A 57,671-nucleotide genomic window follows, 5' to 3' on the forward strand; every position below is an offset into this window, starting at 1 on the left:
TCAGTGGGCGGACACGTTTTGCCGCTCGCCGACTTCGGGTCCGTGTCGTTCTCCGGCGCCAGCGCCACCGACAGCAACGAGAACTCCGGCACGATCAGCGATACCGCCTGGAACGACGACGCGATCACGCTGGTCCAAAAGGGGCTCACCGCGACTCCCGGCACCCTCGCATCGAAAGGCTCGGCGTTCACGGTGGTGGTGTCGACCAGCGGCGGAGGCAGCGGCGGCGGCCATGGAGGGCACGGCAACCCGCACGGCAGCCGGTAGCGACCCGACCCGCGACGGCCACGGCGTGAGCTCGGGTACCTCGTGGGTCTCGGGCACGTCACCGACGGCGGCCAGGTCGTTGAAGCCAGCGAGCCCTCACTTTGGTTCAGCGCTGACCGTTATAGTGACCACATGGTCCGTCAACTGACCGCCACCGAAGCGAAGGCTGGGCTCCTCGCCCTTCTCGAGCAGGTCGCAGCCGGCGAAGAAGTCGAGATCACCAAGCATGGCCACACCATCGCGCGACTCGTGCCGGCGCACGGTCCTCGGTCGTTGAAGGGGAGGCTGGCCGACGTGGCCCGCTCGGCCGCTAGCGACGAGGAGCTGTTCTCCACGGGCGAGGCGTGGAACGCGTCGTGAGCACGGTGTTGCTCGACACCCACGTCGTGCACTGGTGGTCGAGCGAGCCGGAGAAGCTGAGCGGCGAAGCTACCGCGGTCATCGAAGCCGCCGACGAGCTGGCAGTCTCCGCCATCAGCTGGTTCGAGCTGGCCTGGCTTGCCAAGCACGAACGCATCGCTCTCGCCACCCCCGTGCGGAGTTGGCTCGAAGAACTGGCCCGCGACCTGCGCACCGTGGGTCTCAGCCCGGCGATCGCCGACGCGGCCGTGGCGCTGCCCTCGACGTTTCCCGGCGACCCTGCCGATCGCATCATCTACGCGACGGCGATAGAGACCGGCTGGCCGCTCGTGACGAAGGATCGCGCGTTGCGTCGTCACCGCCACCCCCGGCGAATCACGCTCTGGTGAAAGCGGTCGCCGAAGCCTGACTTCACGGCGTACGCCGTGTCCACACTGGCGCGCCACGTCCACACAGGCGCCGGGATGGCCTGTAGTCAAAGGGATGCGCTCCTACAGTGACGCCGTGACCCTCTCCCGCCCGGCGACCGTCCGGCGCGCTGTGCTGTCGGCGCTCGCGGTGTGCGCGCTGGCCATGACCGGCGCCGTCGTGGTCGACCAGCCGGCGACCCGGCTCGCCGCGGCGACGGCACGGCCGGCGGCGAGCGACTTCGCGGAGACGGCGTACGGCCAGCCTTGGGACTTCACCGATGCGGGGCAGCTGCCCTACGGCAGCAGCGTGCAGAACGTCGCCACCGGCAGCGGTGGTCTCTCCTTCACTGCGGCGAAGGGGCAGCAGCTCAGCCTCGTGCGCACCGAGCTGGGCGCGATCCCGTGGGGCCGCGACGGCAGCGCGCATCCGATCGACGCCTCGACCTACACGCGCATGTCGATCCGCATCAAGAGCGACGTCTTCAGCGCGCAGCCCGGCGTCGCGCGCGGGCAGATCTTCTGGTTCTCCTGCCCGACCATGACCCAGTCGTGCGAGGGCGGGTCGTTCTTCGACGTCACGAGCAGCGGCTGGCAGACGATCGACATGCCGCTGACCAACGCCTACAGCGGCGGTGGTTATCCGGCGGCGTGGTCCGGCGCGATCCGCCGGCTGATCCTCACCCCCAACGCCACCAGCAGCACCGCCGCGCACATGCAGGTCGCCTGGATCCGGATCTACCAGCCGGGCCAGGGCGACTACCAGGTGCAGGGCGTGCCGTCCGGCGCGACCAGCGTGACCTGGACCCGCCAGGGTGGATCCGCCGCTGACACCGGCACCATCCCGGCGAGCGGCGGCCGCGCGACGTTCCCTGCCGACGCCTACCCCGCCGGGATCTACGACTTCTCCGTCAACGGCACTGTCGTCGACACGCTTCACCTCGACCAGCGGCCGCTCGTGCACTGGCAGTCGCCCAACCAGTACGGCTGCGTCGAGTACGGCGCCAATGTCCGCGGCGACGCCTGGGACATGAGCCAGCCGACCGACGTCGCCAAGCTGCTCGACGCGAGCAACGTCTCCTACTCCGGCGGCATCCTGGCCGCCACCAACGCCGGCCCCACCCAGAACGACCCGGAGGTCTGGCTGCGGCTCGGCCCGGCGCTCGACTCCCACCGCTTCTACCGGCTGCGGATCCTGACGCGGTACGACGGATCCTTCGGTCTCGGCGGCGGCCCCGGCGGCGGCACGGTCGCGCGCGTCGTCTGGGGCACCGCGCAGTACAACACCTCCGCCACCTGGCAGGTCAGCCGCCCGATCGTCCTCTATCCCGGCTGGAACGACGTGCTCATCGACATGAGCGACCCCTACAACGGCACCAGCGACCCGAGCGCCGCCGAGTCCGTGCGCTACACCTGGAGCCAGGCCGGGCAGATCACGTTCCTGCGGTTCGACCCGAACGAAGACCCGGGCCCGCGCCGCTGGTACGTCGACTCCGTCCAGGTCTTCGGCGACTGCCCGGCCAGCGGCACGTTCCCGATCCAGCTGTCCGACACCTCCACGCAGCCGCACGGCGACGAGCAGGTGACCGTCTACGCCGACAGCTCGGGCACCCCGAGCGGCCAGCACGGCCCGCCGGTCGCGTCGTTCACCATCCCGGCCGGTACGGGCACCGGCGGGTCGGGCACCGCGAACGTCAGCGCGCTGGCGACCGGCAGCTACCGGCTGTTCGCCCAGGTGACGAACGGCTCGGCGACCGTCGGTTCCTACGCGCCCACCCCGCTGCAGGTCCGTGGCGGCGGTGCGGTTCCGCGCAGCACCACCAACGCCTGCCCACCGGGTCAGGTGCCCGCCGCCGGGTTCACCGACGTCGACCCGTCCAGCCCACACGCGCCGAACATCAACTGCGTGGTCTGGTGGCAGGTCGCGCACGGCGTGAGCTCCACGTCGTACGCCCCGGGTCTCGTCGTGCCGCGTGACCAGATGGCGGCGTTCGTCGCGCGGCTCATCCGCGCCGCCGGCGGGTCCCTGCCGTCCAACCCGCCGGACAAGTTCGCCGACGACAACGGCGACCCGTTCGAGGCCGACATCAACGCCCTCGCCGCCGTCGGCGTGGTGCAGGGCAGCGGCGGGCGCTACTACCCGTCCGCGCCGGTCGACCGCGGGTCGATGGCGGCGTACCTCGACCGCGCCTACACCGCGATCACCGGCAAGACGCTGAGCCACCCGCACGACTACTTCGCCGACGACAACGGCTCCACGTTCGAGAACGACATCAACAACATGGCCGCCGCCGGCATCACCGGGGGCTACGCCGACGGCACCTACCGGCCCGGAGTATCGGTGACCCGCGACCAGATGGCGTCGTTCCTCGCCCGCGAGCTCGACCTGCTGGTAACCAACGGCTACGCCAAGCCACCCTCCGGCTGACCTGCGGCCAGGGGCGACGGGGTCACGTTTGCGGCGTTCGAACGCAGCAAAAGTGACCCTGATCAAGGAACGCGGCGGTCGGGGAGCGTCGGCAGCCCTGATACGCCCGTTCTTCACCCGAACGGCGGGCGACGCACCGCGTGGCGAGAGGCAAGATCGGCATGCGGCGATATCAGTCCTTTACGGTGCAGTTGTCGTGACTGTGACAGGAGGGACCTGCCATGCGGCTCGGGCCGGCGCGTGCTGTCCGGCTGCTGGTGCTCGCGGTCGCGGTCGACGCGCTGTTGACCGCGGTGCTCGGCAGCGACGAGACGGGCCGCTTCCTGAGTGGGGAGACCGACGGCTCCGCACTGCTCGGGGGCGCCGGCCTCGCGCTGCTCGTGGTCCTCTGCCTGTTGCTGTGGCGGGCCGTCCGCGAGGTGACGGTGCTCAGTCATGCGGACCAGCCGGCGGAGCAGCGCCTCGACGCGATCCGGCGGCGCACGAAAGCGGTGATCTCGCGGCGTGAGATCACCGTAGCCCTGCAGCCGATCGTGTCCTTCGGCAGCGGCCGCTGGGTGGCGGTCGAGGCGCTGGCCCGCTTCGGCGACGGCCGGCCGCCCGACCTGTGGTTCGCCGAGGCCCAGGAGGTCGGCCTCGGAGTCGAGCTCGAGCTGGTGGCCCTGCACAAGCAGCTCGACCTCCTCGGCGACCTGCCGTCGGGCATCACGTTGTCGGTCAACGCCTCGCCGGCGCTGGTCCTCGACCCCCGTTTCCGGGCCGCGATCGACGGCGTCGACATGGCGCGCCTCACGGTCGAGATCACCGAGCACGCCGCCGTACACACCTACGACGAGATCCGTGACGTGCTGCTTCCGTTGCGCGAGCGTGGCCTGCGGCTGGCCGTCGACGACACCGGCGCGGGCTATGCGTCGTTCCACCACGTGCTGCGGTTGCGCCCCGACAGCATCAAGCTCGACCGTTCCCTGCTGGCCCACATCACCAGCGACCCGGCCCGGCGCGCGTTCGTGACGGCCATCGTCCTGCTCGGGCTGGAGCTGGGCGCGAGCGTGACGGCCGAGGGCGTCGAGACCCCCAGCGAGCTCGAGACGCTCGCCACCCTGGGCGTCGACTACGCCCAGGGCTTCCTGCTCGCCCGGCCCTCGACCCAGCGCGCCGACTGGCTGCGCTGGCGTTCGCGCACCTGGCTGCGGCCGGTCGACCACTTCACCCCTCAGTCGCAGCCCCGGCGGTGAAGGTCGCACTGCGACCTGGCCCTCGTGCCACGACGTTACGTCGTACGCCGCCGCGGAGATCCCTTGCGCCATGGCGATGCGCACCGCAGGTGACCTGCGGCGACCCCAGGTGCTTGGCCGGATGGGCCAGAAGCTGACCCGCCCCACCCAGGACGCCCCCGAGGATGACGAGGGGCTCTCCGCCGAGGGCGGGTTCGCCCGCACCCTCGAAGAAGGCCAGCGGCGTCTCGGGCGCAGCTGGTCGGCACTCACCGCGACGGGCGTCGTCGGCGGCATCGACGTGGCGACCGGCGTGCTCGGCCTCCTGATCGTCGAGCACGCGACCGGCAGCAAGCTGCTCGGCGGCCTGGCGTTCGGCATCGGCTTCATCGCACTGACCCTGGCCCGCAGCGAGCTGTTCACCGAGAACTTCCTCGTGCCCGTCATCGCGATCGCGGCCAAGCGGTGCACCTGGACGGCGTTGCTGAGGCTCTGGACGGGCACGGCGGTCTTCAACCTGCTCGGTGGCTGGATCGTGACCGCGCTGATCATCGAGGGGTTCCCGAACCTTCGGCCCAAGGCCGTGGAGCTCGGCAAGTTCTACGTCGACATCGGTCTGGGCTGGCGGGCGTTCGCGCTCGCCCTGCTCGGCGGTCTCGTGATCACCCTGATGACGTGGATGCAGCACACCACGGAGTCGATCGGCGGCAAGGTGACCGCCGCGGTCACCGCGGCCTTCCTGCTCGGCGCCGGATCGCTCAACCACGCGATCGTGGCCTCGTTGCTGATGTTCGCCGCGCTGCACACCGGCCACGCCGGCTTCACCTACGGCGACTGGGCGATGTCGGCCGGGTGGGCGGCCCTCGGCAACAGCGTGGGCGGCATCGGGCTGGTGACCCTGCTCCGGTTGCTCCAGGTTCCGCATCGCCTGCAGGAAGCGCGGGAGGAAGCGTAGAAAGTCCCCGGAAACACGGGTCTATCGGCGTACGATCGCCCGCGACTCACGACCGGGGAGGCTTCATGGCTGTGCGCAGCCGTCTGGTGTCCGTCGCCGCGCTCGCTGCGCTGGCCATGCCGTTCCTGCCGGGCACGGCGTTCGCCGCCAACGCGACACCGCCGCCCGCCCCCAACTTCGCCAGCCAGGCGTGCCCGCCGAGCCAGACCCCGTCGGCGGGTTTCACCGACACCACCAACGACGTCTTCCGCGACGCGATCAACTGCATCGCGGCCTACGGCGTGACGCACGGCAAGACCGCCGCGACCTACGACCCCGGAGCGGTGGTGCTGCGGGACGAGATGGCCGTGTTCCTCTCCAACTTCCTGGCCGCCACCAACAAGGGCCGCCCGCCGGGCAGCGCGCCCTGCCAGTTCGTCGACATCGGCAACCTGTCGCAGTCGATGCAGGACGCGATCTGCGCGATCGGCAAGGCCGGCATCAGCAACGGCAAGACCGACAGCGCGCACTTCGACCCGGGTGCACCGGTGCTGCGCAGCGAGATGGCCGCCTTCATCGTCCGCTCGTTCAACTACGCGATGCTGACGATCAACGCCCCCGCGGGGGCCGACTACTTCGACGACGACAACGGCTCGACGCTGCAGACCTACATCAACCAGCTCGCCTCGGTCGGCGTCGTGCAGGGGATGGTGCAGAACGGCAAGCGCGTCTACGGTCCAACGCTGAGCCTCCCGCGTGACGAGATGGCCGGCTTCCTCGCCCGCGCTCTGGAGCTCGCGATCGAGAACGGCGTCGCCGCCAGCAAGTTCCCGATGTCCACTGGCTACAACGTGGCCCCGGCCACCTCGCAGAGCGCGCCGCGCAACACCGCGGTGTCGTTCACGGCGTCCGGCATCCCGTCGGGCGCGCAGGTCGACCTGTGGCTCTTCTCCTGCGCCAACGTCAACACGACCGGCGCCAACCCGGTCTTCGCCGGCTCCGGCACGGCGTCGCAGGGCACCGTCAACGGCGTGATCAGCTCGGTCAACAACCAGGCGTTCAACCAGAGCAAGCTGATCGTCAACGTCGGCTCGAGCGGCAGCTTCACGTTCAAGGTGAGCGACTCGAGCGCCGAGTGCGTGCGACCGGTCGTCTTCAACAACGCCGACGGCGACAACGCGCTGCAGATCGACTCCGCCGGGCACCCGACCGAGACGGTCGGCATCGGCGGCACCGTCAACTTCTTCACCTCGGCGCCGGCCGGATCCGTGGCGCAGGGGTCGGTGACCAACCCGACGGCCAGCACGTTCGACCAGGGCGGCGCCGGGACCTACAGCTACGACTCCGGCGACACCTACCAGCTCCTCAACACGGCGTCGCAGACCTGCACGTCCACGACCTACGCCGACTTCCAGGCGCGGCTGTCGACCGGCGACCAGGTGACCGGCACCTACGCGCCGGGCGCGACGAGCACCTACTGCCTCAACGACGTCGCGCCGGCACCGCCGTCGACCGTGAGCGCCGCGACCAACTCCACCGACGGCGGCGTGACCGTGACGTGGAACGACTCCGCGACGGGCACGGTCGCGTCGTACGTCGTCTACCGCGCGGCAGCGACGCCGCCGCCGCAGTCGGGCAGCGCCAGCTACGCCTGCCCGGCCTACACGCCGGTTCCCGGCAGCTCGCCGCAGACGCCGCCGAGCTCGCCGTGGACGGCGGTCGGGACGGCCACCGACGGCGGCAGCAACGTGACCTACACCCTGAAGGACACCAACGCCACGTCCGGCGGGCAGCCCGCCAACCAGTACTGCTACCTCGTGTCCGCGGTCGACCAGCAGGGTCAGACCGGCACCGCCCGGGCCGCCTCGCAGAACTCGAACGGTGGCGTGCAGGCCGCGCCGACGCCGTTCGGCGGCGGCCAGGTGCACTTCGTCAACGTCTCCGAGCTGTCCCCGACCAAGTTCACGGCGGTCTACAACCGGCAGATCCTGGCGTCGTCGTGTGACCCGTCGGGGCTCGTCGACTTCGCGGTGACCTACACCAACCCGTTGAGCACGGGCACGCAGAACGCCACGGTGTCATCCGTCTCCTGCGACAACTTCGGCTCTTACACCACGAGCGGCATCAGCCCGACGACTACCTACAACCTGGGCGAGGCGGTTCTCACGCTGTCGGCCGCGGTGCCGCAGGGGTCGACGCTGACGGTGAAGGCGCAGAAGGGCGCGGACAACAACACCGTCTGCACCGACGCCTCGCAGAGCAACTGCCAGGCCGTCGGCGACAACATCGCGACGAGCCAGCCGACCGACAACAACACCCGCCCGCAGATGGCCCAGCTCGGGCTCGGCTACAACGCGAAGACGCTCTACGTCCTCTACAACGCGAACGTCAATGCGAGCACCGTCGACAGCAACGACTTCAGTGTCTCCGTCACGACCCCGGCCGGTACGACGACCGCGAACCCCCTGTCGGCGGCCCCGACCGCGAGCAACAACCGCGTCATCCTCGGGCTCACCAACGCGGTGCCGGCCGGAAGCACGGTCACCGTGAGCGCCCGGGTCGGCAGCGACGGCAACACCGTGTGCACCGACCAGACGGCCTCCAACTGCGAGCCCGCGGGTGACACGGCAGCCACGGTCACGCCGGCCTTCGCGTCGGTGACGTCGGCGGCCGGCTCCAGCCAGGTCACGATCGTCTACAACGAGAACATCAACTGCAGCACGGTCGACCTCGGCGACTTCGACATCTCCGCGGTCACCGGCTCGACGACGATCGTCACCACCCCGAAGAGCATCGACGCCTGCTCCGGCAAGACGCTGACGGTCTCGGTCAACAGCGGCCCCTACCAGAAGGGTCAGACGGTCACGGTCAAGAGCACTCTCGGCTCGGACGGCAACACCGTCTTCTCGGCGACCGACCAGAGCCAGCAGCCGGCCGGCGACACGGCGACCAGCGCCACCCTCTGAGTCCCTCTTTCGTAGTGGCCCGGCGGCATCGTGGCGCCGGGCCACCCGGATGAGCTGCCGGGCCCTCCCAGATCAGGGTTGCTCTTGCAGCGTTCGAACGCCGCAGATCTATCGCGTGGCGCAGACGAGCCGCCCGCTGGGTGAGCCGTGGCGTCGGGCGGGCCTTGGCCAGCTGGCCAGGTTTGCCTCATGCGCGGGCGGCATCCACAGATGACGGAGATCGCCTGGCCGATGAAGCGACCGACGGGCAACGTGGGGCCGTGCCCCCGCGTCGAGCACCATCTGCGTTGTGGCCGGCCCTTCTCGCCGGCCAGCAGCGCGTGGTCACGCGCGCCCAGGCTCGCTATTGCGGGCTCACCGACGCAGTCGTCAACGATCGCCTTCGTCGCGGGGTCTGGCAGCGACTGCTTCCCGGCACGCTTCTGGTCGGCCCCGGACCCGCGTCCGGCGAGCAGTGGCAGCAGGCCGCGATCCAGTACGCCGGTGAGGGTGCAGCCCTAGACAGCCTGACCGCACTGAAGATCCACGGCGTTCGGTACCTGCCGTCGACCGACGCCATCCATCTCGTGGTCCCGCACACGCGGCGGCTGGCTACCCCTGAGCGCATAGCCGTACGCCGTACCCGCCGGCCGATCCCGGTCGACCCGCGCCACGAACTGCCGGTCCTCTCGGTTCCTTACGCCTTGGTCGCGGCAGGGATCGGACGCAGCCTCAGGACCGTTCGCGCCATGACGGCAGACGCCGTGCAGCGCGGGTTCACGACCGTAGATGCGCTCGAGGTCGCCGGTGCCGCCGCCCCGCGACGAGGCAGCACACCGCTTCACCGAGCTATCGGTGATCTTGTGGCCGGCGTCAGGTCGGCACCGGAGGCGGAGTTTCGCGATCTCCTCCGTGGCCGGCTCGACATCCCGGAGCCCGAGTGGAACGTCACCTTGGCTCTCGCGGACGGCACCGTCCTGGGCTGCGTCGACGGCTACTGCCACGAGGCGGCGCTCATCCACGAGGTCGACTCGCAGGAACACCACGCTTACGCGGAGAAGCGCGAAGCGACCGAGCGGCGCCGCAGTCGGCTCACGTCCTACGGGCTGACCGTGCTCGCCTCGTCCCCGCGTCGCATCCGCGAAGACGGCCCGGCGGTCGTGGAGGAGTACGTGCGTGCCTATGGCCTGGGCCGGCTCAAAGGCCCCGTTCCCGGCATCGTTGTCCTGCGCACCCTGAGGCGGGCCGCGTGACTCGCTGTGTCGCCTCGACGGGGGTAACGCTGCAACGTTCGAACGTTGCAGAAGTGACCCTGATCAAGGAATCGGGACGGCGGGGGCCGCATCGGGTGGCCGGGGCGCGGGCGGGCCGGGTGGCGAGGGATCGGCGCGTGGGTCGGCCGCGTGAGCAGACAACCGACGCGACAAGCAACTACGCGAATCGGGCATGTTAGTCCGTTCGGGGGAAACAGCGTGGCATTCGGCCTGCCGAAGCCCTGTACGTGCCACGTCGACACCCCCGGGCGGCCACTGCTGCGCTCGCCGCAGCCACGGCCACCGTCACCCTCTCCGCCACCCTCCTGGCCGGCATCGCGAGTGCCGCCGCCGCGGAGACCCCGCAGCAGCAGGGCACGCCGGTCCACGCCGTGCTCACGCTCAAGCACGCGGGCGATGCCGCCACGGTCACGAGCTGGGCACGCCATCACGGGCTGACCGTCACCCACCGCGACGGGAGCACGCTCGTCGTCCAGGGCAGCCCGAGCACCGCGGGCAAGGCGTTCGGCACGCACATCAGCCGGTGGGCGAAGCCGCAGCGGGCCGCCGTACCCGGCGCGCTCAAGGACGCGGTCACCAGCGTCGCCGGCTTCGACAGCGTCCCGATGTTCCACCCGATGGCGATTCCCGGCGGCTACACGGGTGCCGACATCGACTCGGCGTACGCCGTCGCGCCCAGCAGCACCGCAGGCAAGGGCCTGACGATCGCCACGATCCAGTTCTCCGGCTGGAACTCCTCCGACGCCACGACCTACGCCCAGGCGGCCGGCATCAACCTCGCGCCCGGCCAGATCCAGAGCATCTCGGTCAACGGCGCGTCGACGACCACGCCCGACAACGGCGGCGACCTCGAGGTCGCGCTGGACGTGGAGGCCCTGCTCGCGGTTGCGCCCGCGGCCAAGCAGCGCGTCTACGTCACGACCAACGACTACGCGGGCTCGCTCGCCGTCTACAAGCAGATCGCGGCCGACGCCGCCAACGGCCTGGTCCAGGTGGTCTCCATGTCGTGGGGCATGTGCGAGGCCGACACCAACGCCTACACGTTGAACAACCTCGACGCCCCGATCCAGCAGATTCTCGGCGCGGGGGCGACGATGTTCGCTTCCAGCGGTGACAACGGCCCCTACGGCTGCTCCTACCCGGGGCACCAGGACACGACGTTGTCGACGGTGTTCCCGGCCTCCGACCCCAACGTCGTCGGAGTCGGCGGAACCACCCTCGACCAGACCAGCAGCGGCTGGTCGGAGACCGGCTGGTCCGGCAGCGGCGGCGGGGCCAGCACGATCTTCAACCGGCCGACCTACCAGTCGGCGATCGGCCAGAGCGGCTCCGCGCGGATGGTGCCCGACGTCTCGGCCCTGGCCGACGCCAACACCGGCCTGACCGTCTACATCGGTTCCGCCGGCGGCTGGGTACGCGGCGGCGGCACCAGCCTCGCCACCCCGCTGTGGGCGGGCACGCTGGCCGCCTCGATGTCGGCCGTGGGCCGCACCACCGGCATGGGCGACATCCACGGCAAGCTCTACTCCGCGGCGTCCACGTTCCGCGACGTCACGTCCGGGTCGACCGGGCCCTACACCGCGGGCAGCGGCTACGACATGGTCACGGGCCTCGGCAGCCCGCAGTGGTCGAAGCTCGCCCCGGCGCTCGGGATCGCGGCCTCCGCGACGAGCACCGGCGGCAGCACCGGCGGCAGCACCGGTACGAGCGGGACCACCTCGGGCAGCTCGACCCAGCCCACGTCGGGTGGGACCCAGACGACCCGCACCACCGACCCCTCGCCGACGACCAGCCCGGCGCCGACGCAGCCCGCGACCGCGCCGCGTACGACGGCCGACGCGTGCCCCTCCGGCATGGTGCCGAGCTCGCCGTTCACCGACGTGCTCGCGAACGACGTGCACCTGTCGGACATCAACTGCACCGCCTGGTGGGGCCTCGCGCACGGCACGACCTCGTCGACCTTCACGCCCGGCGGCACGCTCACCCGCGGCCAGATGGCCGGCTTCATCGCCCGCCTGGTGACCACCGCCGGCGGCCAGCTGCCGACCAACCCGCGCGACGCGTTCCCGGACGACGAGGGCAGCGTCTTCGCCCAGCAGATCGACCAGCTCGCCATGCTCGGCATCGTGCGCGGCACCGCCGACGGCCTCTACCACCCCGAGGCCACGGTCACCCGGGCGCAGATGGCGTCGTTCGTCAACCGCGCCTACAACTACGTCAACGGGGCTCCGCTCGGCCCGGCGGCCGCCGGCTTCCCCGACGTCGCGACCGGGTCGGCCCAGGCGGCCGACATCGACGACGTGGCCGGGGCAGGCATCGCGGTCGGCTACGCCGACGGCACGTTCCGCCCGTCGCAGCCGGTCACCCGCGAGGAGGTCGCGTCGTTCCTGGCCCGGCTGCTCGACCTGATGGTGACCCAGGGATACGCCACCCCGCCGAGCTCGTAACAACACCTCGCCGGGGACCGCGACACACCGAAGTGCCGCCTGTGAACCATCCTTTCGAATCGTCGGTAGGTCTACATAGGCTCGGGTCATGAGCAAAATCCCCTTCCGACGTTCTCTGGTGGGGCTGGCGGCGGCGGCGTTGACGGTCCCGGTCGGGCTCGTCGCCGCCTCCCCGGCGGCTGCGGCGACCCCGCAGATCCGCGACATCAGCCGCTTCGCCTGCAATCCCTCCTCGGTGCCCGACGCCGCGTTCGCCGACGTGCAGTCGGGGAGCACGTTCGACGCGGCGATCCGCTGCCTCGCCGGCTACGGCATCACGCAGGGGTTCACCGACGGCACCTACCGGCCGACGCAGCCGGTGATCCGGGCCGACATGGCGCTGTTCGTCTACCGGCTCGGGCAAATGTCCGGCGCGACGTTCGACACGTCACCGGCCGGGTTCACCGACATCGGCAACCTGCCGCAGCCGCAGCAGGACGCGATCAACGCGCTGGCCCACAAGCTCGTCGTGAAGGGCGAGACCTCGACCCGCTACGTGCCCGGCGGCCAGGTGACCCGCGGGCAGATGGCGGCCTTCCTCAACCGGCTCGAGGCCAAGGTCATCGGCACCAGCGGCTTCCCGGTGTCCGGCACCTACTTCAGCGACATCGCGGGCAGCGTCTTCGCCGACGACATCAACGCGATCGCTTCGGTGGGCATCACCGGCGGCATCAACGGCACGCAGTACGCGCCCGACGCCTCCGTCACGCGCGACCAGATGGCGGCGTTCCTCACCCGTGACGTCGACGCCAACGTCGACTTCGGCCAGCTGCCGTCGAAGTTCCCGGCGGGCAACGAGTCGTTCACCGCCAAGCCGAGCGCCGAGCAGGCGCAGGACTTCAGCAAGCAGACCACCTACACGGTCGGCGTCGACCGGGCGGCGACCGTGAGCATCGCGCTGCTGCCCGCCGGCCAGGTCAGCCGCGACGGCAGCACGGGTGCCGTGACGTTCTCCTCGACCACGCCGATCGCCTCGGGCGGCTCCGCGTCGATCGAGTCGGTCAACGGCACTGCCACCGGCGCCACCGCTGGTGGCAGCAGCGCCAAGACGCAGGTCGACGGCGTCAAGCCCAGCAACGGCCAGGTGACCTTCGCGGTCAACGCCACCGCGCTCAACGACATCGTCCCGGTGGTGTGGGCCGACCTGCCCGCCGCCAGCAGCAACAAGGCCGACACCAAGCTCGACACGGCGCCCGGCGGCTTCGCGACCGAGCCGTTCGTCGCGGCCGGCCAGGTCGACTACGTCCCCGCGCAGGCGGCGACGAGCGCGTCGGCCGCCAGCGTCACCGTCGTCAGCGACCCCGACGCGGTCAACCCGCGCATCGGCTACTTCGTCGCGACCAGCGGCGGCCTCGGCCCGATCGGGCAGACCACCGCGACCTACTACTTCAACGGGCCCAACGACAAGTTCGGCTACCAGGGCGACCCCGGCAAGCTGCCGAGCCGCTCGGCCTTCCAGTCGCTGCTCACCCCGGGTGACGTCGTCCAGGTCACCTACAACCAGGACCCGTCCAAGGGCTCGGTCTTCAACGTGACGACCGACACCGTGCCCCCGGCCAGCAATGTGCAGGCCACCGCGGGCGATTTCGGTGGCGGGCCGGCCAAGACCGACGTGCAGCTGACGTGGACGGCCTCGCCGCAGGCCGACGCGGTCTACGACATCTACCGCGACGCCAACGGCAACGGCACCGCCGACTCCGGCGAGCTGGCGAAGCAGGGCGCGACCGGCGCGTCGGTCACGCTGTTCGGCCAGCCGACGGGCACCTACGACTACCTGATCGTGGCGCGCGGCGGGGTCTCCGGGTCGACCAGCAGCGCGGCGGCGAGCAACAACGTCACGCTGCCCGTGCCGCTGCCGCAGACCCTCGCCAACGGAGCGGTGCTCCAGGTCGACAACCCGTTCACCGGCAAGGCCGACAACGGTGACCAGTGGACGCTCTACTTCAACCAGCCGGTGCAGGTCGGCTCGTCGCCGCAGATCCAGGTGACCGACAGCGCCGGCAAGACCGGGCTCATCACCAACAGCGTCGCGAGCTTCAAGGTCGACCCGCAGGCCAGCGGCCTGTCGGCGGCCGGCGAGATCCTGCACGTGACGCTGCTCAAGCCGGCCCTCGCCAGCGACGGTTCGGCGACGTTGTCCTACCCGCTGACGATCACCGGTGCCACCGGCATCACCGATGCCGCGGGCAACAACTGGGACGTCGCGCACAGCGGCGACAAGGCGATCGACGCCGGGGCCTACCTGTTCCAGGACGACGCCCACGTCGGGGACAGCACGTTCACGATCGTCTGGAACCAACCGATGTCCGACGACGCCGGCACGGCGCAGAGCTACACCTACTCCAAGGGGTTGGTGCAGAGCGCCGTCCTGCAGGCCGACCACCGGTCCGTGGTGATCACGATCTCGGGCAGCATGGCGAAGGGCGACACGATCGGGGTCAACCCGCTCTCGCCGCCGCACGACGCGGGTGGTGCGGCTGCCCCGTCGCAGACCTACACGCTCAACGGCTGAGCCGACCGAGAAGGCGCCCCGACCGTCCGGCCGGGGCGCCTTCACCTGTCCGGCCGGCGCGGTGCGCACCAGCTGCCCGCTCAGCCTGCTTTGTCGTTCGCGACCTTGGTGCGGGAGAATGACCAGCTACGACAGAAGATTGACCCTGGGGCCCGCACCGGCCCCGCAGCACGGACACGCCACGACCGAGGGGAGCCAGCATGGCGGCCATGAAGCCGCGGACGGGCGACGGCCCGATGGAGGTCACCAAGGAGGGCCGCGGCATCGTCATGCGTGTGCCGCTCGAGGGCGGCGGCCGGCTCGTTGTCGAGCTGTCCGCCGACGAAGCCGAGGAGCTCGGCAGCCAGCTGAAGGCCGTCGGCAGCTGACCACTGCCTCTCCGCCTCTGTGGGGATCCGCGGATCCCCACAGAGGCGGGGAAGCCGGAGGCCTCGGGTGAGCCCCGGCCGGTCCGATCGGCGCGGTCTGCGAGGCTGGGCCCGTGGCTGCTGACCCCCGACCCGTCGTCGAGCTCACCGACCGCATCAACGGCGCCGCGGCCCTCGCCGTACCGATCCGCCCCGGTGACGACGGTCCCGTCATCGCCGCCCGTGCGGACGAGGTCCGCGCGCTCCTCCCGGACGCCGACCTGCTCGACGTCGTACGCCGAAACAGCGGCAAGGGCGAGGCGGGCGAGGTGCACGTCCTGCCGCTGCTGGGCTCCGGCACCCCTCGCACGCTCTACCTGGTCGGCATCGGCGACGGCTCCCTGCCGGCGCTGCGCAACGCCGCCGCCGCGCTGGTCCGCCGGGCCAAGGACGAGCCGGCGCTCACCAGCGCCCTCGTGCCCGACGGCGATCCGGCACAGGTGACCGCCGTCGCCGAGTCGACCGCGCTGGCGGTCTACACCTTCAGCCAGAAGAGCAAGCCCAAGGCCCGCGCTCTGCAGCGGGTCGAGATCGTGGCGGCGGAGAGCGCCCGGCCCGCGGTCGAGCGCGCGCAGGTCGTCGCGGCGGCGGCGATGCGCTGCCGCGACCTCGTCAACACGCCGAGCCTGCAGAAGACGCCGCAGTGGCTGGCCGAGCAGGCCCGGGAAGCCTGTGCCGACGGCGGCGTCGACGTCCGCATCCGCGACGAGCAGCAGCTGGCGGCCGAGGGCTTCGGTGGCATCCTCGCCGTCGGCATGGGCTCGGTGCGGCCGCCGCGGCTGATCGAGATGAGCTACCGGCCGGCCGGGGCGACGCGGCACGTCGTGCTGGTGGGCAAGGGCATCACGTTCGACAGCGGCGGCCTGTCGATCAAGCCCAACGACAACATGATGTCGATGAAGACCGACATGGCCGGTGGCGCGGCCGTGATCGCCACGATGGCCGCGCTGCAGGCGCTCGGCGTCACCGCCCGCGTCACCGGGCTGGTGCCCGCCGCCGAGAACATGCCTTCCGGCTCGGCCCAGCGTCCCGGCGACGTCATCACCCACTACGGCGGCCGCACGGTCGAGGTGCTCAACACCGACGCGGAGGGGCGGCTCGTGCTGGCGGACGCGCTGGCCTACGCCGACGCGCACCTCGACCCCGACGTCGTCGTCGATCTCGCGACGCTGACCGGCGCGGCCAGCCTCGGGCTGGGCAAGCGGCACGCTGCGCTGTTCACCAGCGGCGAAGACCTCGCCGACGAGCTGGTCGAGGCCGGTGCGGCCGCGGGGGAGCGGCTGTGGCCCATGCCGCTCGTCGAGGACTACCGCGCCTCGCTCGACTCCGATATCGCCGACCTGCGCAACATCGCCGACCCGGCAGCGCACTTCTCCGGCGGGGCGATCGTCGCCGCGCTGTTCCTGCGGGAGTTCACCGGCGGGCGGCGCTGGGCGCACCTCGACATCGCCGGGCCGGCCCGGGCCGAGTCCGACGAGGGCGATGTCACGAAGGGCGGCACCGGCTTCGGCGTACGCACCTTGCTGCGCTGGCTGGCGCCGCCGGCCTGAGCGCGATCTCCCTGCTCACGCGGCAGACCTCGACTTCTCCCTGCAAACACTAGAGATATGGCGCTTCCCGCGGCCGGGGAACAGCCATATCGCCGGTGTTTCGGGGCTATTTCTTGACGGCTGCCAGCACTCCCGAGCCCACCGGCAGCAGCACCGCCTGCAGGCGCTCGTCGTCGCGTACGGTCCGGCCGAGCTCGCGCATCGCCACGGTCTTGGGATCGCGGGCCGACGAGTCGGCCACCCGGTCCCCGAGCAACGCCTGGTCGAAGACCACCACGCCGCCCGGCCTCAGCAGCCGCAACGCCTCGCCCAGGTAGTCGGCGTACTCCGCGCGGTCGCCGTCGCAGAAGACCAGGTCGTAGCCGCCGTCGGCCAGCCGCGGCATCACCTCGAGCGCCCGGCCCGCGATCAGCCTGCAGCGGCCGGCCGCCAGCCCGGCCTCGGTGAACGACTCGCGGGCGAGCCGCTGGTGCTCGCCCTCCACGTCGATGCTCGTGAGGATGCCTTCGGGTGTCATCCCGCGCAGCAGCCAGATCCCCGAGACGCCGGTGCCGGTGCCCACCTCCACGACCGCGCGCGCCTGCAGCACCGTGGCCAGGAAGTGCAGCAGCGCGCCGGTGCCCGGTGTGACCGGTTCGACCCCCATCTCCGCGGACCGCTGGCGAGCCGCCGCGAGCACGTCGTCCTCGGGCCGGAACCCTTCGGTGTAGGCGCGGCTGGCTTCGAGACTCGGTGCGATGACGGCCTCCGGCGGTCACGTCGACGGTGCCCGGGCGCGGGCGTCCACAGCCTAATGGGAACCGTCCGAGCCCCCGTGGCGTTGGCAACGCAGTAGGCCCAGTGGCTCAGCCACGCGCGGCGAGCGGGCGGTGCCCGGCCCCGGGTCGGACAGAGAGGCGGCAAGCGACCACCATGGTCACCACAAGGTTCGCGGTGTCGCCCGACGCGATGCCTGAAGTGGTGACGGGACGGGGAGGCAGGCCGATGCCCGACGAGGCGCGTGGTCGCGACGCCTCCGGCATGCCGTGGACCCCGCCCACGTGGGAGGAGATCGTCCGCGAGCACTCCGCCCGGGTCTACCGGCTGGCCTACCGCCTGTCCGGCAACGCGCACGACGCCGAGGACCTGACCCAGGAGACGTTCATCCGCGTCTTCCGGGCGCTCGACTCCTACACGCCCGGCACGTTCGAGGGCTGGTTGTCGCGGATCACCACCAATCTCTTCCTCGACATGGTGCGCCGCCGCCAGCGGATCCGCTTCGACGCGCTCGCCGACGACGCCGCCGACCGGTTGGCCGGCCTCGACCCGACCCCCGACCGGGTCTACGACGAGCGCCACTTCGACGCGGACGTGCAGGCCGCGCTCGACGCCCTGCCGCCGGAGTTCCGCGCCGCGGTCGTGCTCTGCGACATCGAGGGGCTGTCCTACGAGGAGATCGCGGCCACCCTCGACGTGAAGCTCGGCACGATCCGCAGCCGCATCCACCGTGGCCGCGCCCAGCTGCGCGCGGCGCTCGCCGACCGTGCGCCCCAGCGGCGCGACACCGATGCCGAAGACGGGGGTCCTTCCCTTGGGGGCTCGAGAGATGGGGGTGCGTGATGCGCCATCTCGGAGACCTCACGGCCGCGTTCGTCGACGGTCAGCTCGACGACGCAGGCCGTGAGCGCGCCCTCGCCCACCTGACCGGCTGTGCTGCCTGCCGGGACGAGGTCGAGGCGCAACGGCGGCTCAAGAGCCGCCTCACCGGGCTGCGGGACCCGCAGGTCCCCGGTGACCTGTCGGCCCGCCTGCTCGACCTGCCGGTCCGACGGTCCGACCGGTTGGGGCCCGTGGGTTTTCGCGGCCCGCTCGGGGGGCCCGGCCGCCGACGCCCGCGTTCCCGCTTCGACATCCGCCGGCCGGCCGGCCGTGGTGAGCACCACCGCGTGCGCACGGCGATGGCCGGCGCCGCCTCGATCGTCCTCGGCTCCCTGGTGATCGCGCTCGCCATCGGCTCGCCGAGCAACAACGCGCCGACGATCCGCCCGCCGGTCGACCGCTACCTCTACGAGCACGCCGCCACCACCGACGAGGTCCCCCTGGTCGATCCCGGCGTGGCCGCGGTCAGCGTCTCGTACGCCGGAGTCGGCGGGCCGTGACCTGTGCGTCGCCGGCCCGCCCCGGGGCCGGTCAGAGCCTGCGCGCGCTGGTGGTGGTGGTCGCGTCGTTGACCGCGGTCGCCGGCGTGCTGGGTGGCGCGCTCGCCGCACCGGCGCGGGCCGACGTGTCGCCCAACACCGGGCCGGGCGGCGGCACCGAGCCGACCCAGGCACAGGAGCTGCTCGCCCGGGCGGTCCACGCCGCGCGCGACCTGCCCTACAGCGGTGTGCAGTACATCGTCGCCTGCCCGGGCAGCGGCACCACCAGCGTCGTCGTCGATGTCGCGCACGTCCCCGGTCAGGGATCGCAGATCCACATCCGCGAGACCCCCGACGCGCCCGGCGCCCGGGTGTGGGACGCCGACGGGCAGGGGTCGACCTCCGCTGTCGCCGACCTGGACGCCGGGGCCCTCGGCGTACTCGCGCGTCGCTACCAGCTCACCGCCGACGGCCAGGCGACGGTCGTCGGACGGGTCGCCGACCTCGTGACCGCCAGGCGCGGCGACGGCAGCGTTGCCGGCAGGTTCTGGATCGACCAGGCGACCGGGTTGCTGCTGAGCCGCGAGGTGCTCGACCGCAACGGCCGGCTGGCCCGGGCGAGCTCGTTCGTCAACCTGGCGATCGGCGCGAAGGCGGCCCACCTGGTCAGCGCACCCACCGACTCCGTGCCCGCGCCGTGGGGGCGGCAGGTCGCCCTGGCGTCGGCCCACCGGCTCGTGAAGGACGGCTGGCACGTGCCGACCGAGCTCGACGGCCGCTCCGGCGGCACGATGGAGCTCTTCGACATCCGGCTCGGCCACGACAACGACGGCGACGGCCAGGTGCTGCACCTGTCCTACACCGACGGCCTGTCGACGCTGTCGGTGTTCGAGCAGCGCGGGCACCTCGGCCCGAGCGGTATGCCCGGCTGGCAGTCGACGCGCATGGGCGGCGTCAAGGTCTGGGCCACCGGCGACGCCCCCGAGCAGGTGGTCTGGTCCGGCCGCTCGATGGTCTACACCGTGCTGGCCGACGCGACCCCCGAGCAGCTCTACAGCGCGGTCGCGAGCCTGCCGCACGGTGCCCCGAAGCAGCACTTCATGACACGCTTGTTGCACCGGTTGGACCACGGCCTGCGCAGGCTCGGGTCGTGGCTCAACCCGTTCGACTGAGACGCCCGCGCTGTCGCCGTACGCCGTGACCCCGAGGAACCCGCCGCCGATGACCGACTTCGACCCCCGCGACCCCGCCCGCACCGGCGCGGGCGACGAACCTCCGGCCGCCGGCAGCACCGACCCCGCCGACGCGCCGACCCGGCCGATCGCCGGTTGGCAGCCGGGCGGGCAGTGGCAGCACCCGGGGTGGACCACCCCGCAGGCGCACGACACGACAGTGTTCCCGACCGATGTGATCTTCGATTCGCGGCGCGGTGACGAGCATCGCCCGCGGCGGTCGATGGCCGAGCGGCTGCACCTGACCGGTATCCCGCGGATGCTCCTGGTCGCCGTCGCGATCGCCGCGCTCGTCGGCGGCGTGGTCGGCGCGGCGCTCGCCGTGCTCGCGACCGGCGGTACGTCGTCGGACAACGGCAACCAGGCGCTGGGGGCCCTCTCGGCCCCGCCCGCGCAGCGGCAGAACGCTCGGCCGCCCGGTTCGGTCGCGGCCGTCGCCGCGGAGGTCTTGCCCAGCGTCGTCTCGGTCAACGTCCAGTCCGGTACGTCGGGGGACACCGGCTCCGGAGTCGTGCTTAGCCGTGACGGTTACGTGCTGACCAACAACCACGTGATCTCCTCGGCCGCCGACGGCCAGGGGCAGATCACGGTGCAGCTCTACAACCGGCCGGGGCAGGACGTGCCGGCGCGCATCATCGGCCGCGACCCGCAGTCCGACCTCGCGGTCATCAAGGTGCAGGGGGTCGACGACCTCAAGCCGGCGCGGCTGGGAAACTCCAGCGGCCTCGTCGTCGGCGACCCGGTGATCGCGGTCGGCTCGCCGCTCGGGCTCGCCGGCACCGTCACCTCGGGCATCATCAGCGCCAAGGACCGCCCGGTGCGCGCGAGCGGCGAGGGCACTGACACCGACGCGGTCATCGACGCCCTCCAGACCGACGCGGCCATCAACCCCGGGAACTCGGGCGGCCCGCTGGTCTCCGCCGACGACGGCTCGGTCGTCGGGATCAACTCGGCGATCGCCACCCTGGGGTCCGACTCGATCTTCGGCGGCGGCGGCCAGTCAGGCTCGATCGGCCTCGGGTTCGCCATCCCGATCGACTACGCGCGCTCGATCGCCGAGGAGCTCATCAAGACCGGCAAGGCCAGCCACCCGGTGATCGGCGTCCAGGCCAACACACTCACCGACAGCCAGAGCGCCCAGATCGCCGGGAGCAAGCCGGGGGCCTACGTCGACGTCGTGGTCAAGGGCAGCCCCGCCGACCGGGCCGGCCTGCAGCCGGGCGACATCATCGTGGCGGTCAACGGCACCCGGGTCACCTCGGTCGACGAGCTGATCGTCGAGACCCGCAAGCACAAGGTCGGTGACTCGGTGCAGGTCACCTACCTTCGCGGTGGTACCCAGCACACGGTCACGATGACTCTCGCGAGCGACGACAAGGTCGGCTAAGCGGCACGCTCGGCATCGACGCCGGCTTCGTTCTCGGTCGCTTGTGTGCCCTCCGGGCACACGGCGCTCCCTGCGGCCTTGCCGGCGCCGCGCCGACCGCGCCGCCTGGGCAGCCTCGGCATCGGCGCCGGCGGCGATTTCGCTCGCCTGCCATCGTCCCATTACGGTTCCCGTCGGCCCGCCTCCCGGCGTACCGTGACACGAGTCGGCAGGTTGCCGGCGCACCCGCGGATCTGGTGAGGCGCAGTGTTCGGTGACGTGGGCTGGGCGGAGATCCTCCTGCTGGCACTCGTCGGGCTGTTCATCTTCGGCCCCGACCGGCTGCCCAAGGTGGCCTCCGACGCAGCCAAGCAGATCCGAGCCCTGCGGCAGATGGCCCGCGACGCGACCCGCGACCTGCGGGCGGAGATGGACCCAGGGCTCCAGGAGGAGTTCGCCAGCCTGGCGGAGCTGCACCCCCGACGGTTCATGTCGTCGCTCATGGACGACGACGCACCGGGCGGGGTGCCCGCGCCGCGGCCCGCGCCCGTGCTGCAGTACGGCGAGAGCCCGCCCTACGACGTCGACGCGACCTGATCCACGCGCCGTCCCGGCGGGGTCCGCGCCGTCGGCGTACCAGGTCGCTCCCACGCGCCCGCCGGCGACCGGTTTTCCCGCCGTACCATGAGCGGTGATGAGCGAAATCCCGAGCACCGAGGCCGTCCGGGCCGCGCTGGCGACGGTCAACGACCCAGAGCTGCACAAGCCGATCACCGAGCTCGGCATGGTCAAGTCGGTCGACGTGGCCGGGGACGGCGCCGTGCGGGTGTCGGTCTACCTGACCACGGCCGGCTGCCCGCTGCGTGACCGCATCACCCGCGACGTCACCGCCGCGGTGTCCAAGGTCCCCGGCGTCACGGGCGTCGCGGTGGACCTCGACGTCATGAGCGACGAGCAGCGCACCGCCCTGCGCCAGCAGCTGCGCGGCGGGGAGGCGGCGCGGGAGATCCCGTTCGCCAAGGCCGGCTCGCTCACCCGTGTCTACGGCATCGCCAGCGGCAAGGGCGGGGTCGGCAAGTCGTCGGTCACGGTCAACCTCGCGGTCGCGATGGCGCTCGACGGGCTGAAGGTCGGCGTCGTCGACGCGGACATCTACGGGCACTCGATCCCGCGGATGCTCGGTCTCACCCAGGCGGCCCCAACGCAGGTCGGGGAGGGCATGATCCTGCCGCCCGAGACCGACCTCGGCATCAAGGTCATGTCGATCGGGATGTTCACCGGCGGCAAGCCGGTCACCTGGCGCGGCCCGATGCTGCACCGGGCGCTCGAGCAGTTCCTCGCCGACGTCTACTGGGGCGACCTCGACGTACTCCTCCTCGACCTGCCCCCCGGCACCGGCGACGTCGCGATCTCACTCGCGCAGCTGATCCCGGGCTCCGAGGTCGTCGTCGTCACCACCCCGCAGCAGGCCGCCCGCGAGGTGGCCGAGCGCGCGGGCACCGTGGCGCTCGCGCTGCACCAGCACATCGCCGGCGTCGTCGAGAACATGGCCGGCCTGCCCTGCCCGCACTGCGGCGAGATGGTCGACGTGTTCGGCACCGGCGGCGGCGCGTCGGTTGCCGAGGCCCTGTCGCGTACGACGGGAGCCCCCGTCCCCGTCCTGGGCTCGGTGCCGATCGACGTGCGGCTGCGTGAGGGCGGCGACGCCGGTACGCCGATCGTGCAGAGCGACCCGGCTTCCCCCTCGGCCGTCGCCCTGCTCGACATCGCGGCGACGCTCGGCAAGCGGGCGCGTGGCCTCGCCGGCCGCCCGCTGAACCTGACGCCGGTCAGCCGCTAGCTCCGCCGGCGATTCAGCGGGAGCGCTTGAGCAGCGCGGTGATCCGCTCCTCGAGCAGGTCGGGCTCGATCGGTTTCGCCAGGTAGTCGTCCGCGCCGGCCGCGAGTGCCGCCGCCTCCTGGTCGGCCGACGCCGCGCTGCTGGTCACGGCCACCGGCAGGTGGGCCGTCGCGGGTGATGCCCGCAGCAGGCGCACGACCTCGAGACCGGGACGCTCGGCGTCGACGAGCACCCCCTGGTAGTCGGCCCCCGCCAGGTGCGCGAGCGCCTCGGAGACGGTGCCGACCGCGTGCACGTCGACGACGCCGGCAAGCGTGGTGGTGACGTAGGAGCGGGTGGCCCGGTCGTCGTCGACCACCAGCAGCCGGGTCGCCTCGCGCGGTCGGGCGGGCGTCACCACGGCTCGCGGTGTCGTCGGCGCCTCGGTGCGGCACCACGGGCACATGATCCACTCGGGGTCGAGCGGCCGGGCGCAGCTCTCGCAGTGGCCCCGGTTGACGGCGGTGCCGCACCAGGGGCAGACCACCATGTCCTCGGCCAGCCCGCGTTCGCACGAGGGGCAGTGCGCGCCGCCGGTGGAGTCGACGTGGGTGACCCGCAGCACCTCGTCGTACGTCGTGATGCCCGCCCGGGCCTTGGCCAGCGCCGACCCGCGCAGGGTCGTCATGCCGGCCGAGCGCGCGGCGGCCGCGACCGCGGCCTCGGTCGGGGAGTTGAGCAGCACCGAGCGCAGGTGCGCGGTGACCGGCAGCATCTCGTAGACGCCGACCCGCCCGCGGTAACCCGTGCCGCCGCAGTGCGTGCACCCGCGGCCCTTGCGCGGCGTCGCGCCCTCGAGGTCGTCGGGGGTGAGCCCGAGCCCGGTGATCGTGCGCGCGGCCGGCGTGTAGGGCTCGGAGCACTGGTCGCAGACCCGGCGCACCAGCCGCTGCGCCACGACCAGCGACAGCGACGAGGCGACGAGGAACGGCTCGACCCCCATGTCGACGAGCCGGGTCAGTGCCGCGGGCGCGCTGTTGGTGTGCAGGGTGGTGAGCACGAGGTGGCCGGTCAGCGCCGACTCGAGCGCGAGCTTCGCGGTCTCGGTGTCGCGGACCTCGCCGACCAGGATGATGTCGGGGTCCTGGCGCAGGATCGAGCGCAGCCCGCGGGCGAACGTCAGCCCGGCCCGCTCGTGCACCTGCGTCTGGGTGATGCCGGCGAGCTGGATCTCGACCGGGTCCTCGAGCGTGACGATGTTGCGCTCGGCCGACCGGATCTCGTGGATCGCGCTGTAGAGCGTGTTGGTCTTGCCGGAGCCGGTCGGGCCGGTGATCAGCACCAGACCCTGCGGGGCGGCGAGCGTGCCGAGCAGGATCCCCAGCTGGTCCTCGTCGAGGCCGAGCGCGGCGAGCTTGGCGACCCGGTCGGCGCGGGCGAGCAGCCGGATGACGACCTTCTCGCCGTGCATGCTCGGCAGCGTGCTGACACGGGTGTCGAGCAGCGCGCCGTCGACGGAGAGGCGGGCGCGCCCGTCCTGGGGCACCCGGCGCTCGGCGATGTCGAGGCTCGACATGACCTTGATGCGGCTGACGACGCCGGCGGCCGCCGAGCGGGGCACGGTCATGACGTCGCGCAGCAGGCCGTCGATGCGGTAGCGGATCTTCATCTCCGCCGCGCCCGGCTCGACGTGGATGTCGCTCGCGCCGGCGCGCACGGCGTCGGCGAGCATGGCGTTGACGAGGCGTACGACGGGGGCGTTGTCCGCCATCGGGTCGCCGAGGTCGTCGTCCTCCTCCTCGGCGGCGTCCTCGAACATCGTCGCGACGTCGGACGAGTCCTCCGACAGCGACCAGGAGCGCGCGATGTGGTCGCGCAGCTGCGACTCGGTCGTGACGACGACCGTGATGTCGGCGGCCTTGGTGTAGAGGCGTACGTCGTCGAGCGCGACCACGTTGGTCGGGTCGGCCGACGCGACGATGAGCCCGCCCGCCTCGGTGCGGGCGATCGGCAGCAGCATGTGCCGCTGCGCGACCGTGCGTGGCAGCGTGCGGGTGATCTCGGGCGCGAGCGGGATGGTGCCGAGGTCGACGAGCTGTAGACCGAGGGCGCCGGCCAGCGCGTCGGCGACCTGGGTCTCGGTCGCGAACCCGGCCTGCACGACGACCGCGCCGAGCCGCCGGCGCCGCTCACCGGGCGCGACGTCGCGCTGGATCGCGAGCGCCTCCTCCAGCTGGTCGGGGGTGATCGCGCCGTGCTCCACCAGCACCTCGCCGAGCCGCCGGCGGCGGGGGCTGAAGCGGGGTGCGGCAACGGACGCCTCGACGATCTCGTCGGCGCGCAGCATGCTCACCATCTGGCCATCGGCTCCGGGCGGCCAGGAGTGAAGTATCAGGACGGACTAGGTCGCTCCCGCCCATTGTCACTAGCCGGGAGGACCTCGCCGCGTGCGGTGGACTCGTCGAGCGGCCTGCGGTCGCCGTCGAGCTCCTCGAGCAGGCGCTGCAGCTCGCTGCGCAGGAAGTCACGGGTGGCCACCTCGCCGAGCGCCACCCGCAGCGCGGCCACCTCACGGGTGAGGTACTCGGTGTCGGCGATGCTGCGCTCGTTGCGGGCCCGGTCCTCCTCCAGCGACACCCGGTCGCGGTCGGCCTGGCGGTTCTGCGCGAGCAGGATCAGCGGGGCGGCGTAGGACGCCTGCAACGACAGCAGCAGGGTCAGCAGCGTGTAGTTGAGCGACTTCGGGTCGAACTGGTAGCGGCTCGGACCCCAGGTGTTCCAGCCGAGCCAGATGATGATGAAGCCGGTCATGTAGACGAGGAACCGCGCGGTGCCCAGGAACCGCGCGAACGTCTCCGCGACCTTGCCGAACGACTCCGGGTCGTAGGACGGCATCTCGAACAGCCGGCGCTGCCCCAGCGGGACGTCGAGGCGCCGGCCGCTGTCGCGCCGGCTCTCACGCGCCACGAGCGACCCCCCCGGTCTTGCCGGGGACGTCCCGCCAGTTGGCGGGCAGCAGGTGGTCGAGCACATCGTCGACGGTGACCGCGCCGAGGAGGTGGTCGTCCTCGTCGACGACGGGCACGGCGACGAGGTTGTAGGTCGCCAGGTAGCTGGTGACCTCCGAGAGCGGGCACTCGGGGCGCAGCGGGTCGATGTCGCTGTCGATCACGCCGGCGACCAGCGACCCGGGCAGCTCGCGCAGCAGCCGCTGGATGTGCGCGATGCCGAGGTACTTGCCGGTCGGTGTCTCCGTCGGCGGGCGGCAGACGTAGACCTGGCTGGCCAGCGCGGGGGTCAGGTCGGGGTCGCGCACCCGGGCGAGCGCCTCGGCGACGGTCGCGTCGGGCGTGAGGACGACCGGCTCGGTGGTCATGAGGCCGCCGGCGCTGTCGTCGGAGTAGGTCAGCAGCCGGCGGACCGGCTCGGCCTCGTCGGGCTCCATGAGCTGCAGCAGCCGCTCGCGCTCCGACTCGGGCAGCTCGGCCAGCAGGTCGGCCGCGTCGTCGGGCGCCATCGCCTCGAGCACGTCGCTGACCCGCTCGTCGGGCAGCTTCTCGAGGATCTCGACCTGGTCGTCCTCGGGCATCTCCTCGAGCACGTGCGCGAGCCGGTCGACGTCGAGCGCCGCGGCCACCTCGGCCCGCCGCTTGGGCGACAGCTCGTGCAGCATGCTCGCCAGGTCGGCCGGGCGCAGCTGCGCGAACGCCGCGAGCAGGTTGGCCGCTCCCTGGTCGTCCTCGGCCAGCGAGAAGCCGGTCACGGCGTCCCAGTCGACGGTCATCAGCTGTCCGCGCCGGCGCAGCCCGGTGGAGCGGCGTACGGCGACCTTCGTGACCAGCCAGTCGCGGGTGCGGGCCTGCTCCATGGCCACGTCGACGACGGTCACCGAGGTGCCGTCCTCGACCATGTCGACCTTGCGGTCGAGCAGCTCGGCGAGCGCGAGGGTCTCGCCGGGGCGCTTCTCGAACCGGCGCAGGTTGATCGACCCGGTGATGATGACCGCGCTGGCGTCCATCGTCGTGATGCGGCCCATCGGCACGAACACCCGCCGGCGGGGCTGGACCTCGACGACCAGCCCGAGCACCCGCGGGGGCTGCCGGCCGATGCGCAGCGCGACCACGGCGTCGCGGACCCGGCCGACCTGGTCGCCGTCCGGGCCGAGGACGGTCAGGTCGGCCAACCGGGCCAGGAAGACCCTGGTCGGAGCGCCGGTGACCATGGGCTGAGGCTACCGCCGTGGGCGCCTCCGACCCGGCAGGCGACGACGTGACGCCGGGCGCTCGCAGGGCTCGCTAGGGTCCCTGCTCATGGGCATCCTGGAACGGTTCCGCCTCGAGGGGAAGGTCGCCGTCGTGACCGGCGCGTCGTCGGGGCTCGGTGTGGCGTTCGCGCAGGCGCTGGCGGAGGCGGGCGCCGACGTGGCGCTGGGTGCCCGCCGGGTCGAGCGGCTCGAGGAGACCAAGCGCCTCGTCGAGGCGGCCGGCCGGCGCGCGATCACCGTGGCGACCGACGTCAGCAAGCCCGACGACTGCACCCGGCTGGTCCAGCAGGCGGTCGAGCAGCTCGGCGGCGTCGACATCCTCGTCAACAACGCCGGGATCGGTACTGCGGCGCCGGCCACCCGCGAGACGCCCGAGCAGTTCCGCGACGTCGTCGACGTCAACCTCAACGGCGCCTACTGGATGTGCCAGGCCTTCGGCCGCGCGGCCGGGAACGGCGGGTCGATCGTCAACATCGGCAGCGTGCTCGGCAGCACGACCGCGGGGCTGCCGCAGGCCGCCTACTCCGCCACCAAGGCCGCGCTGATCGGGCTGACCCGCGACCTTGCCGTGCAGTGGACCGGCCGCAAGGGCATCCGGGTCAACTGCCTCGCGCCCGGCTTCTTCCCGTCGGAGATGACCGCGCAGTACGTCCCCGGCTACCTCGAGTCGGTGCTGCCGCGCATCGCGACGGGGCGCATGGGCGAGCTCGAGGAGTGCGCCGCCGCGGTGGTCTTCCTCGCAAGCGACGCGGCGTCGTACATCACCGGCACCGTCCTCACCGTCGACGGCGGCGTCCTCGCCACGTAAGCCTGGTTTCTCGCCGTTGCGGGGAGCGATTCGGGTCATCCGTTCGTTCAGCGCGCCAAGGCATTTGGTCACCCGAGGTTGCACGCCCTGCCCGCTACCCTGAGCGGGAGTCGCAGGAGGCACATGTGAGCAGCAGTACGCCGCGCGCCGGCAAGAAGCCCGATCGCGCGACGAAGGCCAAGATCGCCGAGCAGCGGGCCAGGCAGCGCCGGGCCGACCGGCGCCGCCGCATCCTCACGGTCGTCGGCAGCGTCATCGGCGTCGCCGCGATCGTCGGCGCGCTCGTCGCGATCAAGGTCACGCACAACGGCAGCAGTGGCTCGAGCACCGCGGTCGCGGTCAGCCCGGCCCCGGCCGCCGTGGTCGACAAGGTGACCGGCGTGCCCACGGCCGTGCTGAGCAGCGTCGGCGCCGGCGCCGTCAAGTCGCTGCCGCAGCCGATCCAGGGCGACAAGCTGACCAAGGACGGCAAGCCCGAGGTCCTCTACGTCGGGGCGGAGTACTGCCCGTTCTGCGGCGGCGAGCGGTGGGCCTTGATCAACGCGCTGTCACGCTTCGGCACGTTCGACAACCTGAAGATCACCCAGTCGGCGAAGAACGACAGCCCCTCCGACATCCACACGTTCTCGTTCCGCGACGCGAAGTACACCAGCGACTACGTGGCCTTCACCGGCGTGGAGACCCAGACGAGCGACACCGCGGCCGGCCCGCCTGCCCCGCTGCACAAGCTCACGAAGGCGCAGCAGGCGCTCTACACGAAGTACAACACCGGCGGCGGCATCCCGTTCCTCGACTTCGCCAACCAGTACGCCTCCAGCGGCGCGTCGTTCGACGTGTCGGGGCTGCAGGGGATGACGTGGCAGCAGATCGCCGACCAGCTCGACCAGCCCAACTCCGACGTGGCCAAGGGCATCGTCGGGGCGGCCAACGCGCTGACCGCGACGATCTGCAAGATCACTGACAACAACCCGGGCGACGTCTGCAACACCCCGACGATCACCGCCCTGCAGAAGCAGCTCAGCACCAAGAAGTGAGCTGACGTGGCCGCGATCGGGACACCGGGGCGCACGGCGACCGCCGTCGCCGACGACGGCTGGCGGCCACCCCGGTGGGCCTGGCCGGTCACGCTGCTGCTCGCGCTGGTCGGCCTCGGGATCTCCGCCTACCTGACCGACGCGCACTACAACTCGTCGGTCGTGCTCGCCTGCCCCGACACCGGCGTCGTCAACTGCGCCAAGGTCACCAGCAGCGGCGAGTCGATGATCTTCGGGGTGATCCCGGTCGCGGTCACCGGCCTCGGCTACTACCTCGTCGTGACGGTCGCGATGCTGCCCCAGCTGTGGCGCAACACGTCGCCGCTGGTCCGCTGGGGCCGGCTCGGTCTGATGGTCGCCGGCATGGGCATGGTCATCTACCTCGTCTTCGCCGAGCTGTTCCTCATCGACGCGATCTGCCTCTACTGCACGGCCGTGCACGCCATCACGTTCCTGCTGCTCGCCACCGTCGCGATCGCGACCGTGTGGACGCCGCTCGACGACGTCGATGACGACGAGGACCACGACGAGGAGCTCGCGGAGGCCGGGCCGGCCTAGTGCCCCAGCCCGCCCTGGTGCCTGCCGCGCCTCCCGAGGCGGTGCACGCCCCGCCGCCGGTCGACGCGGCGCTCATGGTCGTCGCGCTGGCGGCGGTCTCCACGTCGGGCCCGCTGATCGCCGCCACCGCTGCACCCGCGCTGGCCATCGCCTTCTGGCGCAACGCGATGGCCAGCGGTGTGCTCGTGCCCTGGTCGCTGGCGCGGGGCGCGCTGCGCGGGCTCGAGGGCCGCGAGCGGCGGCTGATCGCGCTGGCAGGCGCGCTGCTCGCGGCGCACTTCGCCACCTGGGTACCGAGCGTGACGATGACCTCGGTCGCCTCCGCGACGGCGCTGGTCGCCACGCAACCGATCTGGGCTGCTCTCATCGCCCGCCGGCAGGGTGCGCGCGTCCCGACCCGCGCCTGGGTCGGCATCGCGGTCGCCGTGCTCGGCGCCGCGGTCGTCACCGGCGTCGACGTGACCGTGTCGGCCCGCGCGCTGGCCGGCGACGGCCTCGCGCTGGCGGGGGCCGTCTTCGCCGCGGCCTACGTCACCGCCGGCGGCATGGCGCGGCGGACGGTCTCCACGACGGCCTACACGACGGTCTGCTACCTCGTCGCCGCGCTGTTGCTGCTGGTCATGGCGGCCGCGCACCGCGACGCGCTCGCCGGCTACCCGCCGGAGGCGTGGGCCAAGCTGGCCGCGCTGACCGTCGGCGCGCAGCTGCTCGGCCACTCGGTGTTCAACCGGGTGCTGCGTACGACGAGTGCCACTGTCGTCTCGGTGTCGATCCTGTTCGAGGTGCCGGGCGCCGCCCTGATCGCCGGGTTGTGGCTGGGGCAGCGCCCGCCCGCGGGCGTGTGGCCCGGGCTCGTCCTGCTGGTCACCGGCGTCGCCCTCGTCGTCACGTCCCGCCGAACCCGCTCGGTAGCATCCGTGCAGTGACCGCCGCCTCCCGCCCGTTCCGTTCCCGCCGCTCGTGCCTCGCCGTGCCCGGCAGCAGCGTCAAGATGCTGGACAAGGCCCAGGGCCTGCCCGCCGACATGGTGTTCCTCGACCTCGAGGACGCCGTGGCGCCGCTGGCCAAGGAGGAGGCCCGCAAGAACATCGTCGCTGCGCTGAACGACGGTGACTGGGGCGGCAAGGTCCGCGTCGTACGCGTCAACGACCTGACGACGAAGTGGACCTATCGCGACGTCATCGAGGTCGTCGAGGGGGCCGGCGCCAACCTCGACTGCCTGATGCTGCCCAAGGTCGCGGACGCCTCGCACGTCGTCTGGCTCGACCTGCTGCTCACGCAGGTCGAGAAAACCATGGGCTTCGAGCGGCGCATCGGCATCGAGGCGCAGATCGAGACCGCCGAGGGCTTGGTCAACGTCGACGAGATCGCCCGCGCCTCAGACCGGATCGAGACCGTCATCTTCGGCCCGGCCGACTTCATGGCGTCGATCAACATGCCGTCGTTGGTCGTCGGCGGGCTCAACCCCGACTACCCGGCCGACCCCTACCACTACATCCTCATGCGGATCCTCATGGCCGCTCGGATGGTCGGCGCGCAGGCGATCGACGGCCCGTTCCTGCAGATCAAGGACGTCGAGGGCTACAAGGAGGTCGCCCGCCGCTCGCAGGCCCTCGGCTTCGACGGCAAGTGGGTGCTGCACCCGGGGCAGATCGACGCGGCCAACGAGGTCTACTCGCCGAAGCAGGACGACTACGACCACGCCGAGCTGATCCTCGAGGCCTACGAGTGGTACACCTCGGAGGCCGGCGGCAAGCGCGGCGCCGCGATGCTCGGCGACGAGATGATCGACGAGGCGTCCCGCAAGATGGCGCTCGTCATCGCGGGCAAGGGCCGGGCCGCCGGCATGGCCCGGACGCAGTCGTTCCAGCCTCCGGAGTAGCCCGTGACGCTCCCGATCCCCGGTCAGAAGCTCGCCGAGGACCTGCGTGCCGGCGGCTTCCGCAGGTTCATCCTGCGCGGCAACGTCGTCGACCTCGCGATCGGCATCGTGATCGGCGCGGCGTTCAAGTCGGTCATCGACGCGCTGGTCGCCGACTTCATCACGCCGCTGGTCAACATCGCGCTGCCGCACAACACGGCGTTCGCCGACAGGTACGTGACCTTCCTCGGCTCGAAGTTCGGCTGGGGCAACTTCGTCAACCAGGTGCTGTCGTTCGTCATCCTCGCCGCGGTCGTCTACTACTTCGTCATGGTGCCGGTCAACATCCTGATGGAGCGGTTCAAGACCGAGCCCGACGTCACGACGCCGACCCGCGACTGCCCCGAGTGCCGCAGCGCGATCCCGGCCGACGCCACCCGCTGCGCCTTCTGCACCGTTGAGGTGCCGCCCGTCGACGAGCAGGCCACCGCCCGGACGACCTGACGCGGCGGGGATACTCCTGCGCATGGGACGACTGGCGCAGACCGACGGGCTTTCCGACGTACAGCAGGAGATCCTGGCGACGGTCCGGGCGTTCGTCGACAAGGAGATCCTGCCTTACGCCACCGACCTCGAGCACAAGGACGAGTTCCCGCAGGCGATCGTCGACGGGATGGCGGAGATGGGGCTGTTCGGCCTCATGATCCCGGAGGAGTACGGCGGCCTCGGCGAGTCGCTGCTCACCTACGCGCTCGTGGTCGAGGAGCTTTCCCGCGGCTGGATGAGCGTCAGCGGGATCATCAACACGCACTTCATCATGGCCTACCTGCTGCGCCAGCACGGGACGCAGGAGCAGCGCGAGCACTACCTGCCGCGGATGGTCACCGGCGAGATCCGTGGGGCGTTCTCGATGAGCGAGCCGGGCTGCGGCTCCGACGTGTCGGCCATCAAGACCCGCGCGGTGCGCGACGGCGACGACTACGTCGTCAACGGCCAGAAGATGTGGCTGACCAACGGCGCCCGGGCGGCCGTCGTCGCGACGCTGGTCAAGACCGACGAGGGCGCGGACTCGGTCTACCGCAACATGACGACGTTCCTCGTCGACAAGACGCCCGGCTTCGGCGACGCCGGCAACGGCGTCACGATCCCGCCGCGGATCGAGAAGATGGGCTACAAGGGCGTCGAGACGACCGAAATGGTCTTCGACGGCACCCGGCTGCCGGTGACGTCGGTGCTCGGCGGCGCGGAGGGGCTGGGTCGCGGTTTCTACCAGATGATGGACGGCATCGAGGTCGGCCGCGTCAACGTCGCGGCGCGCGGCTGCGGGGTGGCGCTGCGGGCGTTCGAGCTCGGCATCGCCTACGCCCAGCAGCGCGAGACGTTCGGCAAGCCCATCGCCCAGCACCAGGCGATCATGTTCAAGCTCGCCGAGATGGCGACCAAGGTCGAGGCCGCCCACCACATGATGGTGCGCGCCGCCCGCAAGAAGGACTCCGGGCAGCGCAACGACCTCGAGGCCGGCATGGCCAAGTACCTCGCCGCCGAGTACTGCAAGGAGGTCGTCGAGGACTCCCTGCGCATCCACGGCGGCTTCGGCTACACCAAGGAGTACGAGATCGAGCGGCTCTACCGCGAGGCGCCGATGCTGCTGATCGGCGAGGGCACCGCCGAGATCCAGAAGATGATCGTCGGCCGCCGCCTGCTCGAGGACTACAAGCTGCAGACCTGAGGTCCTGCGGCGTACGCCGTGCTGAGAGACTGCCGGCATGCAGTTCGGCCGCTACTTCGAGGAGTTCGAGGTCGGCGCGACGTACAAGCACTGGCCGGGCAAGACGGTCACCGAGTACGACGACCACCTCTTCTGCCTCATCACGATGAACCACCACCCGCTGCACCTCGACGCCAACTACGCGGCGACGACGCAGCAGGGCCGCAACGTCGTGGTGGGCAACTACATCTACTCGCTGCTGCTCGGCATGTCGGTGCCCGACGTGAGCGGCAAGGCGATCGCCAACCTCGAGGTCGAGTCGCTCAAGCACGTGGCTCCGACGTTCCACGGCGACACGATCTACGGCGAGACGACCGTGCTCGACAAGGTGGAGTCGTCGTCCAAGCCCGACCGCGGCATCGTCCACGTCGAGACCCGCGGCCACAACCAGGACGGCACGCTGGTCTGCGTGTTCCGCCGCAAGGTGATGGTGCCGAAACGGTCCGCGGTGACGGACGAGCAGCCGGGCCGCCCCGCCGTCTGACGGGTCCGTCTGACGGGTCCGCCTGGCGGGTTCCGCTGCCGCCGGCTATCCCGGGTATCGGTGGTGGACGCAGGGCAGCAGATTCACCCAGAACGAGGTGGCTGGGTGTCAGAAGACACCCCAGTCGCTCAGCAGTTGGGCTAGCCGCTCGGTCGTCGGGAGCGCGGCCAGCTCATCGCGGGTGACCCAGCGCAGGTCCGCCGCGTCGTCACCGGCCGCGGCCGAGCCGCCGGTCACCCGGCACACGTAGTCGGTGATGGCGTACGTCGCACCGCCCGGGCCCTCCCGCTCGAGCCGGCCGGCCACCGGCCCCACCACGACGTCGAGGCCGGTCTCCTCGCGGATCTCGCGACGCAGCGCGGCCTCGTCGGACTCGCCGGGCTCGAGGCGTCCGCCAGGCACCGTCCACAGGCCCGCCGACGGCTCGTGCCCGCGCTGGATCAGGAGGATCCGTCCGGAATCGTCCACGATGACCGCCCCGACCGCCCGGACCACCGCCATCCCGGCAGGGTATTGACCCCGCGCCGGTCGCCGGGTGACCGTGACGGAGTGCAACCGGAGCCGACCTGCCCGCGCTGCGGCGGTCCGCTGCGCGCGCCGGGTCTGTGGTCGAGCGCGTGGGAGTGCGCGACCCACGGTGCGGTGCACCCGTTCCACGTCCTGCCGCACCCGGGCCGGGAGCCGCTCGAGCACGTCGTGGCGCTGGCGAGGGTGCCGGTGTGGATGCGGTGGCCGATGCCCGCCTCCTGGGTCGTGTCGGGCTTCGGCTACGCCGGCGACGAGCGCACCGGCGCCCGGGCGACGCTGCTCTCGATGAACGGCGCCGGCCCGCTCGGCGGGCCGTGCGAGATGGTCGTCGTGGCCGAGGAGCCGGGCGTCGGGCTCGGCGCCCGCTACGCCGGGCTGCCCGGACCCGACCCGGGTGACGGGTTCGACCAGGGCGCGCCGCACGCGAAGGTGGAGACCCATGGCCACCCGACCGCGCTGTGGGCGCTGGACGGGGTGGACGGCCGCGCGGCGTTCGTCGGCGAGGCGATGGCGCAGTGGTTGTGGGTGGTCGTCTGGCCGGACGCCGCCGGCGTGTTGCTGTACGACGGGCTCGCGCTGGCCGACCTGCGCGAGCGACCGGTCTGCCCCGACGTCGACTTCGCCCCGCTGTCCGACCGGCTGCGCCCGCCCGCTGTCTGATCGCGCATCCACAGCGCGGCGCGTCGGGCTGCCGTTCTGTCGGGGTGGCGAGGCACGATCGCCGCATGACCACGACCGACGTGCGCGCCGACCCGCTGCCCGGCATGCCGCAGCGGTTGTTCACGTGCACCCCGAGCCGGCTGCTCACGTGGTTCGACTGTCCGCGTCGCTACCGCATGACCTACCTCGATCGGCCGCGACCCGCCAAGGGGCCGCCCTGGGCCCACCTCAGCCTCGGCGCCGCCGTGCACGCGGCGATCGCCGCCTGGTGGCACCTGCCGCGGCCGCAGCGCACGGTCGGGTCGGCCGGGCAGCTGCTCGACCGGGCCTGGTCCGCCGACGGGTTCCGTGACGACGAGCAGGCGGAGCGGTGGCGGCTGCGGGCCCGCGAGATGGTGGCGGCCCACGTGAGCGCCCTGGACCCGGCCGACGAGCCGGTGGGGGTGGAGCGCACGGTGGCGTTCCGCACGCAGACGCTGGCGGTGTCAGGCCGGCTCGACCGGCTCGACCGCCGCGGCGAGGAGCTCGTCGTCGTCGACTACAAGACCGGTCGGCGGGTGCCGACGACCGACGAGACCCGCGGCTCGCTGGCGCTCGCCCTCTACGCCCTCGCTGCCGAGCGGGTGCTCCACCGCCGCTGCCGCCGGGTGGAGCTGCACCACCTGCCCAGCGGCGAGGTGGTCGCTCACGAGCACAGCGACGACGCGCTGCAGCGCCACCTGCGACGGGCCGAGGACCTCGCGGCCGACGCGGTGGCCGGGGTCGCGGCGGGCGAGTTCCCCGCCCGGCCCGGTCGCCAGTGCGCGTGGTGCGACTTCGCCGCGCACTGCCCCGAGGGTCGGGCCGCCGGACCGCCCGCCGATCCCTGGTCCGGGCTCGCCGACGAGTTCGCCGAGCCTGAGGTGCTGCCCGAGTAGGCAGTGCGCACTGGCGAGGTCGCCGCGCCGGCACTGCCATGAGAATGTCGACCCATGACTGAGGCGGTGGCATCCGGACGGCTGCGGGTGAGCGCAAAGGCCGACACGTTCACCGAGTCGGTCATCCGCGAGATGACCCGGCTGTGCAACGAGCACGGCGGGGTCAACCTGGCCCAGGGCTTCCCCGACTTCCCGTGCCCGCCCGAGCTCAAGGCCGCCGCCAAGGCCGCGATCGACGCCGACGTCAACCAGTACGCCGTTACCTGGGGCGCGCCGGAGTTCCGAGCCGCCATCGCGGAGAAGGTCGCCCGCACCTATCCCGGCTGGCAGGTCGACCCCGACCGCGACCTGTGCGTCACCTGCGGCTCCACCGAGGCGATGATCGCCACGATGCTCGCCCTCGTCGACCCCGGCGACGAGGTGGTGCTCTTCGAGCCGCACTACGAGAACTACGGGCCCGACACGATCCTGGCCGGCGCCATCCCGCGCTTCGTCCCGCTGCACCGGCCCGACTGGAGCATCGACGAGGCCGAACTGCGGGCGGCCTTCAACGATCGCACCAGGGCGGTCATCGTCAACACGCCGCACAACCCGACCGGCAAGGTCTTCGGTCGCGACGAGCTCGAGCTGATCGCCGACCTCTGCCAGCGGCACGACGCGATCTGCGTCACCGACGAGATCTACGAGCACATCCACTACCTCGGCCCCGGCGGGCACGTGCCACCCGCGACCGTGCCCGGCCTCGAGGACCGGACGGTCACGATCAACGCATTGTCGAAGACCTACGCCGTCACCGGGTGGCGGGTCGGCTGGGCGATCGCGGCGCCGGCGCTGACCGGCGCGATCCGCAAGGTCCACGACTTCCTGACAGTCGGCGCCGCCGCCCCCCTTCAGCAGGGCGGTGTCGCCGCCATGCGGCTGCCCGCGAGCTACTACGACGACCTCGCCGCGGGTTACCGCGAGCGGCGCGACCTGCTCTGCGACGTGCTCGCCGGTGCGGGCTTCCGCTTCCGGGTGCCCGACGGCGCCTACTACGTGCTGTGCGACGCGGCCGGCGTCGACCCCGGCCGCGACGATGTGGCGCTCGCGCACCGGCTCGTCCGTGAGATCGGCGTCGCCACCGTGCCGGGCTCGTCGTTCTACGCCGACCCGGCCGAGGGCCGCGACCAGATCCGCTTCGCCTTCCCGAAGCGGCTGGAGACCCTGCGCGACGCCGGGGAGCGGCTGCGCCGCCTGGGCTGAGAGCGCCGGCTCAGGAGACCGACAGGGCGGCGAGGTCGTACTCCTCGCCGTAGGCCGGGGACAGCCGCGCGTTGCCGACCTTGGCCCCGTGCACGCGGGTGACCTGGCGGTGCAGCAACGGGATCACCGGCACGTCCTGCAGCGCCCGCATGTCGACCTCGGCCCAGGCCTGCTCGGCGGCGGCGGGCACGGTCAGCTTCTCGGCCGCCTCGATGCGGTGGTCGACGTCGTCGCTGGCGTAGTGCGACACGTTGTGGTCGCCGCACGTGCACAGCAGTGGGCGCAGCACGTCGGCCGCGGCGGGCCGGTCGGGCACGAGGTGCACCAGCGTCATGCCGACGGGCTGCTGGCCCGGCTTCGCCAGCTGGACGGTGACCCCGGCCCGCTCCAACGCCGCCATGACCGCACGGCCGCCCGCGGCATCGCCGCTGTCGTCCAGCGTCACGGTGAAGCCGTCGGGATAACCCGCCCGCGACAGCGCCGCCGTCGCCTTGGCCACGTCACCGTCAGCCGGGGCGTGCCAGAGGTCGAACGACCGGTAGGCCGCCAGCGCCGGCGACAGCAGCGTGGTCGCGGGCTCGCCCGCCGCGCGCCCGCCGCGCGCCTCCCGGTAGCCGGCGCGGGAGACCGCGTAGACGAGCGCGGTGCGCACCGCGACGTTGTCGAGCGGCGGCACCGTCGTGTTCAGCGCCAGCGCGTCGACGCCGTCCTCGAAGCCGCGGTCGAGCCGGGCCTTGTCGTCGGCCGTCGCGCCGGCGTCGGCCACGGGCAGCGCGATGCCCAGCGGCACCGCGGTCGCGCCGTCGCCGTCACCGTTGCCGGCGGGCCCGGTCAGGCGGCGTACGACGGAGTCGAGGTCCTGCCCGAGCGCGACCTCGACCCGGTCCGGCAGCGCGGCGCGGATCGGGTCGCTGGCCGCGTCCCACTGCTGGTTGCGTTCGAGGACCAGCCGCTGCCCCGGCTGGTAGTCGGCGACCTGGTAGGGGCCCGATGAGACCGGGTGGGTGTCGAGGTCGTCGCCCTCCGGGACGGGCAGGAACGCCGGCAGTGCCACGACGTCGGGGAAGTCGCCGACCGGCAGGCGCAGGTGGAAGACCACGGTGTCCGGGTCGGGGGTGTCGATCGCGGGGCAGTCGCCGGTCGTCGGCCCGGCGTAGCCCTTGCCGCAGTCGAGCACGTCGGTCAGGTAGGCCGGGGGAGCGCCGAAGGCCGGGGTGAACGCCCGCTCGACCCCGCGGCGCACGTCGGCCGAGGTGATCGCGCTGCCGTCCTGGAAGCGCATGCCGCGCCGGAGGGCGAAGGTCCACGTCTTCGCGTCGTCGCTCGGCCGGCCGGGCGCGGCGGCGAGGTCGGGCACGGCGTGCCGGTCGCTCGCGGTCGCCGGGAACGCCGTCAGCCCTCGGTAGAGCAGCCTGCCCAGGTCGGCCTCCGCCGGCGTGCGCATCCGCTGCGGGTCGAGGTGCCGGATCGCGTCGGTCGCCGCCAGCACCTGGAGCGTGCCGCCGCGATCACCGGTGGCCCGGGTCGACGGACCCGGCTGGGTCGAGGCGGACGACGTGCAGCCGCCGAGCGTCGCGGTGAGCGCGACGACGGTCGCGACGGTCGCCAACGGCCGAGCGATCCGGCGATGACACGGTGCGGGCACGGCTCAGCGCGCTCCGGTGGCGGCGGCGGTCTCGACCTGCTGCCAGAAGCCGGTCAGCACCTCGGCGGTGCGCTCGGTGTTCTCGACCGCCGGCGAGTGGATCGAGTCGGGGATCTCGACGTAGTCGGCGCCCAGCCGGGCCGCCATCTCCTTCTGGACGGCCGGCGGCCAGGCGTCGTCCGCGGCGCCGTGCGCAATCAGCAGCGGCAGCCCGCGGTCGCGCAGCGCGTCGGTGAGATCCGGCTCGCCGACCAGGTCCTGCGCCATCGCGGCCAGCCCCGCCGGGTTGTTGGCGAGGAACCGCACGCCCAGGAACTCCCGCACGTCGGGGGGTGCGGCGATCGCGGCCGGGTCGGTGTTGAGCTGGTCGGCGGCCTGCCACACCGCGGCGACGCCGCCCTGCTCGAGGATCGGTCGCAGGAAACCGAGGGTGTCGGCGGTCGGCGGTGGGATGCCGGCCGGCCCGCTGCCGAGCAAGGTGTAGGACGCCACGCCGGTCAGGCCCGACAGCACCGCCCGCCGGCAGACGAGCCCGCCGAACGAGTGACCCACCAAGTGCGCGGGCGCGCCGTCGCGGACGGTGTCGAACGCGACGGCCACGTCGGCGGCCAGCGCCTCGATCGCGTAGGCGGCCTCGTCGTCGGGGCCGGTCGACTCGTACTGCCCGCGCAGGTCGACCGCCCAGGCCGGGTGACCGGCGGCGGCGAGCAGGGGCAGCAGCGCCTGGAAGTCCTCCTTGCTGCCGGTGAACCCGGGCACCAGCAGCACCGGGGACCGGCGAGGGGCGGCGGCCGGGACGTCGGCGCGCAGCGCCGCGAGGTCGCCAAGGGGCCCCGCGGGGAGCCGGCACGGGTGCACGTTGGCGGCGCGCGCCATCGTCCGCGGAACGCTCAGCGCAGACACCACCTCAGGACAGAGAGAATGCGGCGAAATCGGGCGTTTTTCCCGCGATATGGCCGCGACCGAAGCCTACCTGCCGTTACCCTGGACGTGCGTCCTGAGGCGCGCCCGAAGCGGTGCATCCGAGGCGCGCTCCTCTCCTCCTCGCGAAGCTGGACTGCCGTGCCTGCTGGTGTCGCCCGCGTCATCGCCGTCGCCAACCAGAAGGGCGGGGTCGCGAAGACGACGACCGTCGCTTCGCTCGGGGTCGCCCTGCACGAGCTCGGCCGCCGGGTGCTGCTGGTCGACCTCGACCCCCAGGCGTGCCTGACGTTCTCGCTCGGTCTCGACCCGGAGGCCCTCGAGCTCTCGACGCACGACGTGCTGCTCGGCCGGGTGTCGGCCCGGATGGCCGTGCAGCCGACGGCCGACGGGCCCGACCTCCTGCCGGCCACCATCGACCTCGCCGGCTGCGAGGCGATGCTGCTCACCCGCACCGGCCGCGAGTTCGCCTTGCGCGGCGCCCTCGAGGACCAGCTGTCCGCCTACGACGTCGTGCTGCTCGACTCGCCGCCCTCGCTCGGCGTCATGACGATCAACGTGCTCACGGCTGCCGACGAGGTGATGATCCCGCTGCAGTGCGAGACGCTCTCGCACCGTGGCGTCGGCCAGCTTCTCGACACCGTGCACGAGGTCCAGCGACTCACCAACCGCGACCTGCAAGTCCTCGGGGTCCTTCCGACGTTGTACGACGCGCGCACCACCCACGCCCGCGAGGTGCTTGCCGACGTCACGTCCCGCTACGGGCTCCCGGTGCTCGAGCCGGCGATCGCGAAGTCGGTGCGGTTCGCCGAGGCGCCGGCCGCGGGCCGGTCGGTGCTCAGGACGGCCGGCCGCACGCCGGGCGCGCAGGCCTACCGCGCGCTGGCGCGGACGCTGATGGGCATGCCCGCCGCGGATCCCGCGGTGGTCGTGCCCGAGCCGGGCCCCGAGCCCGCGGTCGTGATCGACCTCGCGCAGGTCCCCCGGTGAGCACGTTCGACCGGGTCCGGCCGCGCACCCCCGACCGCGACGCGTCGCTGCCCTCCGAGCGCGCCGACCTCTCGGGCCGGCGGGCGCTCTTCTCCGACGGCGTAGAGGTGTCGGTCCCCGGCTCCCTCGTCGTCGCCTGCTCGCGCTGCGGTCGGCGTACGGCCGTCGATCCGCTGCGGGCGGTCGCGACGCTGGTCCCGAGCCTGCACCTGTGGCCGTTGCGCCGCCGCTACCCCTCGCTGGTGCGCTGCCCGGCCTGCCACCAGCGCGCGTGGGCGCGCCTGTCGATCCACCTGTAGCGGGGGCCTCGGCTCAGAGGCGGTGCAGGGTCACGTCGGTCAGCCGGCCGTCGGCCGCCGTCGCGGTCAGGTAGGTGTAGTGCGGCTGGCGGCGCCGGTCGGTCGGCGATCCGGGGTTGAGCAGCCGCAGGCCGCTCTCCGCGGTCGTGTCCCAGGGGATGTGGCTGTGCCCGAAGACCAGCACGTCGGTGTCGGGGAACGTCGCGGCGCACCGGCGTTCGCGGCCGGCCGCACTGCCGGTCTCGTGGACGACGGCGAGGCGTACGCCGGCCAGCTCGGCCCGCGCCACCTCGGGCAGGCGGGCCCGCAGCTCGGGCCCGTCGTTGTTGCCCCACACGCCGATCAGCCGCGGCGCCCGTGCCTCCAGGCGGTCGAGCAGCGCGGCGTCGACCCAGTCCCCGGCGTGCACGACCACGTCGGCGGCGTCGACGGCCGCCCACAACGCGGCCGGGAGGTCACGCGCCCGCCGGGGGACGTGCGTGTCGGAGACCAGCAGCAGCCGCACTCGCGCGGGTCAGGCGGACTCGGCCTCGGTGCCCTCGTAGCCCGTGCCGACCGTGCCGGTCGACACCTGGCCCGAGCGGCGGCGGCGACGGCGCCGTGCCGGCGTCGGGCCGGCCGCGCGCTGGGCACCCAGGCGATCGGCCGCGTCGGCATGGTCGGGATGCGTCGAAGGGGCGTTGGCTGCGGTGGGCTCCGCGGCCGTCGCGAGCGGCTCGCCGGACCGGGTGCGCGTGCGCCCGCCGCGACGGCGCCGCGCCGGCCGCTCCCGCTCGGTGGAGGCCTCGGCGGGCTCGCCGGCGGCGTGGCCGGCGGACCGGCGGCGATCGCCGCTCGCGCCACGACCTGAACTCTCGGAGGAGCCGCGCTGCCGGCCGCCCGACCGCGGCTCCCGGTGCGAGCGCCCGGTCTCGCCCAGGTCCTCGAGCTTCTCCGCCGTCAGCCCCGCGCGGACACGGCGGTCCTCCGGCAGCGTGCCGCCGGTCCCGGCCGGGATCGACAGCTCGGTGTAGAGGTGCGGCGAGGTCGAGTAGGTCTCGACCGGCTCGGGGAACGGCAGGTCGAGCGCGTTGTTGATGAGCTTCCAGCGGACCTGCTCGGCCCAGTCGACGAACGTCACCGCGACGCCGGACCCGCCGGCCCGGCCGGTGCGGCCGATGCGGTGCAGGTAGGCCTTCTCGTCCTCTGGGCAGTCGTAGTTGACGACGTGGGTCACGCCCTCGACGTCGATGCCGCGGGCGGCCACGTCGGTGGCGACCAGCACGTCGATCTTGCCGTTGCGGAACGCCCGCAGCGAGCGCTCGCGCGCGCCCTGGCCGAGGTCGCCGTGCACGGCAGCGGCCGCGAACCCGCGCTCGGCGAGGTCGCCGGCGACCCGGTCGACCATCCGCTTGGTGCGGCAGAAGACCATCGCGAGACCGCGGCCCTCGGCCTGGAGCAGCCGCGCGAGGACCTCGATCTTGTCGAGGTTGTGGGTCTGCAAGACGTGCTGCTGCGTCGCGGGCACCGTCGCCGTCTCGTCGGGCATCTCGGCGCGCACGTGCGTCGGTTGGTTCAGGTAGCGCCGGGACAGCGTGACGATCTCGGCGGGCATGGTGGCCGAGAACAGCATCGACTGCCGCTCGTCGGGCACCAGCGCGAGGATCCGCTCGACGTCGGGGAGGAACCCGAGGTCGAGCATCCGGTCGGCCTCGTCGAGGACCAGGGTGCGGACCTGCGACAGGTCCAGCGCCTTCTGCTGGGCGAGGTCGAGCAGCCGGCCGGGCGTGCCGACCGCGACGTCGATTCCCTTGGCCAGCGCCTCGATCTGCGGCTCGTAGGCCCGGCCGCCGTAGATGGTGAGCACGCGTATGCCGCGGGTCGCACCGGCCTTCTCGAGGTCCTCGGCGACCTGCACCGCGAGCTCGCGGGTCGGCACGACGACCAGCGCCTGCGGCAGGCGGTCGCCGGGCACCTCCAGCCGTTGCAGCAGCGGTACGCCGAAGGCCAGGGTCTTTCCGGTGCCCGTGCGGGCCTGGCCGATCAGGTCGTGACCCTGCAGCGCCAGCGGGATCGCCAGCTCCTGGATCGCGAAGGGGGAGTGGATGTCTTGGGCCGCTAGCGCGGCGACGGTCTCGGGCAGGACGCCGATCTCGGCGAACGTGGTCAAACGAATACAGCCTTCCGCAGTGCGGAGGCCGGTCGTGGCGCCGCATCGCTGCCCGCGCCCGGCCGGAGCCGGGGGGCGGCGACGCCTCGCATACGCCGATGCTCGGCGCTCCGCGGTTTTCGTCGTACGTCTCGGTGCCGCGACGCGGCGCCGGACAGTCGGTGACCTCGTGTCACCGTCCGGTACAACATGCTACCCGGTGATCGTGTTCCCGTCCGGCGGCGACGCTAGTGTCGCGACGGTGACCACCACCCCGGGCGCCGGCATGGACCCCGAGACCTACCGGCAGGCAGTGATCGATCTCCTCGGGGTGCTGGCCTACGCCGAGCTCACGGCGTTCGAGCGGCTGGCCGCCGACGCCAAGCTCGCGCCGACGATCTCCGACAAGGCTGCGCTGGCGGGGATGGCGGCGGCGGAGTTCGCCCACTTCCGCCGGCTGCACGACCGCCTCGAGGAGATGGGGGTCAACGCCGAGGACGCCATGCGCCCGTTCGTCGCCCCGCTCGAGGCCTGGCACGAGTCGACGGCGACGTCGGACTGGGTCGAGGGGCTCGTCACGGCCTACGTCGGCGACTCGATCGCCGCCGACTTCTACCGCGAGGTGGCGGAGTACGTCGACGCCGACACGAAGGCGCTCGTGCTGGAGGTGCTCGCCGACACCGGGCACGCGGGGTTCGCGGTCGAGCGGGTGCGGCAGTTCACCACCGACGACCCGACGGCAGCCGGCCGGCTGGCGCTGTGGGCGCGCCGGCTCGTGGGGGAGGCGCTGACCCAGGCACAGCGGGTGGCCGTGGACCGCGAGGCGCTGGCCCGCCTGCTCGTGGGCGGCAGCGGCGACATCGCCGAGGTGGCTCGGCTGCTGACCCGGCTCACCGACCGGCACTCGCAGCGGATGGCCGCGCTCGGCCTGTCGGCCTGAGCTCAGACCGCGCCGAAGCCCACCCGCCGGGTCTCCGACTCCGCGATCTCGACGTAGGCCAACTTCTCGGCCGGCACCAGGACGCGACGGCCCTTCTCGTCGACGAGCGAGAGCACGCCGCCCGAGCCGGTCTTCACCGCGGCCGCGACGGCCTTCTCGATCTCGTCGGCGGTCTGGGCGCTCTCGACGGTGAGCTCGCGGGGGGCGTACTGCACCCCGATCTTGACCTCCACGGATCCTCCGTCTCGTCGCGCTGTCGGGAAACGCCTGAGCGCAAGCCTAGTGACCGGTCTCCGGTTGCGGCTCTGCCCGGGGGAAGCCGGAGATGCCCCGCCAGGCCAGGCCGGTCATCAGCGCGATCGCGCGCTCCTTGTCGAGGTGCTGCTCCGCGCCGACGCTCATCCACCAGCGGGCGCTGATCTCCGCGAGGCCCTCGAGCCCGCAGGACAGCAGCTCGGCCTCGCCCCCCGACAGGCCGGTGTCGGCCGCGATCGTGTCGGCGATCGCCTGGACCGACGAGCGCAGGGACCCCTCGACCCGGTCGCGGACAGCGGGCTCGTTGCGCAGGTCCGACTCGAACACCAGCCGGAACGCGCCGCTCTCGTCGCTGACGAAGTCGTAGTAGGCGCGGATGCTCTCGGCGACCCGAAGCCGGTTGTCGGTCGTCGACGCGAGCGCCTTGCGGACGGCACGCGCCAACGCGTCGCAGTGCTCGTCGAGCAGCGCGAGGTAGAGCTCGAGCTTGCCCGGAAAGTGCTGGTAGAGCACGGGTTTGCTGACCCCGGCGACCTCGGCGATGTCGTCCATCGCCGCGGCGTGGTAGCCCTGCGCGACGAAGACCTCCTGGGCCGCGGTCAGCAGCTGGCGGCGCCGGGCGCTGCGGGGCAGCCGCCGGCGTGACGCGGAAGGCTCCTCGCTCAGCGGTACTCGTCCTCGTCGAGCTCGACCTCGCGCGCCTGATCGGCGGCGTCGGCCTCGTCGGCCTCGACCGGCAGCGTGGGCCGGTAGGGCGCCTCGTCGCCGTGCAGCGGTTGCCGCTGCTCCTGGGCGTCGGCCTCAGGCGTCTCGACCCCGACTTCGGTCGCTCCAGCTCGCTCCACCGCCGCTTCGGCGTCCGTGGCCGACTGCTCCTGCTCGAGTTCGTCGTCACCGGGGGTCTCGAAGTCGGGCATGTCTCCTCCTCGACGTGCGGTGGCGGCTGGGATCAGCGTCCCCCACCGCTCAGGGAAGGCGCTGATCGGGGTCGAGCAAGGGCGCGAAGAGATCGCCGACCTCCTCGACCCGGGCGAGCACCTCGGCCGACGTGAACCGCAGGTCGTCCGGACTGCGGCAATCCTCTACCTCTGCCCAGGTGACCGGCGTCGACACGGTCGGCGCGGCCCGCGCCCGCAGCGAGTAGACGGCGACGGTCGTCTTCGCCGCGTTGTTCTGGGACCAGTCGACGAGCACCTTGCCGCGGCGCAGCGCCTTCTTCATGTTGCTCACCACCAGGTCCGGCCGGTCGCGCTCCAGCCGCTCGGCCAGCCGGCGGGCGTAGCCGTGCACGTCCTGCCACGGACGTCCGGGGACGAGCGGCACGTAGAGCTGCAGCCCCTTGGAGCCGCTGGTCTTGGGCCACGCCGACAGGCCCTCCTCGCCCAGCGCGGCCCGGATCAGCCGCGCCACCTCGCAGCACTCGACGATCGTCGCCGGTGGGCCCGGGTCGAGGTCGTAGACCATGAGGTCCGGCGGCGCGGCCGCGCCGTCCCTGCCGACCTTCCACATCGGCACGTGCAACTCGATCGTCGCGAGGTTCGCGGCCCAGACGAGCGTGGCGAGCTCGCAGACCACGGCGTACGTCGTCACCGTCCGCGACTTCGTCGAGCCGGGCGTCGGCAGCGGCACGGTCCGGACCCACTCGGGAGCGTGGGAGGGCGCGTTCTTCTGGAAGAACGGCTCCGCCTCGACGCCCTCGGGGTAGCGCTTGAACGTCAGCGGCCGGTCGGCGAGGTGCGGGAGCAGCACCGGCGCGATGCGGGAGTAGTAGTCGATGACCTCGCCCTTGGTGAACCCCGTCTCCGGGTAGAGCACCTTGTCGAGGTTCGACAGCGACAGGCGCCGGCCGTCGACCTCGACCGTGACGCGTGGGTCAGCCGGGCTCACGGACCACCTCCGCCGGTGCCTTGTCGGGACGCAGCCCGCGCCAGGACGGGTGGCGCAACCGCCCGTCCTGGGTCCACTCGGTGAACACGACCTCGCCCACGAGCTCGGGACGTACCCACCGCGCGTCGCGGGCGTGCTCCCGCGGCACCGGCTCCGCAAACGGCGGGTCGTCCGCCGCGAGCGGAGCGAGGTCGGCCTGCAGCTCGCGCAGGGCTCGGTCGGTGAAGCCGGTGCCGACGTGCCCGGCGTAGCGCAGGCCGGTCTCGTCGTAGACGCCGAGCAGCAGCGACCCGAGACCGCCGGTCCGCCGCCCCTGGCCGGGTTTCCAGCCGCCGACGACGACCTCCTGCATGCGCGCGTGCTTGACCTTCAGCCAGCAGTCGGACCGCCGGCCGGGGAAGTAGTGAGAGCCGAGCCGCTTCGCGACGACGCCCTCGAGCCCGCTGGACTTCGACGCGGCGAACACCGCCTCCCCCTCACCCGGCGAGCCGGCGCCGGAGAACCACGGCGGGGTCTGCCAGTGCGGGCCGTCGAGAGCGAGCGAGTCAAGCAGGTCGCGACGCTGCTCGTAGGGGCGCCCGATCGTCGGCGTGCCCCCGAGGTGCAGCACGTCGAAGACGAGCAGCCGCGCGGGCACCTCGGCGGCCAGCCGGCGCACCGCCGACGGGTCGGTCACGTGCATCCGTGACTGCAGCCGCGAGAAGGACGGCCGCCCGGCGGCGTCGAGGGCGACGATCTCGCCGTCGAGGATCACGGCCCGGCCGCCGAGCGCGGCCGGCAGCGACGCGAGCTCCGGGTAGGAGACCGACACGTCGCGGTCGTTGCGCGAGAGCACTCGCGCCCGGCCGTCCTCGACGTAGACGATCGCGCGCACGCCGTCCCACTTGAACTCGTAGCCGTACGCCGTGTCCTCGGTGGGCAGCTCGCTGCGGGCCACGGCGAGCATCGGCGCCACCGCGGGAAGCGGCATCAGGCGAGCGTCTCGCCGACGCGTACGCCGTCGGCCCCGGGATCCGGCGCGGCGGTGGCCGCCTCGGGGTTGCCGCGGTGGGCGAGCGCGAGCGCGCCGGCCAGTGTCAGGCAGAACCCGACCGCGTCGGTGACGCCCTGCCCGGGGCTCGGGTGGTCGCCGAGCAGTGCCAGCCCGATGCCGGCCGGCACCAGCGTCGAGGTCGCGGTCACGGCTGCCGTCGTCACGGTCACCGACCCGCGCTGGAACGCCTGCGCGCTGACCAGCAGCCCGACCAGCCCGCCCAGGCAGAGCGCGTAGAACGCCGGGTCGGTCACCACGTGCAGCGGGCTCGTCGGGTCGGCGAGCACGCGGGCGCCGATGCCCGAGGAGCTGAAGCCCAGCCCGGCGATCGTGCCCAGTGCGAACGACGAGGCGCCGCGACGCGACGCCGCCGCCCCGAGCGCGAAGATCGCACCGACGGAGCCGAGGAGTGCGGCACGCGCGGTGAAGTCGACGTGCGACGGACCGTCGTCGCCTGCCGACGACGCGAGCAGCCCGAGGCCGGTGACGACGACCGCGATGGCACCCCACTCGCGCAGCCCGAGCCGGGTGTCGAGGAAGACCGCGGCGAGCACCGCGGTCCACGCCAGGCTGGAGGCGACGACCGCCTGCACCACGAACAGCGGCAGCGTGCGGATGGCCGCCAGCGACAACCCGAAACCGATCGCCTCGCAGAACATCGCGAGTACGTAGGTGCGGGAGTGGGCCAGCCGCAGCAGCAGCCGCGGGTCGAGGCGGACCTGCCGCTCGGTGCGGCGTACGGCCAGGGCCTGAAGCACCGTCGCGACGCCGTAGACGGCCGCCGAGGCGAACGCGCCCGCCAGCCCCCACTGCATCCGAGAACGGTAGCGCCCGAGGCCGTGACGAGCCGGTACACACGGTCACCTGACGGGTAGGGTGATCTTGTTCGGACGTCGACCCGGGCGAGGGCAGTCATGCGCAGCATCTGGAAGGGCGCGATCAGCTTCGGGCTGGTCACGATCCCCGTGAAGCTGTACTCCGCCACCCAGGAGAAGGACGTCACGTTCCACCAGGTGCACGTCTCCGACGGCGGCCGCATCCGCTACAAGCGGGTCTGCTCGCTCGACGGCGAAGAGGTGCGCTTCTCCGACATCGCCAAGGGCTACGAGCTGGCGACCGGCGAGGTCGTCGTGCTCACCGACGAGGACTTCGCCGAGCTCCCGCTGGCCACCTCGCGGTCGATCGACGTGCTGGAGTTCGTGCCGCTCGCGCAGGTCGACCCGATCTACTTCAACCGCTCTTACTACCTGGAGCCCGACGCCGCCGGCGTGAAGCCCTACGTGCTGCTGCGCGAGGCGCTCGAGCGGTCGGGCCGGGTCGCCCTGGTGAAGGTCGCGCTGCGCCAGCGCGAGTCGCTGGCCACCCTGCGGGTGCGCGACGGCGTGTTCGTGCTCGAGATGATGCTGTGGCCCGACGAGGTCCGCACGCCCGACTTCGGCTTCCTCGACGACGAGGTCGACGTGCGGCCGCAGGAGCTGGCGATGGCCGCCTCGCTGATCGACTCGCTGTCGGGCGACCTTGACCCCTCGCAGTACACCGACGGCTACCGCGAGGCGCTACAGGCGCTGATCGACGCCAAGGTCGCCGGGCGCGAGGTCGTCGAGGTGGAGCAGCCCTCGGGCGAGACCGGCACGGTCGTCGACCTCATGGCCGCGCTGCGCGCGAGCGTCGAGGCGGCGCGCGCCAACCGCGCCGGAGGGCAGGCCGACGACGAGTCGGTGACCGCACCGGCCCGGCCTTCGCCGAAGAAGACGGCGCCCGCCAAGCGGGCCGCGACCCGCAAGAAGGCCGCCGAGGAGGCCGCTGCCGGGGAGGAACCTCGCCGCCGGACGCCGAAGAAAGCGGGTGCGAGCAAGAACGGCAAGGCAGCCACCCCCGCACGAGCGACGAAGACAGGGACGAAGCGGGCATCTGGGCGCAAGTCGGCGTGAGTGCCACGCGTCCGCCCGACAGTCCCTAATCTGCGCCCTCAAGCATCATGCGAAGTGCACCGACACAGCAGTCATGGTCGACGGGTTCGCCGTCGACCGTGGCCGCGTTTCCGGGAGCTGACATCACCGTGAGCGACTACGCCGAGATCGTGGCGGCGCTGCGGACTGTCCCCGGTGTGTCGGACGCCGACGTCGAACCGGATGCCGATGGGGGCGGGGTAGGCCTGCTCCGGCTCGGGCTCACGCCCGGCGTCGACGAGGTGCAGGTCGCAACCAACGTCGGTCGCCTGCTTCGCGAGCGCTTCGGTCTCGGGGTCGACGCCGACCGCGTGCAGCTGATCGAGGACTCCGACGTCGACCTGGCGCTGACCGCTCCCGAGGTGCGTCCGACCCCGGCTCCGGCGCCCGCCGTCGCGGCCCCGGCCGAGACCGTGGAAGCGCCCCGCGCCGGCCGGCGCGTCGCCATCCGGCGGATGCAGCTGGTCTCCTCCGGGCTCGAGGTGACTGCGGCCGTGACCCTCGGCCACGGCGACCAGACGGTCACCGGGGAGGCGACGGGCACAGCCACCTCGACCGGCGTGCACCGGTCCGTCGCTTCGGCGACGCTGCGGGCGCTCGAGCAGCTGGTCGGCGACGGCGCACGCTTCGAGGTCGAGGGCGTCGAGGTCACCGTCACCGGTGGGGAGCGCACGGTCGTCGTCGCCTTGACGATGGTCAGCGGCCACGGCAGTGAACGGCTCACCGGATCGGCGACCGTCCGCGAGGACGTGCGCCAGGCCTGCGTGCGCGCCGCCCTCGACGCGCTCAACCGGAGGCTGGAACCCCTCCTTCCCCAGGCTTCTTGATCCCCGGCGGGTCACGAAGCGACGTCCTCGCGCCGTAAGGGCGATACTCCCGTGGGACGCGAACGACGGGAGGCGAGGACGTGACCGAAGCTGCACCGGGGGCGCAAGGCATGTCGACGGGAGGGCCGGGCGGTGAGACGGCCGGCGGCGGCTCCCCCATGTCCGAACGTATGCAGGCGCTGCTGTCCCGGGCGGTCGAGGACCAGCTGTCCGAGCAGCGGCAGCTGACCAACGCGCTCGCCGACATCCGGGCGCTGCTCGTGCGGCTGCCCGAGGAGGTACGCGCGGCCGCCGCGACGGCCATCGGGGAGCAGGGCGACGACGTCCGCGCCGACGTCGACGGCATCGCGCGGGAGCTCCGCGCGGGGCTGCAGGCCCTCGGTGAGCGGCTGGACGCGACGGCACCGGCGGGTGGCGACGACGCGGCCAACCGGCTCGACGAGCGGCTGGCCGCCGTCGAGGCAGCCGTGACGCGGCAGACCGAGCGGCTCGAGCAGCTCGCCGCCCAGGACCACGACGAGCTGCTGTCGCGGCTCGACGCGTTGTCCGACCGTCTGATCGCGATCGACGAGCGGTCGTCGGCCTCGCCGGACGTGGCCGGCCAGGTCCGCTCGGCCGTCGACGACCTCGGCCGCACGCTGATGGCCGGACAGGTCAGCGCCACCGATCTGGAGTCTGCGGTCCGGCTCGTGGTGCCCGAGATCGTGACCAACGCGCACGCCAACACCGAGCGACGGCTCGCCGCGCACGTCGACGAGGCGGTGCTCGCGCTGGCCGAGGCTCTGCTTCGTCGCCGCCAGGTCCGGCCGGCCTACGCCGCGGAGACGTCGGCGGGCGGCTTCGACTACGACGAGCCGGGCAGCGCCGAGCCCGCGGCGCCCGTGATGACGCCGGCCGCCGGTGCCGCTGCCGGCAGCGGTTCGCACGGCTACGAGGAGCAAGGAGTCCACGAGGCCCTGGCGGCTCCCGACGGCCCGGGTGCCGGCGAGGAGGCTGACGGGTCGATCGTCGAACGCCTCGACCTCGACGCGGACGAGGAGATGGAGGAGCTCGCCGAGACTCCCCAGGACGAACCGCCCGTGGCCCACCAGGGGCAGCCGGTCGGCGAGTCAGAGCCGGGCGGCTCGGCCGGCGGACCGGCTGCGTCGGGCAGCCAGCCGCCGCTGCGACCGGTCGTCTACCCGCGGCCGACCGACGAGCCGCGCCGCCGTCCCTGGTGGCGACCCGGCGACTGAGGCCGAGCCTTCGGCGTACGTCACACTTGGAATTCCCGGCGCGGCCGCACGGTTGCCGCTGCTGGAAAGCCTTCGTACGACGCTGGAGCACCGAATGAGCCTGCCGCCGCTGGTTGAACCTGCCGCCGAGTTGACGCCCGACGAGGTGCGTCGCTACTCGCGGCACCTGATCATCCCGGACGTCCGGATGGAGGGGCAGAAGCGGCTGAAGAACGCCAAGGTTCTCGTCGTGGGCGCGGGTGGCCTGGGGGCGCCGGCGCTGATGTACCTCGCGGCCGCGGGCGTCGGCACGCTCGGCATCGTCGACTTCGACACGGTCGACGAGTCCAACCTGCAGCGCCAGGTGATCCACGGCCAGAGCGACATCGGCCGGCTCAAGGCGGAGAGCGCCCGCGACTCGGTGCACGAGATCAACCCGCTGGTGCAGGTCAACCTGCACACCGAGCGGCTCGACAGCAGCAACGCGCTGGAGATCTTCGCCGGCTACGACCTCATCATCGACGGCACCGACAACTTCGCCACCCGCTACCTGGTCAACGACGCGTGCGTGCTGCTCGGCAAGCCCTACGTGTGGGGCTCGATCTACCGCTTCGACGGGCAGGCCTCGGTCTTCTGGGCGGACTACGGGCCCTGCTACCGCTGCCTCTACCCCGAGCCGCCGCCGCCCGGCATGGTGCCGTCGTGCGCCGAGGGCGGCGTCCTCGGCGTGCTGTGCGCGTCGATCGGCTCGATCCAGGTCAACGAGGCGATCAAGGTCATCACCGGCATCGGCGACCCGCTGGTCGGCCGGCTGATGATCTACGACGCCCTCGAGATGACCTACCGCAGCGTCCGGGTGCAGAAGGACCCCGAGTGCCCGATCTGCGGCAAGAACCCGACGATCACCGAGCTGATCGACTACGAGGCGTTCTGCGGCACGGTCTCCGACGAGGCCGTCGAGGCCGCCGCCGGGTCGACGATCACCGCGACTGAGCTCAAGGACATGGTCGACCGTGGTGACGACCTGCTGCTGGTCGACGTCCGCGAACCCGCCGAGTGGGACATCGTGCGGATCCCGGGCGCGGTGCTGATCCCCAAGGGCGACCTGCCGGGTCGGCTGTCGGAGCTGCCGCAGGACAAGCCGGTGGTGCTCTACTGCAAGACCGGCGTGCGGTCGGCGGAGTCCCTGGCGCTGCTGAAGAACGCCGGGTTCGCCAACGCCTCCCACGTGCAGGGTGGCGTCACCGCCTGGGCCACGCAGGTCGACAAGACCCTTCCCACCTACTAGCGGCTCCCAGGTGGCGCCTCGCTGCAGGGTCGCTTCCGGCGTCGAGTCGGCGTTCGTGCGGGCGGTGCTCGACGCGGTCGACGCGATCCCGCCCGGGCGGGTCATGAGCTACGGCGACGTCGCGGAGTACGTCGGTAGCCGGGCCCCACGCGCAGTCGGCATGGTGATGCACCGCTATGGCGATGAGGTGCCCTGGCACCGGGTGGTGATGGCCAGCGGTGCGCCGGCGCCGCACAAGTCGCACGAGCAGCTGGCTCGGCTGCGGGCCGACGGGGCACCGCTGGCAGCGGATGGCACCCGCGTCGACATGCGCCGCGCTCGGTGGGACGGCCGCTCGACCTAGGGCGTCGGCCGTGTGGACGGACCCGACCGAAGCTGCCGGAAAGTGTCGGTGGCGCGTGCTCGAATGAGGCCGTGCCCGGCCCCTCCGCGTCCTACGTCCTCGTGCGCCCACCGCGCGCGGTGGTCACGGCGCCCGTGCTCGATCCGCAGCAGAGGCAGGTCGTGGAGCACCCGGGTGGCCCGTTGCTGGTGCTGGCCGGCCCGGGCACCGGCAAGACGACCACCCTGGTCGAGGCCGTGGTGCACCGAGTCGAGGAGCGCGGGCTCGACCCCGAGCAGCTGCTCGTCCTGACGTTCAGCCGCAGGGCGGCCGGTGAGCTGCGCCGGCGGATCACCGGCCGACTCGGCCGCACCACTCGCGAGCCGGTCGCGATGACGTTCCACTCCTACGCCTTCGCCCTGCTGCGACGTGAGGCACAGCAGCGGGGAGAGCCGGTCCCGCGGCTGCTGTCCGGGCCGGAGCACCTGCTCGAGATCCGCCGGTTGCTGCGCGGCGACGTCGACGACGGCGCGCGTGACTGGCCGGCGGGGCTGCGTCCGGTGCTGCTCACCCGCGGGTTCGCCGACGAGCTGCGCGACCTGCTGCTGCGCGCCCGGGAGCGCGGGCTCGACGGCGACGCGCTGATCGACCTGGGCCGGCGCGTCGGCCGGGAGGACTGGGTGGCGGCCGGGGCATTCCTGCGCCGATACGCCGCCCGCTTCGACCTCGACCCGGCCGGGCCTGCCTACGACTATGCGGAGCTGGTGCACCGCGCGGCCCAGCTGCTCGGTGACCACGACGTGCGGGCGCGCGAGCAGGCGGCCCGCGCGGCGGTCTTCGTCGACGAGTACCAAGACAGCGACCCCGCCCAGGAGATGCTGCTTCAGCGGCTCGCCGGTGGCGGCCGCGACCTCGTGGCGGTCGGCGACCCCGACCAGTCGATCTACGGCTTTCGTGGGGCCGACGTGACGGGCGTCCTCCGGTTCCGCGAGCGGTTCCGCACTGCCGACGGGCAGGAGGCCGCGCTGGTGGCGTTGCGGCACTGCCGGCGCAGCGGCCCGGCGCTGCTCGCGGCGTCGCGCCGGCTCGCGCACCGGTTGCCCGCGGTGCCCGGCGGGCGGCTGCACCGCGACCTGAAGGCGGTCGACGGGGCCCCCGGGCAGGTGGAGGTGCGGCTGGCCGACAGCGTCGCCGGTGAGGCGGCGCAGGTCGCCGACGTGCTGCGCCGGGCGCACCTGCTCGACGGGGTGCCGTGGTCGCGCATGGCGGTGCTGGTCCGTGCGGCCGGCCGCTCGATCCCGGTGTTGCGCCGAGCGCTGGGTGCCGCCGGCGTCCCCGTCGTCGTCGCCGGCGACGAGATCCCGCTCGGCGCGGAGCCCGGGGTGCGGCCGCTGCTGCAGGCCATGCGCGTCGGGCTCGACCCGGCGAGCCTCGACGAGAGCACCGCCGCGGAGCTGGTGACCGGCCCCCTGGGGGGTGCCGATGCGCTGCAGCTGCGCCGGCTGCGGCGCGCGCTCCGGGAGGCCGACGGCAGCCGGGCACCCTCGGGCCGGCTGCTCGTCGAGGCGCTGCACGACCCCCGCAGGTTGGCCGCGGCGCGGCCACTCGTTCGCGCGCCCGCCGACCGGGTGGCCCGGCTGCTGGCCGTCGTGCGCGAGGCGGCGGCCGCGGGCGGCGACGCCGAGGACGTCCTCTGGGCCCTGTGGTCGGCGTCCGGGTTGTCGGAGCAGTGGGAGAGCCGGTCGCTCTCGGGCGGCGGTGAGGCGGCGCGCGCCGATCGCGCGCTCGACTCGGCGGTCGCGCTGTTCGAGGCGGCGGCCCGCTTCGTCGACCGGCTGCCGCACAGCTCGCCGTTGATGTTCCTCGACGATCTGCAAGCCCAGGAGATCCCCGCCGACTCCCTCGCCGAGCGTGCACCCACCGGTGATGCCGTGCGCATCCTCACGGCGCACCGGTCCAAGGGGCTGGAGTGGGACCTGGTCGTCGTCGCCGGCGTTCAGGAGGGGGTCTGGCCCGACCTGCGGTTGCGCGGCTCCCTGCTGGGGGCGGAGACCCTGGTGGAGATGGTCAACGGCACCGACGTCTCCGGTGCCGGGCTGGCCGGGGTTCAGCTCGCCGAGGAGCGCCGGCTGTTCTACGTCGCCTGCACCCGTGCGCGCGAGCGGCTCGTCGTCACGGCCGTCGGCGGCAGCGACGACAGCGAGGAGCGGCCGTCGCGCTTCCTCGCCGAGCTGATCCCGGCCTACGACGAGGGGCCCCTGCCCCCCGCGCCCCGCCCCCTGTCGTTGCCGGCGCTGGTCGCCGAGCTGCGGTCGGCCCTCTGCGATCCGGCCCGCTCGACCCGGCACCCGGCAGCGGCCGAGACGTTGGCGCGGCTCGCCGAGGCCGGAGTGCCCGGCGCCGATCCGGCCGACTGGTATGCCCTGACCGAGCTGTCCGACGACCGGCCGCTCGCCGGGCCCGACGAGCCCGTTCGGGTCTCGCCGTCCCAGGTCGAGGGGTTCGTCGACTGCGGCCTGCGGTGGTTGCTGGAGCGGGCCGCCGGTGCCGCGGGCGCGAGCGGGGCGGCGCAGGGGATGGGCAATGTCATCCACGCGCTGGCTGCGCTCGCCGCAGATCCGGCGATGGCCGACGAAACCGTGCTGACCGCGCGGCTCGACGACGTCTGGGCGCATCTCGACCTGGGCGGCCGGTGGTTCTCGCGCAAGCAGCGCGAGACGGCGGTGCAGTGGCTGCGCACGTTCCTGGCGTGGCACCGGGACAACGCCCGGACCCTGGTCGCCGTCGAGGCGCCCTTCGACATCTCGTCAGGCCGGGTGCGGGTCAGCGGACGGGTCGACCGGCTGGAGTGCGACGACACGGGGCGGCCCGTCGTCGTCGATCTCAAGACCGGCGCGCGCCGGCCGTCCGACGAGGAGCTCGGCCGCCAGCCGCAGCTCGGCGTCTACCAGCTCGCCGTCGCCCTGGGGGCGTTCGCGGAGATCGCGGCGTCGACCGAGCCGGGCGGCGCCGAGCTCGTGCAAGTCGGCAAGTCGGCGCTCACCTCCGGTGCCCGGGTGCAGTCCCAGCCGCCACTGGGGGATGACCCCGATCCCGACTGGGTTGTCGGTCTGCTCGACGAGGTGGCGACCGGCATGAGTGCGGCGGCGTTCACCGCGACCGTCGGCGACGGCTGCCGCTCGTGCGCCGTGAAGGCCTGCTGCCCGGCGCAGCCGGACGGCCGGATGGTCGTTCCGTGATCGCCTCGGTGCAGGAGATGCTGGCCTTCGAGCCGGTGCCGAGGTTCAGCCCCGAGGACCTGGCCGAGGTCCTCGGTGTCGAGGCGCCGACGCCGCAGCAGGCGGCCGTCATCGGTGCCGGTCTCGCGCCGGGCCTCGTCGTCGCCGGGGCCGGCGCCGGCAAGACCGCGACGATGGCGTCCCGGGTGGTGTGGCTGGTCGCCAACGGCCTCGTCCTGCCGGAGCAGGTGCTCGGGCTGACCTTCACCCGCAAGGCGGCAGCGGAGCTGTCGATCCGGGTGCGGCATCGCCTCGCGGTGCTGCACAGCCAGGGCCTGCTCGACGAGGCGGCCGCCGGCGAGCCGACGGTGTCGACCTACCACTCCTACGCGGCTCGGCTGTTCGCCGACCACGCCCTTCGCGAGGGCCTCGAGCCCTCGACGCGCCTGATCACGCCTGCGGTGCAGTGGCAGCTGGCCACGCGGGTGGTCACCGACTACGACGGGCCGATGGACGCGGTGACGCTGACGCCTCCCTTCGTCGTCGAAGCCGTCCTCGGTCTCGCCGGCGAGATGGCCGAGCACCTCGTCGCGCCGGCGACGCTCGCCGGTTTCGGGACTCGGCTCTGTGCCCGGATCGAGGCGTTGCCCGGCAAGGTCGCAGCCGCCGTCGGCAAGGTCGCGACGACCGACCGCGGCCGTCGGCAGCTGCTGGCCCTGGTCGAGGCCTACGGCGAGGTCAAGCGGCAGCAGGAGGTCATGGACTACGGCGACCAGGTGGCGCACGCCGCGGTGATCGCGGCGCGCCACCCGACGGTCGGCCAGATCGAGCGATCGCGCTACGCCGCGGTGTTCCTCGACGAGTACCAGGACACCGGCCACGCCCAGCGGGTGCTGCTCGCCTCGCTGTTTGGCGACGGCCACCCGGTGACCGCCGTCGGCGACCCCTGCCAGTCGATCTACGGTTGGCGCGGCGCCAGCGCCTCGGGGCTGCGGCGCTTCCCCGAGCACTTCCCGCAGGCCGACCGCTCGCTCGCCGCGGTGCGGCACCTGACGACGAGCTTCCGCAACGGCGAGCACATTCTCGCCGTCGCCAACCGGCTGTCGGAGCCGCTGCGTGCCGAGGGGCTCGACGTCCCGGTGCTCGACCCGGCCGACGCCGGTCGCGGTCAGGGCCGGGTCGTCTGCGCACTGCACACGACCGTGCTCGATGAGGCCGACTGGGTGGGCGAGCAGGTCGCGGGCCTGCTCGCCGGCGGTGAGACCCGGCCGGCCGACGTGGCCCTGCTCTGCCGCAAGCGGTCGCAGTTCGCC

The 57,671-nt window shown here is 72.7% G+C and carries 54 protein-coding genes (1 of these 54 running past the window's edge); 39 read left to right on the forward strand and 15 right to left on the reverse strand.

The window, feature by feature from the left end; all coding sequences use genetic code 11:
* The 12 genes from VFJ21_13530 to VFJ21_13585 form a co-directional block, all read left to right on the forward strand.
* A partial coding sequence (locus tag VFJ21_13530) for a hypothetical protein (protein ID HET7408139.1) occupies positions 1-267 on the forward strand: 267 nt, incomplete at its 5' end.
* Between the two features lie 132 nt (positions 268-399).
* Complete coding sequence (locus VFJ21_13535) at positions 400-627, forward strand: type II toxin-antitoxin system prevent-host-death family antitoxin (protein ID HET7408140.1); 228 nt, start codon at positions 400-402, stop codon at positions 625-627.
* Positions 624-1,016, forward strand: coding sequence for a PIN domain-containing protein (locus VFJ21_13540; protein HET7408141.1), 393 nt, complete (start codon positions 624-626; stop codon positions 1,014-1,016). Before VFJ21_13535 ends, VFJ21_13540 begins: the two co-directional genes overlap by 4 nt.
* A 115-nt stretch (positions 1,017-1,131) precedes the next feature.
* The gene (locus VFJ21_13545; GenBank protein ID HET7408142.1) at positions 1,132-3,462 is read left to right on the forward strand and encodes an S-layer homology domain-containing protein; all 2,331 of its coding nucleotides are present in this window, start codon (positions 1,132-1,134) and stop codon (positions 3,460-3,462) included.
* A gap of 221 nt (positions 3,463-3,683) precedes the next feature.
* Positions 3,684-4,697 (forward strand): EAL domain-containing protein, encoded by a 1,014-nt coding sequence (locus tag VFJ21_13550; GenBank protein ID HET7408143.1) that lies wholly within the window; start codon positions 3,684-3,686, stop codon positions 4,695-4,697.
* Positions 4,698-4,767: 70 nt separating this feature from the next.
* Positions 4,768-5,631, forward strand: a complete 864-nt coding sequence (locus VFJ21_13555) for a formate/nitrite transporter family protein (GenBank protein HET7408144.1) — start codon at positions 4,768-4,770, stop codon at positions 5,629-5,631.
* A gap of 65 nt (positions 5,632-5,696) precedes the next feature.
* Positions 5,697-8,576: a hypothetical protein gene (locus tag VFJ21_13560; GenBank protein ID HET7408145.1), complete on the forward strand. Its 2,880-nt coding sequence runs from the start codon at positions 5,697-5,699 to the stop codon at positions 8,574-8,576.
* A 320-nt stretch (positions 8,577-8,896) separates the two neighbouring features.
* Positions 8,897-9,808: a hypothetical protein gene (locus VFJ21_13565; GenBank protein ID HET7408146.1), complete on the forward strand. Its 912-nt coding sequence runs from the start codon at positions 8,897-8,899 to the stop codon at positions 9,806-9,808.
* A gap of 248 nt (positions 9,809-10,056) precedes the next feature.
* Positions 10,057-12,276, forward strand: coding sequence for an S-layer homology domain-containing protein (locus VFJ21_13570; protein HET7408147.1), 2,220 nt, complete (start codon positions 10,057-10,059; stop codon positions 12,274-12,276).
* A gap of 88 nt (positions 12,277-12,364) precedes the next feature.
* Positions 12,365-14,827, forward strand: coding sequence for an S-layer homology domain-containing protein (locus VFJ21_13575; protein HET7408148.1), 2,463 nt, complete (start codon positions 12,365-12,367; stop codon positions 14,825-14,827).
* 200 nt (positions 14,828-15,027) lie between these two features.
* Positions 15,028-15,195: a DUF3117 domain-containing protein gene (locus tag VFJ21_13580; protein ID HET7408149.1), complete on the forward strand. Its 168-nt coding sequence runs from the start codon at positions 15,028-15,030 to the stop codon at positions 15,193-15,195.
* Positions 15,196-15,308: 113 nt separating this feature from the next.
* A complete protein-coding gene (locus VFJ21_13585; GenBank protein ID HET7408150.1) occupies positions 15,309-16,784 on the forward strand; it encodes a leucyl aminopeptidase in 1,476 nt (491 codons plus the stop codon).
* Positions 16,785-16,890: 106 nt separating this feature from the next.
* Here the strand turns inward: VFJ21_13585 and VFJ21_13590 are convergent, their stop codons facing one another.
* Positions 16,891-17,430 (reverse strand): O-methyltransferase, encoded by a 540-nt coding sequence (locus VFJ21_13590; GenBank protein HET7408151.1) that lies wholly within the window; start codon positions 17,428-17,430, stop codon positions 16,891-16,893.
* A gap of 302 nt (positions 17,431-17,732) precedes the next feature.
* On the opposite strand from VFJ21_13590, the gene sigE reads away from it, so the two are divergent.
* From sigE to VFJ21_13620, 6 genes are all read left to right on the forward strand, one after another.
* Positions 17,733-18,383 (forward strand): RNA polymerase sigma factor SigE, encoded by a 651-nt coding sequence (gene sigE, locus VFJ21_13595; protein HET7408152.1) that lies wholly within the window; start codon positions 17,733-17,735, stop codon positions 18,381-18,383.
* Positions 18,383-18,922 (forward strand): zf-HC2 domain-containing protein, encoded by a 540-nt coding sequence (locus VFJ21_13600; GenBank protein HET7408153.1) that lies wholly within the window; start codon positions 18,383-18,385, stop codon positions 18,920-18,922. The genes sigE and VFJ21_13600 overlap by 1 nt, the downstream gene beginning before the upstream one ends.
* Entirely contained in the window at positions 18,919-20,073 is a 1,155-nt protein-coding gene (locus VFJ21_13605) for a sigma-E factor regulatory protein RseB domain-containing protein (protein ID HET7408154.1), read from the forward strand. Before VFJ21_13600 ends, VFJ21_13605 begins: the two co-directional genes overlap by 4 nt.
* A gap of 49 nt (positions 20,074-20,122) precedes the next feature.
* On the forward strand, positions 20,123-21,520 hold the full coding sequence (locus VFJ21_13610) for a trypsin-like peptidase domain-containing protein (protein HET7408155.1): 1,398 nt from the start codon (positions 20,123-20,125) through the stop codon (positions 21,518-21,520).
* A gap of 246 nt (positions 21,521-21,766) precedes the next feature.
* On the forward strand, positions 21,767-22,096 hold the full coding sequence (locus VFJ21_13615) for a twin-arginine translocase TatA/TatE family subunit (GenBank protein HET7408156.1): 330 nt from the start codon (positions 21,767-21,769) through the stop codon (positions 22,094-22,096).
* A 97-nt stretch (positions 22,097-22,193) separates the two neighbouring features.
* Complete coding sequence (locus tag VFJ21_13620; GenBank protein HET7408157.1) at positions 22,194-23,339, forward strand: Mrp/NBP35 family ATP-binding protein; 1,146 nt, start codon at positions 22,194-22,196, stop codon at positions 23,337-23,339.
* Positions 23,340-23,352: 13 nt separating this feature from the next.
* On the opposite strand, the gene VFJ21_13625 is transcribed toward VFJ21_13620, so the two are convergent.
* The 3 genes from VFJ21_13625 to VFJ21_13635 all read right to left on the reverse strand — a co-directional run bounded on the left by VFJ21_13625 (position 23,353) and on the right by VFJ21_13635 (position 27,540).
* Positions 23,353-25,674 carry an ATPase, T2SS/T4P/T4SS family gene (locus VFJ21_13625; protein ID HET7408158.1) on the reverse strand — a complete coding sequence of 774 codons (2,322 nt, stop codon included), beginning with the start codon at positions 25,672-25,674 and terminating at the stop codon, positions 23,353-23,355.
* A gap of 35 nt (positions 25,675-25,709) precedes the next feature.
* The gene (locus tag VFJ21_13630; protein ID HET7408159.1) at positions 25,710-26,213 is read right to left on the reverse strand and encodes a DUF1003 domain-containing protein; all 504 of its coding nucleotides are present in this window, start codon (positions 26,211-26,213) and stop codon (positions 25,710-25,712) included.
* A 61-nt stretch (positions 26,214-26,274) separates the two neighbouring features.
* Positions 26,275-27,540 (reverse strand): CBS domain-containing protein, encoded by a 1,266-nt coding sequence (locus tag VFJ21_13635; GenBank protein ID HET7408160.1) that lies wholly within the window; start codon positions 27,538-27,540, stop codon positions 26,275-26,277.
* Between the two features lie 88 nt (positions 27,541-27,628).
* Between VFJ21_13635 and VFJ21_13640 the strand changes: the two genes are divergently transcribed.
* The 8 genes from VFJ21_13640 to VFJ21_13675 all read left to right on the forward strand — a co-directional run bounded on the left by VFJ21_13640 (position 27,629) and on the right by VFJ21_13675 (position 34,095).
* Complete coding sequence (locus VFJ21_13640) at positions 27,629-28,390, forward strand: glucose 1-dehydrogenase (protein ID HET7408161.1); 762 nt, start codon at positions 27,629-27,631, stop codon at positions 28,388-28,390.
* A 125-nt stretch (positions 28,391-28,515) separates the two neighbouring features.
* Positions 28,516-29,424: a DUF929 family protein gene (locus tag VFJ21_13645; GenBank protein HET7408162.1), complete on the forward strand. Its 909-nt coding sequence runs from the start codon at positions 28,516-28,518 to the stop codon at positions 29,422-29,424.
* Positions 29,425-29,430: 6 nt separating this feature from the next.
* Positions 29,431-29,982: a vitamin K epoxide reductase family protein gene (locus VFJ21_13650; protein HET7408163.1), complete on the forward strand. Its 552-nt coding sequence runs from the start codon at positions 29,431-29,433 to the stop codon at positions 29,980-29,982.
* 17 nt (positions 29,983-29,999) lie between these two features.
* Positions 30,000-30,908 carry a DMT family transporter gene (locus VFJ21_13655; GenBank protein ID HET7408164.1) on the forward strand — a complete coding sequence of 303 codons (909 nt, stop codon included), beginning with the start codon at positions 30,000-30,002 and terminating at the stop codon, positions 30,906-30,908.
* On the forward strand, positions 30,905-31,864 hold the full coding sequence (locus VFJ21_13660; protein ID HET7408165.1) for a CoA ester lyase: 960 nt from the start codon (positions 30,905-30,907) through the stop codon (positions 31,862-31,864). Before VFJ21_13655 ends, VFJ21_13660 begins: the two co-directional genes overlap by 4 nt.
* Positions 31,865-31,867: 3 nt before the next feature.
* Positions 31,868-32,347 carry a large conductance mechanosensitive channel protein MscL gene (mscL, locus tag VFJ21_13665; protein ID HET7408166.1) on the forward strand — a complete coding sequence of 160 codons (480 nt, stop codon included), beginning with the start codon at positions 31,868-31,870 and terminating at the stop codon, positions 32,345-32,347.
* Positions 32,348-32,369: 22 nt separating this feature from the next.
* Positions 32,370-33,572: an acyl-CoA dehydrogenase family protein gene (locus VFJ21_13670; GenBank protein ID HET7408167.1), complete on the forward strand. Its 1,203-nt coding sequence runs from the start codon at positions 32,370-32,372 to the stop codon at positions 33,570-33,572.
* A 37-nt stretch (positions 33,573-33,609) separates the two neighbouring features.
* Positions 33,610-34,095 carry a MaoC family dehydratase gene (locus tag VFJ21_13675; protein ID HET7408168.1) on the forward strand — a complete coding sequence of 162 codons (486 nt, stop codon included), beginning with the start codon at positions 33,610-33,612 and terminating at the stop codon, positions 34,093-34,095.
* A 108-nt stretch (positions 34,096-34,203) separates the two neighbouring features.
* Here the strand turns inward: VFJ21_13675 and VFJ21_13680 are convergent, their stop codons facing one another.
* Positions 34,204-34,596 (reverse strand): NUDIX domain-containing protein, encoded by a 393-nt coding sequence (locus tag VFJ21_13680; GenBank protein HET7408169.1) that lies wholly within the window; start codon positions 34,594-34,596, stop codon positions 34,204-34,206.
* Positions 34,597-34,644: 48 nt separating this feature from the next.
* Here VFJ21_13680 and VFJ21_13685 point away from each other — a divergent pair, with 48 nt between their 5' ends.
* The 3 genes from VFJ21_13685 to VFJ21_13695 all read left to right on the forward strand — a co-directional run bounded on the left by VFJ21_13685 (position 34,645) and on the right by VFJ21_13695 (position 37,442).
* The gene (locus VFJ21_13685; GenBank protein HET7408170.1) at positions 34,645-35,283 is read left to right on the forward strand and encodes a DUF6758 family protein; all 639 of its coding nucleotides are present in this window, start codon (positions 34,645-34,647) and stop codon (positions 35,281-35,283) included.
* A gap of 65 nt (positions 35,284-35,348) precedes the next feature.
* Positions 35,349-36,200 (forward strand): PD-(D/E)XK nuclease family protein, encoded by an 852-nt coding sequence (locus VFJ21_13690; protein HET7408171.1) that lies wholly within the window; start codon positions 35,349-35,351, stop codon positions 36,198-36,200.
* A gap of 54 nt (positions 36,201-36,254) precedes the next feature.
* Positions 36,255-37,442, forward strand: coding sequence for an aminotransferase class I/II-fold pyridoxal phosphate-dependent enzyme (locus tag VFJ21_13695; protein HET7408172.1), 1,188 nt, complete (start codon positions 36,255-36,257; stop codon positions 37,440-37,442).
* 10 nt (positions 37,443-37,452) lie between these two features.
* Here VFJ21_13695 and VFJ21_13700 read toward each other — a convergent pair whose 3' ends face one another.
* On the reverse strand, positions 37,453-39,087 hold the full coding sequence (locus tag VFJ21_13700; GenBank protein HET7408173.1) for an ABC transporter substrate-binding protein: 1,635 nt from the start codon (positions 39,085-39,087) through the stop codon (positions 37,453-37,455).
* A 3-nt stretch (positions 39,088-39,090) separates the two neighbouring features.
* The gene (locus VFJ21_13705; GenBank protein ID HET7408174.1) at positions 39,091-39,990 is read right to left on the reverse strand and encodes an alpha/beta hydrolase; all 900 of its coding nucleotides are present in this window, start codon (positions 39,988-39,990) and stop codon (positions 39,091-39,093) included.
* A gap of 159 nt (positions 39,991-40,149) precedes the next feature.
* Between VFJ21_13705 and VFJ21_13710 the strand changes: the two genes are divergently transcribed.
* The gene (locus VFJ21_13710) at positions 40,150-40,998 is read left to right on the forward strand and encodes a ParA family protein (GenBank protein HET7408175.1); all 849 of its coding nucleotides are present in this window, start codon (positions 40,150-40,152) and stop codon (positions 40,996-40,998) included.
* Positions 40,995-41,297 carry a hypothetical protein gene (locus VFJ21_13715; GenBank protein ID HET7408176.1) on the forward strand — a complete coding sequence of 101 codons (303 nt, stop codon included), beginning with the start codon at positions 40,995-40,997 and terminating at the stop codon, positions 41,295-41,297. Before VFJ21_13710 ends, VFJ21_13715 begins: the two co-directional genes overlap by 4 nt.
* A gap of 13 nt (positions 41,298-41,310) precedes the next feature.
* On the opposite strand, the gene VFJ21_13720 is transcribed toward VFJ21_13715, so the two are convergent.
* Together VFJ21_13720 and VFJ21_13725 are read right to left on the reverse strand one after the other, a co-directional pair.
* Positions 41,311-41,802 (reverse strand): YfcE family phosphodiesterase, encoded by a 492-nt coding sequence (locus VFJ21_13720; protein HET7408177.1) that lies wholly within the window; start codon positions 41,800-41,802, stop codon positions 41,311-41,313.
* Between the two features lie 9 nt (positions 41,803-41,811).
* Positions 41,812-43,446, reverse strand: a complete 1,635-nt coding sequence (locus tag VFJ21_13725; protein ID HET7408178.1) for a DEAD/DEAH box helicase — start codon at positions 43,444-43,446, stop codon at positions 41,812-41,814.
* Positions 43,447-43,687: 241 nt separating this feature from the next.
* On the opposite strand from VFJ21_13725, the gene VFJ21_13730 reads away from it, so the two are divergent.
* On the forward strand, positions 43,688-44,365 hold the full coding sequence (locus VFJ21_13730) for a ferritin-like fold-containing protein (GenBank protein ID HET7408179.1): 678 nt from the start codon (positions 43,688-43,690) through the stop codon (positions 44,363-44,365).
* A 2-nt stretch (positions 44,366-44,367) separates the two neighbouring features.
* Here the strand turns inward: VFJ21_13730 and VFJ21_13735 are convergent, their stop codons facing one another.
* From VFJ21_13735 to VFJ21_13760, 6 genes are read right to left on the reverse strand one after another with little or no spacing between them, the layout of a single operon-like run.
* Positions 44,368-44,598 carry a DUF3107 domain-containing protein gene (locus VFJ21_13735; GenBank protein ID HET7408180.1) on the reverse strand — a complete coding sequence of 77 codons (231 nt, stop codon included), beginning with the start codon at positions 44,596-44,598 and terminating at the stop codon, positions 44,368-44,370.
* 46 nt (positions 44,599-44,644) lie between these two features.
* A complete protein-coding gene (locus VFJ21_13740; GenBank protein HET7408181.1) occupies positions 44,645-45,286 on the reverse strand; it encodes a TetR/AcrR family transcriptional regulator in 642 nt (213 codons plus the stop codon).
* Complete coding sequence (locus tag VFJ21_13745; GenBank protein HET7408182.1) at positions 45,283-45,537, reverse strand: hypothetical protein; 255 nt, start codon at positions 45,535-45,537, stop codon at positions 45,283-45,285. The genes VFJ21_13740 and VFJ21_13745 overlap by 4 nt, the downstream gene beginning before the upstream one ends.
* A gap of 49 nt (positions 45,538-45,586) precedes the next feature.
* On the reverse strand, positions 45,587-46,507 hold the full coding sequence (gene ligD / locus VFJ21_13750) for a non-homologous end-joining DNA ligase (GenBank protein HET7408183.1): 921 nt from the start codon (positions 46,505-46,507) through the stop codon (positions 45,587-45,589).
* Positions 46,494-47,477, reverse strand: a complete 984-nt coding sequence (gene ligD, locus VFJ21_13755; GenBank protein ID HET7408184.1) for a non-homologous end-joining DNA ligase — start codon at positions 47,475-47,477, stop codon at positions 46,494-46,496. Before ligD (VFJ21_13755) ends, ligD (VFJ21_13750) begins: the two co-directional genes overlap by 14 nt.
* On the reverse strand, positions 47,477-48,355 hold the full coding sequence (locus tag VFJ21_13760; protein ID HET7408185.1) for an EamA family transporter: 879 nt from the start codon (positions 48,353-48,355) through the stop codon (positions 47,477-47,479). The genes ligD (VFJ21_13755) and VFJ21_13760 overlap by 1 nt, the downstream gene beginning before the upstream one ends.
* Positions 48,356-48,454: 99 nt before the next feature.
* On the opposite strand from VFJ21_13760, the gene VFJ21_13765 reads away from it, so the two are divergent.
* From VFJ21_13765 to VFJ21_13795, 7 genes are all read left to right on the forward strand, one after another.
* Positions 48,455-49,471, forward strand: a complete 1,017-nt coding sequence (locus VFJ21_13765) for a Ku protein (GenBank protein HET7408186.1) — start codon at positions 48,455-48,457, stop codon at positions 49,469-49,471.
* Between the two features lie 128 nt (positions 49,472-49,599).
* On the forward strand, positions 49,600-50,316 hold the full coding sequence (locus VFJ21_13770) for a hypothetical protein (GenBank protein HET7408187.1): 717 nt from the start codon (positions 49,600-49,602) through the stop codon (positions 50,314-50,316).
* Positions 50,317-50,474: 158 nt separating this feature from the next.
* The gene (locus VFJ21_13775) at positions 50,475-51,551 is read left to right on the forward strand and encodes a hypothetical protein (protein HET7408188.1); all 1,077 of its coding nucleotides are present in this window, start codon (positions 50,475-50,477) and stop codon (positions 51,549-51,551) included.
* Positions 51,552-51,645: 94 nt separating this feature from the next.
* The gene (moeZ, locus tag VFJ21_13780) at positions 51,646-52,818 is read left to right on the forward strand and encodes an adenylyltransferase/sulfurtransferase MoeZ (protein HET7408189.1); all 1,173 of its coding nucleotides are present in this window, start codon (positions 51,646-51,648) and stop codon (positions 52,816-52,818) included.
* A gap of 55 nt (positions 52,819-52,873) precedes the next feature.
* On the forward strand, positions 52,874-53,161 hold the full coding sequence (locus tag VFJ21_13785; GenBank protein HET7408190.1) for an MGMT family protein: 288 nt from the start codon (positions 52,874-52,876) through the stop codon (positions 53,159-53,161).
* Positions 53,162-53,232: 71 nt separating this feature from the next.
* On the forward strand, positions 53,233-56,379 hold the full coding sequence (locus tag VFJ21_13790; protein ID HET7408191.1) for an ATP-dependent DNA helicase: 3,147 nt from the start codon (positions 53,233-53,235) through the stop codon (positions 56,377-56,379).
* A protein-coding gene (locus tag VFJ21_13795; protein HET7408192.1) for an ATP-dependent DNA helicase crosses the window boundary here: on the forward strand, positions 56,376-57,671 show its beginning. Its footprint extends 1,980 nt past the window's final position; 1,296 of the gene's 3,276 nt are visible here — the first part of the coding sequence; the start codon lies at positions 56,376-56,378; its stop codon lies beyond the right edge, outside the window. The genes VFJ21_13790 and VFJ21_13795 overlap by 4 nt, the downstream gene beginning before the upstream one ends.

The sequence above is a fragment of the Mycobacteriales bacterium genome (genome assembly GCA_035690485.1).
Lineage (GTDB): Bacteria > Actinomycetota > Actinomycetes > JAFAQI01 > DASSKL01 > DASSKL01.

Coding starts and splice junctions, on each gene's coding strand:
- VFJ21_13535 (HET7408140.1), top strand. CDS start 400: ATGGTCCGTCAACTGACCGCCACCGAAGCGAAGGCTGGGCTCCTCGCC.
- VFJ21_13550 (HET7408143.1), top strand. CDS start 3,684: ATGCGGCTCGGGCCGGCGCGTGCTGTCCGGCTGCTGGTGCTCGCGGTC.
- VFJ21_13555 (HET7408144.1), top strand. CDS start 4,768: ATGGCGATGCGCACCGCAGGTGACCTGCGGCGACCCCAGGTGCTTGGC.
- VFJ21_13560 (HET7408145.1), top strand. CDS start 5,697: ATGGCTGTGCGCAGCCGTCTGGTGTCCGTCGCCGCGCTCGCTGCGCTG.
- VFJ21_13575 (HET7408148.1), top strand. CDS start 12,365: ATGAGCAAAATCCCCTTCCGACGTTCTCTGGTGGGGCTGGCGGCGGCG.
- VFJ21_13580 (HET7408149.1), top strand. CDS start 15,028: ATGGCGGCCATGAAGCCGCGGACGGGCGACGGCCCGATGGAGGTCACC.
- VFJ21_13590 (HET7408151.1), bottom strand. CDS start 17,430: ATGGGGGTCGAACCGGTCACACCGGGCACCGGCGCGCTGCTGCACTTC.
- sigE (HET7408152.1), top strand. CDS start 17,733: ATGCCTGAAGTGGTGACGGGACGGGGAGGCAGGCCGATGCCCGACGAG.
- VFJ21_13600 (HET7408153.1), top strand. CDS start 18,383: ATGCGCCATCTCGGAGACCTCACGGCCGCGTTCGTCGACGGTCAGCTC.
- VFJ21_13610 (HET7408155.1), top strand. CDS start 20,123: ATGACCGACTTCGACCCCCGCGACCCCGCCCGCACCGGCGCGGGCGAC.
- VFJ21_13620 (HET7408157.1), top strand. CDS start 22,194: ATGAGCGAAATCCCGAGCACCGAGGCCGTCCGGGCCGCGCTGGCGACG.
- VFJ21_13625 (HET7408158.1), bottom strand. CDS start 25,674: ATGGTGAGCATGCTGCGCGCCGACGAGATCGTCGAGGCGTCCGTTGCC.
- VFJ21_13630 (HET7408159.1), bottom strand. CDS start 26,213: ATGCCGTCCTACGACCCGGAGTCGTTCGGCAAGGTCGCGGAGACGTTC.
- VFJ21_13635 (HET7408160.1), bottom strand. CDS start 27,540: ATGGTCACCGGCGCTCCGACCAGGGTCTTCCTGGCCCGGTTGGCCGAC.
- VFJ21_13640 (HET7408161.1), top strand. CDS start 27,629: ATGGGCATCCTGGAACGGTTCCGCCTCGAGGGGAAGGTCGCCGTCGTG.
- VFJ21_13670 (HET7408167.1), top strand. CDS start 32,370: ATGGGACGACTGGCGCAGACCGACGGGCTTTCCGACGTACAGCAGGAG.
- VFJ21_13675 (HET7408168.1), top strand. CDS start 33,610: ATGCAGTTCGGCCGCTACTTCGAGGAGTTCGAGGTCGGCGCGACGTAC.
- VFJ21_13680 (HET7408169.1), bottom strand. CDS start 34,596: ATGGCGGTGGTCCGGGCGGTCGGGGCGGTCATCGTGGACGATTCCGGA.
- VFJ21_13690 (HET7408171.1), top strand. CDS start 35,349: ATGACCACGACCGACGTGCGCGCCGACCCGCTGCCCGGCATGCCGCAG.
- VFJ21_13695 (HET7408172.1), top strand. CDS start 36,255: ATGACTGAGGCGGTGGCATCCGGACGGCTGCGGGTGAGCGCAAAGGCC.
- VFJ21_13745 (HET7408182.1), bottom strand. CDS start 45,537: ATGCCCGACTTCGAGACCCCCGGTGACGACGAACTCGAGCAGGAGCAG.
- ligD (HET7408184.1), bottom strand. CDS start 47,477: ATGCCGCTTCCCGCGGTGGCGCCGATGCTCGCCGTGGCCCGCAGCGAG.
- VFJ21_13760 (HET7408185.1), bottom strand. CDS start 48,355: ATGCAGTGGGGGCTGGCGGGCGCGTTCGCCTCGGCGGCCGTCTACGGC.
- VFJ21_13765 (HET7408186.1), top strand. CDS start 48,455: ATGCGCAGCATCTGGAAGGGCGCGATCAGCTTCGGGCTGGTCACGATC.
- VFJ21_13775 (HET7408188.1), top strand. CDS start 50,475: ATGTCCGAACGTATGCAGGCGCTGCTGTCCCGGGCGGTCGAGGACCAG.
- moeZ (HET7408189.1), top strand. CDS start 51,646: ATGAGCCTGCCGCCGCTGGTTGAACCTGCCGCCGAGTTGACGCCCGAC.